This window comes from Halobaculum magnesiiphilum (genome assembly GCF_019823105.1).
Classification (GTDB): domain Archaea; phylum Halobacteriota; class Halobacteria; order Halobacteriales; family Haloferacaceae; genus Halobaculum; species Halobaculum magnesiiphilum.
Window position 1 is genome coordinate 57,672 of sequence record NZ_CP081960.1, and the last position, 57,671, is coordinate 115,342.

General features: G+C 68.2%; 50 protein-coding genes and 1 pseudogene (2 of these 51 cut by a window edge). 27 read left to right on the forward strand and 24 right to left on the reverse strand.

The features are described from left to right. Both K6T50_RS16840 and K6T50_RS16845 read right to left on the reverse strand, forming a co-directional pair. Window positions 1–414 carry the beginning of a TIGR04053 family radical SAM/SPASM domain-containing protein gene (locus tag K6T50_RS16840; protein WP_222609402.1) on the reverse strand. It extends 672 nt beyond the left edge of the window, so only the first 414 of its 1,086 coding nucleotides appear in the window; its start codon is at window positions 412–414; the stop codon falls past the left edge of the window. Window positions 415–450: 36 nt separating this feature from the next. Then, window positions 451–1,026 (reverse strand): halocyanin domain-containing protein, encoded by a 576-nt coding sequence (locus K6T50_RS16845; RefSeq protein ID WP_222609403.1) that lies wholly within the window; start codon window positions 1,024–1,026, stop codon window positions 451–453. 101 nt (window positions 1,027–1,127) lie between these two features. Here K6T50_RS16845 and K6T50_RS16850 point away from each other — a divergent pair, with 101 nt between their 5' ends. From K6T50_RS16850 to K6T50_RS16905, 12 genes are all read left to right on the forward strand, one after another. After that, on the forward strand, window positions 1,128–1,415 hold the full coding sequence (locus tag K6T50_RS16850; protein WP_222609404.1) for an Htur_1727 family rSAM-partnered candidate RiPP: 288 nt from the start codon (window positions 1,128–1,130) through the stop codon (window positions 1,413–1,415). Continuing rightward, complete coding sequence (locus K6T50_RS16855) at window positions 1,412–2,626, forward strand: TIGR04347 family pseudo-SAM/SPASM protein (RefSeq protein ID WP_222609405.1); 1,215 nt, start codon at window positions 1,412–1,414, stop codon at window positions 2,624–2,626. The genes K6T50_RS16850 and K6T50_RS16855 overlap by 4 nt, the downstream gene beginning before the upstream one ends. 81 nt (window positions 2,627–2,707) lie before the next feature. Then, window positions 2,708–3,115, forward strand: a complete 408-nt coding sequence (locus K6T50_RS16860; protein WP_222609406.1) for a ubiquitin family protein — start codon at window positions 2,708–2,710, stop codon at window positions 3,113–3,115. A gap of 190 nt (window positions 3,116–3,305) precedes the next feature. Then, window positions 3,306–6,500 (forward strand): molybdopterin-containing oxidoreductase family protein, encoded by a 3,195-nt coding sequence (locus K6T50_RS16865; protein WP_222609407.1) that lies wholly within the window; start codon window positions 3,306–3,308, stop codon window positions 6,498–6,500. Continuing rightward, a complete protein-coding gene (locus tag K6T50_RS16870; RefSeq protein ID WP_222609408.1) occupies window positions 6,500–7,681 on the forward strand; it encodes a 4Fe-4S dicluster domain-containing protein in 1,182 nt (393 codons plus the stop codon). The genes K6T50_RS16865 and K6T50_RS16870 overlap by 1 nt, the downstream gene beginning before the upstream one ends. Window positions 7,682–7,691: 10 nt before the next feature. Next, complete coding sequence (locus K6T50_RS16875; protein WP_222609409.1) at window positions 7,692–8,450, forward strand: TorD/DmsD family molecular chaperone; 759 nt, start codon at window positions 7,692–7,694, stop codon at window positions 8,448–8,450. Beyond that, window positions 8,447–9,520: an ethylbenzene dehydrogenase-related protein gene (locus tag K6T50_RS16880; protein WP_222609410.1), complete on the forward strand. Its 1,074-nt coding sequence runs from the start codon at window positions 8,447–8,449 to the stop codon at window positions 9,518–9,520. Before K6T50_RS16875 ends, K6T50_RS16880 begins: the two co-directional genes overlap by 4 nt. Window positions 9,521–9,535: 15 nt before the next feature. Further along, window positions 9,536–10,468 carry a HEAT repeat domain-containing protein gene (locus tag K6T50_RS16885; RefSeq protein ID WP_222609411.1) on the forward strand — a complete coding sequence of 311 codons (933 nt, stop codon included), beginning with the start codon at window positions 9,536–9,538 and terminating at the stop codon, window positions 10,466–10,468. A gap of 6 nt (window positions 10,469–10,474) precedes the next feature. Continuing rightward, the gene (locus K6T50_RS16890) at window positions 10,475–11,089 is read left to right on the forward strand and encodes a hypothetical protein (RefSeq protein ID WP_222609412.1); all 615 of its coding nucleotides are present in this window, start codon (window positions 10,475–10,477) and stop codon (window positions 11,087–11,089) included. Next, the gene (locus tag K6T50_RS16895) at window positions 11,089–12,666 is read left to right on the forward strand and encodes a P-loop NTPase (RefSeq protein WP_225935478.1); all 1,578 of its coding nucleotides are present in this window, start codon (window positions 11,089–11,091) and stop codon (window positions 12,664–12,666) included. Before K6T50_RS16890 ends, K6T50_RS16895 begins: the two co-directional genes overlap by 1 nt. Next, window positions 12,663–13,151: a molybdopterin-dependent oxidoreductase gene (locus K6T50_RS16900; protein WP_225935479.1), complete on the forward strand. Its 489-nt coding sequence runs from the start codon at window positions 12,663–12,665 to the stop codon at window positions 13,149–13,151. The genes K6T50_RS16895 and K6T50_RS16900 overlap by 4 nt, the downstream gene beginning before the upstream one ends. 129 nt (window positions 13,152–13,280) lie before the next feature. Then, the gene (locus K6T50_RS16905) at window positions 13,281–15,572 is read left to right on the forward strand and encodes a nitric-oxide reductase large subunit (RefSeq protein WP_222609413.1); all 2,292 of its coding nucleotides are present in this window, start codon (window positions 13,281–13,283) and stop codon (window positions 15,570–15,572) included. 7 nt (window positions 15,573–15,579) lie between these two features. On the opposite strand, the gene K6T50_RS16910 is transcribed toward K6T50_RS16905, so the two are convergent. Together K6T50_RS16910 and K6T50_RS16915 are read right to left on the reverse strand one after the other, a co-directional pair. Then, window positions 15,580–16,035 carry a toxin-antitoxin system TumE family protein gene (locus tag K6T50_RS16910; RefSeq protein ID WP_222609414.1) on the reverse strand — a complete coding sequence of 152 codons (456 nt, stop codon included), beginning with the start codon at window positions 16,033–16,035 and terminating at the stop codon, window positions 15,580–15,582. Further along, entirely contained in the window at window positions 16,032–16,613 is a 582-nt protein-coding gene (locus tag K6T50_RS16915; protein WP_222609415.1) for a DUF7342 family protein, read from the reverse strand. Before K6T50_RS16915 ends, K6T50_RS16910 begins: the two co-directional genes overlap by 4 nt. Before the next feature lie 188 nt (window positions 16,614–16,801). On the opposite strand from K6T50_RS16915, the gene K6T50_RS16920 reads away from it, so the two are divergent. Beyond that, window positions 16,802–18,019 carry a tellurite resistance/C4-dicarboxylate transporter family protein gene (locus K6T50_RS16920; RefSeq protein WP_222609416.1) on the forward strand — a complete coding sequence of 406 codons (1,218 nt, stop codon included), beginning with the start codon at window positions 16,802–16,804 and terminating at the stop codon, window positions 18,017–18,019. 57 nt (window positions 18,020–18,076) lie between these two features. Here the strand turns inward: K6T50_RS16920 and K6T50_RS16925 are convergent, their stop codons facing one another. Then, entirely contained in the window at window positions 18,077–19,603 is a 1,527-nt protein-coding gene (locus K6T50_RS16925) for a molybdopterin-dependent oxidoreductase (protein ID WP_222609417.1), read from the reverse strand. Window positions 19,604–19,778: 175 nt separating this feature from the next. On the opposite strand from K6T50_RS16925, the gene nirK reads away from it, so the two are divergent. Next, window positions 19,779–20,876: a copper-containing nitrite reductase gene (gene nirK, locus K6T50_RS16930; protein WP_222609554.1), complete on the forward strand. Its 1,098-nt coding sequence runs from the start codon at window positions 19,779–19,781 to the stop codon at window positions 20,874–20,876. A gap of 106 nt (window positions 20,877–20,982) precedes the next feature. Here the strand turns inward: nirK and K6T50_RS16935 are convergent, their stop codons facing one another. The 3 genes from K6T50_RS16935 to K6T50_RS19335 form a co-directional block, all read right to left on the reverse strand. Next, a complete protein-coding gene (locus K6T50_RS16935) occupies window positions 20,983–22,074 on the reverse strand; it encodes a sensor histidine kinase (protein WP_222609418.1) in 1,092 nt (363 codons plus the stop codon). 193 nt (window positions 22,075–22,267) lie between these two features. Then, on the reverse strand, window positions 22,268–22,936 hold the full coding sequence (locus tag K6T50_RS16940; RefSeq protein WP_222609419.1) for a helix-turn-helix domain-containing protein: 669 nt from the start codon (window positions 22,934–22,936) through the stop codon (window positions 22,268–22,270). Between the two features lie 6 nt (window positions 22,937–22,942). Continuing rightward, the gene (locus K6T50_RS19335; protein WP_425601419.1) at window positions 22,943–23,746 is read right to left on the reverse strand and encodes a halocyanin domain-containing protein; all 804 of its coding nucleotides are present in this window, start codon (window positions 23,744–23,746) and stop codon (window positions 22,943–22,945) included. A gap of 283 nt (window positions 23,747–24,029) precedes the next feature. On the opposite strand from K6T50_RS19335, the gene K6T50_RS16950 reads away from it, so the two are divergent. The 4 genes from K6T50_RS16950 (at window position 24,030) to K6T50_RS16965 (ending at window position 28,184) form a co-directional block, all read left to right on the forward strand. Further along, window positions 24,030–24,905 (forward strand): hypothetical protein, encoded by an 876-nt coding sequence (locus K6T50_RS16950; RefSeq protein WP_222609420.1) that lies wholly within the window; start codon window positions 24,030–24,032, stop codon window positions 24,903–24,905. A 45-nt stretch (window positions 24,906–24,950) separates the two neighbouring features. Then, window positions 24,951–26,132, forward strand: a complete 1,182-nt coding sequence (locus K6T50_RS16955; RefSeq protein WP_222609421.1) for an inorganic phosphate transporter — start codon at window positions 24,951–24,953, stop codon at window positions 26,130–26,132. A 53-nt stretch (window positions 26,133–26,185) separates the two neighbouring features. Continuing rightward, complete coding sequence (locus K6T50_RS16960) at window positions 26,186–26,884, forward strand: dolichyl-phosphate hexose transferase (RefSeq protein ID WP_222609422.1); 699 nt, start codon at window positions 26,186–26,188, stop codon at window positions 26,882–26,884. 151 nt (window positions 26,885–27,035) lie between these two features. After that, window positions 27,036–28,184 (forward strand): DUF7544 domain-containing protein, encoded by a 1,149-nt coding sequence (locus tag K6T50_RS16965; RefSeq protein ID WP_222609423.1) that lies wholly within the window; start codon window positions 27,036–27,038, stop codon window positions 28,182–28,184. Window positions 28,185–28,228: 44 nt separating this feature from the next. On the opposite strand, the gene K6T50_RS16970 is transcribed toward K6T50_RS16965, so the two are convergent. The 11 genes from K6T50_RS16970 to K6T50_RS17020 all read right to left on the reverse strand — a co-directional run bounded on the left by K6T50_RS16970 (window position 28,229) and on the right by K6T50_RS17020 (window position 44,789). Continuing rightward, on the reverse strand, window positions 28,229–29,035 hold the full coding sequence (locus K6T50_RS16970) for a CPBP family intramembrane glutamic endopeptidase (RefSeq protein ID WP_222609424.1): 807 nt from the start codon (window positions 29,033–29,035) through the stop codon (window positions 28,229–28,231). 101 nt (window positions 29,036–29,136) lie between these two features. Next, window positions 29,137–31,020 (reverse strand): HAMP domain-containing protein, encoded by a 1,884-nt coding sequence (locus K6T50_RS16975; protein WP_222609425.1) that lies wholly within the window; start codon window positions 31,018–31,020, stop codon window positions 29,137–29,139. Between the two features lie 120 nt (window positions 31,021–31,140). Then, window positions 31,141–32,016, reverse strand: coding sequence for a glycine betaine ABC transporter substrate-binding protein (locus K6T50_RS16980; RefSeq protein ID WP_222609426.1), 876 nt, complete (start codon window positions 32,014–32,016; stop codon window positions 31,141–31,143). Window positions 32,017–32,214: 198 nt separating this feature from the next. Beyond that, on the reverse strand, window positions 32,215–34,464 hold the full coding sequence (locus tag K6T50_RS16985) for an ArnT family glycosyltransferase (protein WP_222609427.1): 2,250 nt from the start codon (window positions 34,462–34,464) through the stop codon (window positions 32,215–32,217). Then, entirely contained in the window at window positions 34,465–35,718 is a 1,254-nt protein-coding gene (locus K6T50_RS19340; protein ID WP_425601420.1) for an ABC transporter ATP-binding protein, read from the reverse strand. Continuing rightward, a complete protein-coding gene (locus tag K6T50_RS16995) occupies window positions 35,711–37,369 on the reverse strand; it encodes an ABC transporter permease (RefSeq protein WP_222609428.1) in 1,659 nt (552 codons plus the stop codon). Before K6T50_RS16995 ends, K6T50_RS19340 begins: the two co-directional genes overlap by 8 nt. An 18-nt stretch (window positions 37,370–37,387) precedes the next feature. Next, window positions 37,388–38,641, reverse strand: a complete 1,254-nt coding sequence (locus tag K6T50_RS17000) for an extracellular solute-binding protein (protein WP_425601421.1) — start codon at window positions 38,639–38,641, stop codon at window positions 37,388–37,390. Continuing rightward, on the reverse strand, window positions 38,634–39,815 hold the full coding sequence (locus K6T50_RS17005; RefSeq protein WP_222609429.1) for an alpha-1 4-glucan-protein synthase: 1,182 nt from the start codon (window positions 39,813–39,815) through the stop codon (window positions 38,634–38,636). The genes K6T50_RS17000 and K6T50_RS17005 overlap by 8 nt, the downstream gene beginning before the upstream one ends. A gap of 160 nt (window positions 39,816–39,975) precedes the next feature. Beyond that, window positions 39,976–42,414: a hypothetical protein gene (locus K6T50_RS17010; RefSeq protein ID WP_222609430.1), complete on the reverse strand. Its 2,439-nt coding sequence runs from the start codon at window positions 42,412–42,414 to the stop codon at window positions 39,976–39,978. A 147-nt stretch (window positions 42,415–42,561) separates the two neighbouring features. Further along, on the reverse strand, window positions 42,562–44,205 hold the full coding sequence (locus K6T50_RS17015) for a GMC family oxidoreductase (RefSeq protein WP_222609431.1): 1,644 nt from the start codon (window positions 44,203–44,205) through the stop codon (window positions 42,562–42,564). After that, window positions 44,202–44,789, reverse strand: coding sequence for a gluconate 2-dehydrogenase subunit 3 family protein (locus K6T50_RS17020; RefSeq protein ID WP_222609432.1), 588 nt, complete (start codon window positions 44,787–44,789; stop codon window positions 44,202–44,204). Before K6T50_RS17020 ends, K6T50_RS17015 begins: the two co-directional genes overlap by 4 nt. A gap of 273 nt (window positions 44,790–45,062) precedes the next feature. On the opposite strand from K6T50_RS17020, the gene K6T50_RS17025 reads away from it, so the two are divergent. Continuing rightward, on the forward strand, window positions 45,063–46,169 hold the full coding sequence (locus K6T50_RS17025; protein ID WP_222609433.1) for a GNAT family N-acetyltransferase: 1,107 nt from the start codon (window positions 45,063–45,065) through the stop codon (window positions 46,167–46,169). Between the two features lie 34 nt (window positions 46,170–46,203). Here the strand turns inward: K6T50_RS17025 and K6T50_RS17030 are convergent, their stop codons facing one another. Beyond that, window positions 46,204–46,689 (reverse strand): Lrp/AsnC family transcriptional regulator, encoded by a 486-nt coding sequence (locus K6T50_RS17030; protein ID WP_222609434.1) that lies wholly within the window; start codon window positions 46,687–46,689, stop codon window positions 46,204–46,206. Between the two features lie 167 nt (window positions 46,690–46,856). Here K6T50_RS17030 and K6T50_RS17035 point away from each other — a divergent pair, with 167 nt between their 5' ends. From K6T50_RS17035 to K6T50_RS17045, 3 genes are all read left to right on the forward strand, one after another. Further along, window positions 46,857–47,798, forward strand: coding sequence for a DMT family transporter (locus tag K6T50_RS17035; RefSeq protein WP_222609435.1), 942 nt, complete (start codon window positions 46,857–46,859; stop codon window positions 47,796–47,798). A 99-nt stretch (window positions 47,799–47,897) separates the two neighbouring features. Beyond that, window positions 47,898–48,104, forward strand: coding sequence for a hypothetical protein (locus tag K6T50_RS17040; protein ID WP_222609436.1), 207 nt, complete (start codon window positions 47,898–47,900; stop codon window positions 48,102–48,104). Between the two features lie 104 nt (window positions 48,105–48,208). Beyond that, window positions 48,209–48,448: a HalOD1 output domain-containing protein gene (locus K6T50_RS17045; protein WP_222609437.1), complete on the forward strand. Its 240-nt coding sequence runs from the start codon at window positions 48,209–48,211 to the stop codon at window positions 48,446–48,448. Window positions 48,449–48,714: 266 nt separating this feature from the next. Here the strand turns inward: K6T50_RS17045 and K6T50_RS17050 are convergent, their stop codons facing one another. Then, window positions 48,715–48,921, reverse strand: a complete 207-nt coding sequence (locus K6T50_RS17050) for a hypothetical protein (RefSeq protein WP_225935480.1) — start codon at window positions 48,919–48,921, stop codon at window positions 48,715–48,717. An 11-nt stretch (window positions 48,922–48,932) separates the two neighbouring features. Beyond that, complete coding sequence (locus tag K6T50_RS17055) at window positions 48,933–50,918, reverse strand: hypothetical protein (RefSeq protein WP_222609439.1); 1,986 nt, start codon at window positions 50,916–50,918, stop codon at window positions 48,933–48,935. Window positions 50,919–51,380: 462 nt separating this feature from the next. On the opposite strand from K6T50_RS17055, the gene K6T50_RS17060 reads away from it, so the two are divergent. Together K6T50_RS17060 and K6T50_RS17065 are read left to right on the forward strand one after the other, a co-directional pair. After that, window positions 51,381–52,991, forward strand: a complete 1,611-nt coding sequence (locus K6T50_RS17060; RefSeq protein WP_222609440.1) for an alkaline phosphatase family protein — start codon at window positions 51,381–51,383, stop codon at window positions 52,989–52,991. Continuing rightward, complete coding sequence (locus K6T50_RS17065; RefSeq protein ID WP_222609441.1) at window positions 52,988–53,989, forward strand: GNAT family N-acetyltransferase; 1,002 nt, start codon at window positions 52,988–52,990, stop codon at window positions 53,987–53,989. Before K6T50_RS17060 ends, K6T50_RS17065 begins: the two co-directional genes overlap by 4 nt. 51 nt (window positions 53,990–54,040) lie before the next feature. On the opposite strand, the gene K6T50_RS17070 is transcribed toward K6T50_RS17065, so the two are convergent. Then, window positions 54,041–54,292 (reverse strand): HalOD1 output domain-containing protein, encoded by a 252-nt coding sequence (locus K6T50_RS17070; protein ID WP_222609442.1) that lies wholly within the window; start codon window positions 54,290–54,292, stop codon window positions 54,041–54,043. 472 nt (window positions 54,293–54,764) lie between these two features. Next, a pseudogene (locus tag K6T50_RS19345) lies at window positions 54,765–54,944 on the reverse strand (DUF7563 family protein); the annotation flags it as partial. Window positions 54,945–55,168: 224 nt separating this feature from the next. On the opposite strand from K6T50_RS19345, the gene K6T50_RS17075 reads away from it, so the two are divergent. The 3 genes from K6T50_RS17075 to K6T50_RS17085 all read left to right on the forward strand — a co-directional run. After that, window positions 55,169–56,569, forward strand: a complete 1,401-nt coding sequence (locus K6T50_RS17075) for a hypothetical protein (RefSeq protein ID WP_222609443.1) — start codon at window positions 55,169–55,171, stop codon at window positions 56,567–56,569. A 332-nt stretch (window positions 56,570–56,901) separates the two neighbouring features. Beyond that, on the forward strand, window positions 56,902–57,495 hold the full coding sequence (locus K6T50_RS17080; RefSeq protein WP_222609444.1) for an acyltransferase: 594 nt from the start codon (window positions 56,902–56,904) through the stop codon (window positions 57,493–57,495). Further along, window positions 57,492–57,671: the 5' end (the start) of a DegT/DnrJ/EryC1/StrS family aminotransferase gene (locus tag K6T50_RS17085; RefSeq protein ID WP_222609445.1), read on the forward strand. Its footprint extends 945 nt past the window's final position; the window shows 180 of its 1,125 coding nt (coding positions 1–180); its start codon is at window positions 57,492–57,494; the stop codon falls past the right edge of the window. Before K6T50_RS17080 ends, K6T50_RS17085 begins: the two co-directional genes overlap by 4 nt.

Genomic DNA, 57,671 nt, shown 5'->3' on the forward strand with positions numbered 1-57,671 from the left:
TGTCTCCTCGAAGACACCCTGCTCGCCGCGGTAGCCGTCGTGAACCGCGGGATCGCCCGAGTCGATGCTGAGGGCGACCCGTCGGAGGCCGGCGTCGGCGAGCCGGGCGATGCGCTCGCGCGTCAGCGACGCGGTCCCGCTGGGTGTGAGCGCCATCCGGAGGCCGATGTCGTCGCCGTGAGCGATCAGCTCCGCGAGGTCGTCGCGCTTGAGCGGGTCGCCGCCCGAGAGGACGACCACCTGCCCGTCGCCGAACTCCCGCGCGGAGTCGAGCAGGCGCTTGCCCTCCGCTGTCGTCAGTTCGTCGGGATGTCGCCCGGGTGTCGCCTCCGCCCGGCAGTGGTCACAGGCCAGATCGCACGCGCGTGAGGCCTCCCAGACGAGGACGATCGGGCGCTGGCTCGTGTCGAACATGGATGCGAGTGGGTCTCCGCGGGTAGGCCTCCTCGATCACTCGACGACCACGACGCCCTTCATCCCCATCGCCTTGTGCGGGGTACAGGCGTACTTGATCGTCCCGGAGGAGTCGAACGTGTTACTGAACGTGTGTCCCTCCTCGGAGACCAACTCGGACTCGAAGGAGCCATCCTCGGCTGCGACGTTGTGGCTCGACCCCTGTCCGGTCCACTCCCAGACCACGGTCGTTCCCGTGGACACCCTGACCGCGGCGGGACCGAATCCGTAGTAGCCGCCGTTGGCCTCCGTACCGACCTCGACGGTCACCTCGTCGGCTCCCGTCTCGTCGACGACGCCGTCGTAGTTGTCGACGCCGTCGAACCAGCCGTCGAACGACTCGGCCGAACCGGAATCGCCGCCGGTGTCTGCGCCGTCGCCGCCGGAGGATCCACCGTCGCCGCTCGGTTCCGGCGTCGCGGTCGGCTCCTCGGTGTTGGCACCGTCGCCCTCACCGGTTCCACCTTCACTTCCGCTTCCGGCCGTACAGCCGGCCAACCCGGTGAGTCCGCCAGCGGCCACGAGTCCGGTCGCGCGCAGTACCGTTCGCCGGTCGGGAGATCGGTCGGACATCACCTCGTCGTTGACGGGGGACTGATAAGCGGTTCTCCCTGGTTCCCACTCGCTGGGAGTCGTCGTGAACGCCGTATAGTACGGCCGTCGTTCTCCCGACGATGGCAGACACCGACCGGCGAACGCGGGTCGACGCGGCGCGGGCGGACGACGCGCCCGAGTGGGAGGTGTTTCACCGCGAGTCGCCCGCAGACCCGCTCCGGCACGTCGGCAGCGTCACCGCGGCTTCCTCCGACGTGGCGCACGAACAGGCGAGCACGTTGTTCCCGGACGCGTCGACGCTGTGGCTGACACGTAGCGACCGCGTCGCTCGGTTCAGCGACCGCGACCTCGGGGCCGAATACGATGCGACCGACATGACAGCCGACGACGGGGGTGTGGAGTCGTGATCTCCGTCAGCAAGCTCCTGTACGATCTCGACGCCGAGGGGGACGGGCTCCGGTACGGCGACGGCGACTCCACGGCCGAACAGATCCGCGAGCGAAAACAGGAGCGCCCCGTCGTCGTCTGGAACGGGACGAAACGGTGCAACCTCTCGTGTGCTCACTGCTACGCGGGCGCCGACGTCGGCGCCGCCCCCGGAGAGTTCTCGACCGCCGAGGCGAAGGGGATGCTCGACGAACTCGCCGACTACGGCGTCCCGGTCGTCCTCTTCTCGGGCGGGGAGCCCCTCGTTCGAGAGGACCTCCCCGAACTCGTTGCCCACGCGAGCGACGCCGGGATCCGGCCGGTGTTGTCGACCAACGGAACGTTGCTCACTCGCGAGCGCGCCCGCGAACTCCGCGACGCCGGCCTCGCGTACGCCGGCATCTCGGTGGACGGCCGCCGCGAGGTGAACGACGAGTTCCGCGGGCAAGAGGGCGCCTTCGACTCCGCGATCCGCGGCATCGAGGCATGTCTCGACGTGGGGCTGAAGACCGGGCTGCGCTACACCGTCACCGAGGACACCGTCCCCGACATGGAGGACGTGGTCGACCTGCTCACCGACGTGGGCGTCGACCGCTTCTGTTTCTACCACCTCGCGTACGGTGGTCGCGGGGTCCCGGACGCCGACATCACGCCCGAGGCGCGCCGCGACGCCGTCGAGCGCCTCGTCGACCTGACGCGCGAGTATCACGAGGACGGCGAGGAGATCGAGACGCTGCTCGTGGGCAACTACTGCGACGCGGCATACATCGTCGAGTACGCCCGTCGCGAGTTCGGTCCCGAGCGCGCCGAGCGCGTCCGCCGATACCTCCGAACCAACGGCGGCGATCCGGCGGGCGAGCGCGTCGCCGACATCGACTACCAGGGTAACGTCCACGCGACACAGTTCTGGCAGTCGTACTCGCTGGGGAACGTCCGAGACCGCCCGTTCGGCGACATCTGGGAGGACGAATCGAACCCCCTTCTCCGTCGGCTTCGCGACCGTCCGGACAGCCTCGGCGAGGAATGTCGAACCTGCGCGTACAGCGACATCTGCCGGGGCGCCTCACGCCTGCGCGCGCTGACGGTCGAGGGAGAGTTCGGCGCCCGCGACCCGCAGTGTTACCTCACTCCCGCCGAGCGCGCGGGCGACGGCACGCTCGGAGCCGGGTCGCCCGCGTTCTCCAGCGACTGACACACGACGGGACCGCGCCGTCCCTTCGCGTCGAACGTGTTCGGGGCGGCGTTGAGGGTCTCCGAACGCCCAGGTTCTCCCATGAGTGTCGCCGATACCGACGCCGCAGAGCGCGAGGACGAGCGGACGGTTACCACCGTCCAGGTGAAGGGAACCGGACGGCTGTACGATGCCCTCCCGGAACACCGGTTCGAGTACTCCTTCGAGGGGACGACGCTCCGGGAGTTCCTCGAGGCGTTCCTCGATGAGCACGACGTAGCGGAGTTCCTTATCGGCGAGACGCCCGAGGAGGAGGTCGCCCACGGCTGGGCCCCCGCGCCCGACGAGCTCCCCGACGACTTCACGGCGAACCCCGAGGGCGACCGAACGCGGGCGTACGCCCGGATCGCGATCAACGGACGGTTCAACGAACACCTCGGCGGATTCGACACCGAGTTGGAGGACGGGGACCGGGTCGCACTGATGTACCCGTTCATGTACTGCTGCTGATCCCCCGAACTGTCGACGGAGGCTACAGGCGCGCCTCCCCGGGCTAGGAACCGACGCCCGACGGGGTTTTTCACGGGCACGTGAAGGTGTTCGCGGCCGCCCTCAGTCGCCCGGAACGAGAGTATCGGTTGTTGAAGGTCACGTCCGAACGAACGTGTATGTGTACGCGTTCGCACGGAGGGGGATCGACGTGGAACTGAACCGTCGGGATTTCGTGAAGGCGGCAGCTGCGGGCACCGTCTCTACGCTCGTCTCCAGCGGATGGGCCGCCACACAGTCCGTCGACCCCGTCACGTCGGTCGACAACCCCCTCAAGTCGTACCCGAACCGCGACTGGGAGGAGGTGTACCACGACATCTACGCGTACGACCGCGTGGACTGGACGGTGTGTCACCCCAACTGCACGCAGTCGTGCGCGCTCAACTTCTACATGAAGAACGGCGTGCCGATCCGCGCCGAGCAGATCTACCACGAGGAGGAGGGTAGCCCCGGCCCCGGTTCCCCGGGTGGATACGAGGAGGCCGGCGTCAGCCGCCACTGGAACCCCCGTGGGTGTATGAAGGGGCTGACGCTGCACCGGCGCACGTTCGAGCCGAGCCGGATCAAGTACCCGCTCGTCCGGAAGGGGTGGGACCCCGACGACCCGAACCCCGAGGGTCGCGGCTCGGACGAGTTCGAGCGCGTCTCCTGGGACGAGGCGCTCGACCTGATCGCCGAGAAGATGGCGAGCCTGGAGGACGAGAAACGCTTCCATGTGTTCAACGCCATCAAGGCCGACGGCCTGTTCACGCGCCACGGGTCGGCCCGCCGGCTCGCGTCGATATTCGGCGGCTGCGAGTGGACCGAGTACGACTGGTACGCGGACCTCCCGCCGGGACACGTGATGACGACGGGGTACCAGACCAGCGACTCCGACGCGTCGGCCTGGCGGGCGGCCGACTACACGATCATGCAGGGGAAGAACCTCATCCACAACAAGCTCGCGGATAACCACTGGCTCCAGGAGACCCGCGAGCGCGGCGGGAAGATGGTTGGGATCTACCCCGACTACTCGCCGACGGTCCAGAAGTGTGACCGCTGGCTCCCGGTTCGTCCCGGCAGCGACCCGGCCGTTCCGCTCGCGTTCGCACACGTCGTCATCGACGAGGAACTGTACGACGAGGAGTTCATGCGGGGGTACACGTCGCTCCCGTTGCTGGTGCGTGAGGACTCCGACAAGTACCTCCGCGCCCACGAGGTCTTCGAGGACGTCGATCCGCCCGAGGGCGGCGTCGAGAAGGAGCCGAGCCACCATATCGAGGGCGACTGGGGTCGGTTCGTCGTTCTCGGGGAGGACGGGGACCTTCACGCCGTTGACCGGGAGTCGGTCGGCGAGGAGACGCCCGAGACGGCCCGATTGGAGGTCGAATCCGAGGTTTCGTTGGCTGATGGCTCCACCGTCGAGGTCCGTTCGGACTTCGCCCGCCAGAAGGCGAACGTGATGGAGAACTACGCGCCGGAGACCGTCGAGGAGATCACGACGGTCCCCGCCGAGAAGCTCCGACAGACCGCCCGAGAGTTCGCCGCGGCCGAGCGGGCCCAGTGGTTCACCGGCGAGGGGATCAACCACTGGTTCTACGGCGCCAGCGAGGTGCAGCGGGGAATCTTCCTCGTGCAGGCGATGCTCGGGAACATCGGCGAGCGCGGCGCCGGCTACTACAACTACTCGGGCCAGTACAAGATCGAACTCCTCGACGGGTACCCGACGTACGTCAACCCCGACGGCAACAGCGCCCACGGGATCTACCCGGGCCACATGTTCGCCTTCTTCGGCGGGGAGACGCTCGACCCGAGCTCGATCCGCGGCGACTACGACGGCGACCTCGTCGCGCAGGACGACCTCGAGGAGCCGCTGATGCCGGAGGGGGCGTCCTCGTTCAATCTCCACCGTCCCGAGGTCCTGTGGACGATGAACTGCAACCTCCTGAACCAGACCAAACACCAGGAGCACGTGATGCAGAACTTCGTCACCCACCCCGACACGGCGAACGAGCTGTTCGTCGTCTCGGACATGCACATGACCTACTCCGCGCGCTACGCGGACATCGTGCTCCCGGTTCCCTCCTGGCTGGAGTGTGAGTACCCCGACATCACCGTCGGCCCGGAGAACCCCTTCGTCCACATGGACAGCGGGGTGATGGAGCCCATTTACGACACCAAACAGGACGGGGAGATCGTCGCCCGCGTCGCCGAGAAGCTCGACGAGAAGATCCCGCCCGAGGAGCGCAACGTCGACTCCTTCCGCGACTACTTCGCGGAGTTCCTCGATGACGACGGCGACGTGACGAACTACATTCAGGAGGCGTTCGACGCCGGGACGACCACGCAGGGGATCGACGTGGCGGACCTCCGCGACGGCCCCGAGCGCCTGAAGCTGAAGACGTATCCGCGGGTTCCCTTCTACTCGCAAGTTCACGACGACCGGCCGTTCTACACGAAGACCGGCCGCATGGAGTTCCACAAGGAGGAGGACAGGCTGATCGAGCTCGGCCGCGACGACATCCACCACTACGAGAGCGTGGAGGGGACACCGTACGACCCCGGCAAGCGCTGGGACGAGGCCAAAGACGGCACCAACGACCTGTTCGACGACGGCAACAGGTTCCACTACAACACGCCCCACCCGAAGTACCGAACCCACTCGTCGTGGGGGATGACCGACTGGAACCTCATCTGGTCCTCGCGTGACTTCGGGTCGACCAACGCCGACCCCGAGGGGACCGAGCGCCTCGTCGAGGACTTCTCGTTCCCGACCGGCGACGGCGAGACGAACGACGCCCCGCCGCTGGGCGAGCCGTTCGTGGAGATGCACCCCAGCGACGCAGCGGACGTTGGCGTCGAGACAGGCGACTACGTCCGTATCTCCGGCGAGCGCGGGTCGATGGTCGTGCGCGTCATGGTGAGCGAGCGCCAGCGACCCACGGACGCCGGCGACGTAGGGCAGCTCACCATCTGGCACGGCTGGTGGGACCAGCAGTTCCCCGAGGACGAGGAGGCGCCCGACAAGGACGCCCACGGCTACAACGTGGCGACGAACATCTGGCTGGACCCGCTGCTGGAATCGGACGGCATGGTCCACAAGCCGACCTTCGGCGATCCCAACGTCTCCGACCTCGTCGACGAGGACATCGCCTGGCAGGGCGCCGGGTTCGCACAGGGGTACGAGGAGGCCGTCTGGGCGCCGACGGGCGTCGAGCGCGACACGCTCGTCGAGGTCGAGAAGTACGAGGAGGCCGACTGGCGCCCGGCCGACGCCCGGAAGGACGACCTGGTGAGCGACTACATCGACGGCAGCCTGCAGACGGACGCCGGAAGCGACGCCGGCGGCAGCGGAGGTGACTCCTGATGCCCGAGGTACACAACCCGCAGCTCGGCCGCGAGCACAGCTACCCCTACGAGCACCGCGAAGAGGAGCGCGACTGGCACTGGGGGATGGTGATCAACACGAACCGGTGTATCAACTGCAACACCTGCTCGTTCGCCTGCAAGTCCACCTGGACCAGCGGGGAGGGCGAGGAGTACATGTGGTGGATGAACGTCGAGACCGAGCCGTACGGCGGCTACCCGATGGGCTGGGACATGCGCCTGCTCGACGACCTGGGTCCCGACGAGACGATCTTCGAGGCGGCCGAGGACGGCGAGCAGGTCCGCGGCTACGTCGCCGCCAAGGAGGAGTGGGAGTACCCCGCCCTCGGGGACGACCAGTCTCACGGTGAGTACCCCGCCGGCGACGTGGTGGAGTCCGACCCCGAGAACGAGCAGTACCACGACATGTGGCAGTTCTACCTCCCGCGACTCTGCAATCACTGCAAGAACCCCGCCTGCCTGGCGGCGTGTCCGCGACAGGCGATCTACAAGCGCGAGGAAGACGGCATCGTTTTGCTCGATCAGGAGCGGTGCCGGGGGTACCGCCGCTGCGTGAAGTCGTGCCCGTACCACAAGCCGATGTACAACCCCGAGACGGGCATCTCCGAGAAGCCCGTCGGCTGTTTCCCCCGCATCGAGGACGGCAACGTCCCGCGGTGTGTCTCCTCATGTATCGGGAAGACGCGGCTGCACGGGAACATCAACCGCGGACCGGACGCGGGTCACCCGAACGACGTCTCCTCGGCGGCCGACGGCCGTTCGCCGATCAACTACCTCGTCAAGTCCGACGAGAAGGTGGCGCTGCCGCTGTACCCGCAGTTCGGGACCCGGCCGCAGGTGTTCTACATGCCGCCGTACCACGTGCCGCCGGAGTTCCTCACGCAGATGTTCACGCCGAACGTCGACGAGAAGCGCAACGACTGGCCCGGCTCCACCTACGAGGAGTCGGTGAAGATCGTCCAGCAGCGCGCCCGCGACCCGAGCCACCACGTGCTCGGCATCCTCCAGCTGTTCGGCGCGACCACCCGGCTCATCGAGACGTACCGGGTGAAGGAAAACCGCGTGAAGGGCTGGGACCGCAAGGGGAAGAAGGTCGTCGACATGCCCATCGAGGAGCCCATGGAGGTCCGCGAGGGCGAACAGTGGACCAACCAGCCGTGAGGTGATCACGATGACCGAGCCATCACCCACTACGCCGACGGAACCGAACGAGTTCGAGGAGCTGAAACGATACCACGGCTCCCGGGCGGCGCTGTACGCCGTCCTCGCGGGGGTGTTCTGCTACCCCGAGGAGGAGACGGTGGCGGAGTTGACCGACCCGGAGGCCAACGAGAGCATGTGCGAGGCGGCCGACCGGCTCGGCTGCGGCGACGCTGGCGACGACCTCGCGGCCGCTCTGACGGCCGCGGATCTGGACGCCGAGACGTTCGCGGACGGCTACGACGCCCTGTTCGGGCTCCCGGGCGACGACGGCGAGTACCCGGTCGTTCCATACGAGGCCGACTACACCGTCCGCGACGACCTGAGCGCCAAACAGCGGCGGATCGCGACCGTCTCCGGGTTACTGGACGCGTTCGATCTGGAGCGCGCCGACGACTATCACGAACGTCGCGACCACGTCGCCATCGAGCTGGAACTCATGCAGGTGCTCGCCGCCCGCCGGGCCGTCGCGGAGGCGGACCCCGACGGCGACGACGCGCGGACGCTCGAGCTCGCGGAGGCGACGGTGCTGTCCGAACACCTCGCGGACTTCCTCCCCGGCCTCGCACACGACCTCGGCGCGGCCGTCGAGGGCGAGGCGGTGCCGGAGCCGGCCGCGGAGGTGTACGTCGCCGCCGCGGACCTGGCGACCGAATTGATCGAGCGCGACCGCGCGAGCCATCCGGACCCGCCGGAGACGGAGGCCGCCAACGGGGGTGGGACAGCGTGAGCGACGCGGCCGGTCGCCCGTGGACGCGCCTCCCGGATCGCTCGGCCGTGACCGCCCGCGTCGATACCTCAGCGGCACTGGGTGCGACAGCCATCACGGCCGTCGTGTTGGCGCTGCTGCTGTCGGCGCAGGCGGCGATGGGCGCGGCCGTGACGAGCGGCAGCCAGCCGGTCGCGGCCGTCGACACCGCCCCGACCGAGCCAGGGGCGCTCGCGTGGGAGAACGCCACCGAGCGGACGGTCCAACTCAACCCCCAACAGATGGCGCTCCCGTACGGCGGCGGCAGCGTCGGCCAGCTCGCCGTCGAGACGGCGGCGAACGACACGCACGTCGCCTTCAGGCTGACCTGGGAGGATCCGACTGCCGACACGAACATCTCCGAGCCGGGCGCCTACAGCGACGCCGCGGCGATCATGGTCCGTCGGGGCGAGCAGCCGCCGATCATGATGGGCGGCGGCGACACGCCCGTCAACATCTGGTACTGGCGCGCGAGCTGGCAACACGGCGATCAGGACGTCGGCGGCGACATGTACACGTACCCGCACCCGGACGCCGAGACGAAGCCCGGACTCGCGGCCGACAACCCGCTCTCGAAGCAGCGTTACGCCGACTACGGTCAGAACTACTACGCGAAGGGATACGGCTCGCTGAGCTACGCCGAGAACCAGCCCGTACAGGCCTCGGGCCGCCGGACCGACGACGGCTGGCAGGTCGTGTTCGTCCGCGAGCGAACGGCCAACGGCACCTACGACGCCGGGCTCACGGGCGGCGAGCCTGTCCACATCGCGTTCGCGGTCTGGAACGGCAGCGCCGACGAGGTGAACGGCAAGAAGTCGATAACCCTGCGGTTCAGCCAGCTACAGGGCGACGAGCTGTCGGTACCATCGGACTCCTCGGGCGACTCCGGCGGCTCGGGCGGTGACGGCGCCGCCGGCGACGGCGAGGGGACGGTGTCCGGCGACGACGGCCTCTGGGTCACCCGGAGCTTCGGCAACGGGCTCGCCGGCGTCGTCGGCGTCGTCGTTGTCACGTACCTCGTCGCGTACCGGTCGATCAGACGGCGGTCCTGACACCACACACCACTCATGAACTCGGACGACTACGCGAACTGGAGCGCCCGGGGACGGGCGCCGGCTGAGGACGAACAGACGCTTCAAACTTCCTTGCGAGCGCCGGAGGCCGCGACACGCCGCGACGCCGCGCTCGGGTTGGTCGACGCGGCCGAGGAGGGCCTGGCCGGGGAGACGCTCTCTCGGCTCGCCGAGCGCGTCGAGCGGGACGGCAACCCGGACGTGCGGCAGTTCGCCGTCGAGGCGCTCGGCGTCGCCGGCGCGGACGCGCCCGCGATCGCGCCCGCGGTCGACGACTCGAACGAGTGGGTTCGCGCGGAGGCCGTCGTCGCGCTGGCGCGGGCGGCGCCGGAGAGTGCAGGCGAGCGCCTACGGGAGGCCCTCACGGACGACTCGGGGTACGTCCGCCGAAACGCCGTCATCGCACTGGCGAAGACGGGAACCGCGGACGCGGCGACGCTGCGCGAGCGGCTCAAGGAGGATCCCCACGCCGGCGTGCGCGAGTACGCCGCGAAGTATCTCGCGACCTTCCCCGGGAAGGAGACAGAGACCGTGACCGTCCTCGCGGCTGTGCTCGCACGCGATTCCGAAGCCTTCGTTCGCGCTGGCGCAGCGACCGCGTTGGGCGAACTGGGGACTGACCGCGCGGAGGAGGCGCTTGAGTCGCAGGGCGTCACCGACCGCTCGGAGGACGTGGTCCGGGCCGCGAAGCTCGCGCTGGCGACTGCCCGCGGGGAGGACCCCGATGACATCGAGGTTCCGTCCTCGGCACCCGGCGGCGGCCCCGATCGCCCGGAGGAGACGCCCGGCGGACGACCCGGGGGCGTCGGCGCGCCCGGCGGTCCGCCGACCGACTTCTCTCGGGGGGCACCCGGCGGCCTCGGCGGCGGACCGAACGGCCCGCCGAGCGGTCCGGGCGGGCGAACCGACCGCGACGGACGGAGGTGACACGACATGAGCGACTACGAACTCGACGCGACCGGCGAAGAATCTGGCGAGGAGCCAGCGACCGACGCGGGCGGTTCGGCGGCCGGGGCGGGCGAACGGCTGGGAATCGAGGTCCCCGAGGACCACGTCGCGGCGTTCGTCGCCGAGGCGTTCGAGGACCCCGAGAGCGACGCGACTTGGGAGTCGGTCGTCGACGAGTTCGTACCCGGCGACGCCCGTGACAACTGGCGTGACCTATCGATGCGCGACCGCGTCGCCGAGGTACTCTCGGCGGCAGACGACTACGATGCCCGCGCGGTCGACCTGCTCGACGAGGTTCCGTTGGACCGCGAGGAGCCGACCGACGCGATCGAGGCGACGTTCGAGGAGGCGATGCGCCTGCGGCGCAACGCCGACACGTTCCGCTCGGCCATCGCCGACGCCCACGCCGCCGGCCGGATCGACGACGACGGGCTCGTCGCGGCCGTCGAGGGCTACGGCTTCGAGACGGACGTCATCGCCGAGCGCGAGGACCTCGTCGAGGCGGTCGCCGAGCGCTACGGCTTCGGCTTCCGTCCCTACGGCGGCACGCTGATGGACACCGACGACCCCGAGAACCGGGAGACCGGGGAGGTGTGGTGATGGTCGACGACCCGGCGCACAACTGCGACGCTCACGGCGGCGGCCGCGTCGGCGACTCCGCCGACCAGGACGCCGAGCTGGTCGAACGTGCGGCCGGCGCTCTCGCCGACGCATCGCTCCCCGACGGGCTCGCCGACGACCCGTTCACGGCGGGCGTCGTCACGGACGTTCGCGCGGCCGACGGGACGGTCACGCTCGCCGTCTCCCTGGATTCGGCCCCGACCGTCGGGGAGATCGATCCCGAAACCGCCGATCTCGCGGTCGAGCGACTCCGGGGGGCCGTCTTCGAGGTCGCGGGCGTCGAGGAAGTCCGCGTCGAGGAGGTGGGTACCGAGGACATGGACGCGCGCGACGAAGCACCCGGCGACGCGGGTGAGCACGACGACGTCGGCCACGGCGGCCACGGCGACGTGCACGAGCACCCCGCCCCGGCAGCCGACCGGGCGCTCGACGGGGTCGACCACGTCGTCGCCGTCGCCAGCGCGAAGGGCGGCGTCGGCAAGACGACCGTCTCGGTCGCGCTCGCCCGTGCGCTGGCGGCCGACGGACTCGACGTGGGGCTGTTCGACGCAGACGTGTACGGCCCGAACGTGCCGGAGCTTCTCGATGTCGAGGGGCCGGTTCGCGCGACCGACGACGGCGCCGCCGCCCCCGTCGAGCGCGCCGGGATCGAGACGATGAGCGTCGGCCTCCTCGCGGACGGCGGTCCGGTCGCCTGGCGCGGGTCGATGGCCCACGAGGCGCTCTCGGAGCTGCTGTTCGACACCGCGTGGGGCCACACCGTCGACACTGCGGACGAGGCCGCTGCGCGAGACGTGGAAGTCGACGACGATGAGGTCGGCCGCCTCGACGTGCTCGTGCTCGACGTCCCCCCTGGAACGGGCGACATCCCGCTCACCATCACCCAGTCGGTCCCCGTCGACGGAACCGTGCTGGTGTCGACGCCGGCGGCGACGGCGCTGTCAGATACTGCTCGGTTCCGCGAGTTACTCGACGAGAACGGCGTCCCGACGCTGGGCGTCGTCAGCAACATGGACGGCTTCACCTGTCCGACCTGCGGCGACAGCCACGACCTGTTCGACGGAGATGTCGATGCCGGCGACACGCTGGAGTGTCCCGTGCTCGCGAGCCTCCCGTTCGACGCGGACCTGCGCGACCGACTCGCCGTCGATCCCGCCGCGGACGGCGATGACGCCGTCCCGGACGCGGCCCGTGAGGTCGCGGCGGCCGTTCGGGAGCGGATCGGATTAGACGGCGACGACCCGGTGCCCTCGGCGGCCGTCGACGTGCGCGGGATGCCAGAGCGTCCGCGCCGCGAGCACGTCCGCGCGGAGGCCGCCGACACCGACCCCGGCGGGCGGCTGTCGGTTCTCGACTCGACGCCGCCGGACCCGCTGCTCGATGTGGTCGCCGCCGGGTTCGGCTGTCCACCGGACGCGCTCGATCCCCGCGTCCGCCGCCACGATGATGGCCGCTGGTCGCTGACGGTCGAGCGGCCGGTGGACGGGGCACCCACGGACGCCGAGCGTGCGGCTGCCGACGCGGAATCGGGAGGGCCGGAGGTGACCGGCCGGTGAGCACACGGAACCACGCGCGGGCCGTCGGGGACGACGCAAGCGACGACACGGCGGCGTCGGGCGTCGCCGTGACCGTCAGCGCCGGCGACGACTATGCGGCCGTGGAGCTTGACCGCCTACGCACGATGGATCGAGAGCGCATCGAACGGGAGTACATGTGCGCCAGCGGCGAGCGCTGGGGCGGGGTGTGGCGAGGCGTTCCGATCGCAGCGGTGCTGGAGGTCGCGGACGTTGACCTCGACGGCGACGCCACCCACCTCCGAGTCGCCGCCGCGGGCGACTACGCCGTCTGCGTCCCGGTGGCGACCGCGCTCTCGGCCCACCTCGCGATCGAGCGGGACGGCGACCCGTTGCCGCCCGAACGCGGCCCCCGGTTCCTCGCGCGGGTCGACGCCGGAAAGACGGTGAAGGCTGTTCGCGAACTCGAACTCCTCCGGCTGGACCCGTCGGACGACCCCGAGGAGTACGAGAACCTCGGATACTGATCGGCGACGAGCCTGGCGGCTCTGTCGTCGCTTCCGCCGCCAGCGCCGCCGGGAACATGTTCGTGTCGGTCCCCGCCCCGGCGGAACGCCGGACGGACTGAAATCCCTCACGAGAGTATCCCCGACCGCATGAGAGTAACGAGACGGACGCTGGCGAAGGCGCTCGTCGTGGCCTTCGTCGTGAACCTCGTCGTGATGGGCGCCGGCGCCGCGCTGGCGTACGAGGAGGCGCCGCCCATCCCCGACCGGATCGTCGGGCCCGACGGCGAGACGCTCGCGACGGGCGACGACGTACAGGCCGGCAAGGCCGCATTCCAGCGGGACGGGCTGATGAACCACGGTTCGATCCTCGGCAACGGGGCGTACTTCGGCCCCGACTACACCGCCGACGCGCTCGACCTGAAGACCGAGGCGATGCGCGAGTACTACGCCGAGGAGCGCTACGGCGACGCGTACGACGACCTCCCCGCGGAGGAGCGCGCGGCCGTCGACTCGCTCGTGAAGTCGGACCTCGACGACGGGTCGCCCGGGGACGGGGTCATCGAGTACTCCGCCGCCGAGGCGTACGCCCACGAACAGGTGCGCCAGGAGTACGTCGAGCGCTACCACGAGGGCTCGAACGCCCGGGGCGTCCCCGTCGACATGATCGACTCCGAGGAGGACGCGCGGCGCTTCGCCGACTTCGCGATGTGGACCGCGTGGTTCTCTCACACCGACCGCCCGGGCGCCGACCACAGCTTCACGAACGACTGGCCGCCCGCACCCGCCGCCGGTAACACTCCCGGCGCCTCGGCGATGACGTGGAGCGTCATCGCGATGGTGCTGCTCGTCGCCGGCGCGGGGGTCGGGATCTGGCTGTACTCGTCGATCGACCTGCCCGAGCCGTCGACCGAGGGCGTCGACGTGCCCCACCCCGACGACATCGACCTGCTGCCGAGCCAGTCGGCCGCGCTGTGGTTCGTCCCCGTCGCGGCGCTGTTGTTCCTCGCACAGACGTTGCTCGGCGGGTTGCTCGCCCACTACTACATCGAACGGCACGCGTTCTTCGGGATCGAGGAGGTCCCGGGCCTCGGCATCGACGTCCTCCAGTTGCTCCCGTTCGCGATGGCGAAGACGTGGCACATCGATCTGGGGATCCTCTGGATCGCGACGCTGTGGCTGGGGGCGGGGCTGTTCCTCCCGCCGCTCTTGACGGGCTACGAGCCCGACAACCAGGCCCGGTACGTGAAGGGTCTGCTCGTCGCGCTCGTCGTCGTCGCCGTCGGCGGGCTCTCGGGCATCTGGCTCGGCGCCCACGGCTACTTCGACGGCGACCTCTGGTGGATCCTCGGCAACGAGGGCTTGGAGTACCTGGAGGTCGGCAAGCTCTGGCAGGCCGGCCTGCTCGTCGGGTTCATCGCGTGGGCCGCCCTCGCGGCACGGGGTCTCAAGCCCCTGCTCGACCGGGAGGAGCCGTACGGGCTCGCGCACATGATCCTCTACGCCGGCGGCTCCATCGCGCTGCTGTTCACCGCGGGGTTCATGTTCACCCCGGAGACGAACATCGCGGTGACGGAGTTCTGGCGCTGGTGGGTCGTCCACATGTGGGTCGAGGGCGCCTTCGAGTTCTTCATCGTCGCCGTCGTCGCGATGACGCTGGTGTCGATGAACCTCCTGCGGCGGCGTTCGGCCGAGAAGGCCGTCCTGCTGGAGGCGCTGCTGGTGATGGGAACGGGCGTCATCGGCGTCAGCCACCACTACTGGTGGATCGGCATGCCCGACCTCTGGGTGCCCATCGGGAGCGTGTTCTCCACGCTCGAGCTGATCCCGCTGGTGTTCATCCTCTTCGAGGCGATCAACGAGTACCGGGCGCTCGTCGGCAGCGGCGAGTCGTTCCCGTACACGCTGCCGTTCATGTTCATCATCGCCTCCGGCGTGTGGAACTTCGTCGGGGCGGGCGTGCTCGGGTTCTTCATTAACCTCCCGCTGATCAACTACTACGAGCACGGCACCTACCTCACGGTCGGCCACGCCCACGCCGCCATGTTCGGCGCGTTCGGCTTCCTCGCCATCGGGATGGCGACGTACGTGCTCCGGTTCACCGTCTCGAACTGGTCGGGACGGCGCCTCCGGTGGGCGTTCTGGCTGTGGAACGTCGGCCTCGCGCTGATGGTGTTCGTCAGCGTCCTCCCGGTCGGGTTCATCCAGCTGGAGGTGTCGTTCACGCAGGGGTACGACGCCGCGCGCTCGCTGGCGTTCTACAACCGGCCGCTCATCCAGTCGCTGTTCTGGGCGCGGCTCCCCGGGGACACGCTCATCATCCTCGGCACGGCGCTGTTCGCCTACGACGTGGCCGCGAAGCTGACCGCCCGCCGCGTCGTCGACGACCCGGACGCCGTGATCACGACCGACGGGATCCGGGCGTTCCTGGACGACGACTGACGAGGGGTCATTCCGTCCAGAACGCCCGCTGTCGCCGTTGTATTTCATGGAGAACGGACGCGAGCACGTCACGCCAGTCCGTGGGGTGAACGGTATCCTCGCCCGGCGTCGGCGCGTCGGGACCGGGGTGCACGTGATCCCGTGCGTTGTGATCCGACGGGTGGCGGTCCCATCGGTGATCGAACGTGGAGGCGTCGTGGTCCTCGTGGTAGTGGAGTGAGAAGTCCCCGTTCTGGAACCACGCGACCTCGAGGCGGGCGGACCGAACCGATTCCGGATAGAACCCGAGGTCGTACAAACACGTCACACGGTCCGGTGCGAACTCGGGGCGGGAGTCCACTGATTCGAACCGGTCCTCGCCGTCGAGTCGTTCGGCGATCGTGTCCAGCCTGTCGAAATCGGCCGGTGCACCCACCCCCGCTGTGGGGTCGGTCGGATCGTCCGGGTCCGCTCCGCCGGTCATACGGCGCGGCGTCGGCCGGCCGATCCCTCTCCCTCAGCCTTCAGTGCCCGTTCGAGCAGGTCGATCCGTCGCCTCGACGTTCGCCACGCGCTCACGTCCGCCCACACGTCCTCGACCGACCGGCCGTCGTCGGACGCGCGGTCGGTGATCGCCACCTCGTCGGGCGAGTCGGCGTCGAACTCCGCCGCGTACGTCTCCGCACGCTCGCGTTCGGTCCCCAAGAGGTCGACCAATTCCTCGTCGGTGTATCGTTCCCGAAGCGTCTGCACCCGGCGCCATCGCAGGTACGACGGGTTCCGGCGGTACGTCGCCGGCGAATCAGTGACACGGGTGACGATCCCCATTCGCTCGAACCACTCCAGGTACTCCCGCGCCGCGTCGGTGCCGTGTCCGGCCGCGTCGGCGACCTCGCCGACCGTCATCGGGTCGTCGGCGTCGAGGACGGCGTCAAGGAAGTCGTCGCGCGTTCGTTCGCCGCGGACGACCTCGTCGACGGGCGTCAACTCGTCGAACGCCGGCGGTGTCGCTCGCTCGTCCGCGTCCGCGTCCGCGGTCAGTTCCGCTCGCGGCTCGTCCATACGGACGGAACGAGGTCTGACGGAATAAAACTTTTCTAGACGGACTAACCCGTCTACGACGGTGTCGACACCAGCACGTCCGGCAGTGCCCTCGTTGTCGTCGGCCGAGCCGGACTCGCCCGACCGAATGCCGTCCCTTTTATCCCGGCCGGTCCGTTGCGGCCGGTGTCTCTCGAGGAGGCCGTCGCATGGACCCGACCGAACACGGATCACGACCGGACGACCGCGCATCGCAACCGGGCGACGGGAACGGCGACCCCGCCCGAGGAGCGTCCTCACCGGGGGGCGTCGTGGACGCGATCGAGACGTTCGACCCCGCGTATTTCGGGCTCGTCATGTCCACGGGGATCGTCTCGATCGCGTTCCGCGAACTCGGCGTCGGCGCGGTCGCGTCGCCGCTGGCGATCTTCAACGTCGCTTGCTATGCACTGCTCGTGTGCGTCCTCGGGGTCCGTGTCGGCCTCTTTCCGAAACGGGTGCTCGCGGACCTCCGCGACAGGGACCGGCACTGGGGTTCGCTGACGTTCGTCGTGGGGACGAACACGGTCGGCGTCCAACTGCTGACGTTCTTCGATGCGGTGGGTGCGGCGGCGGTATTGTGGGTGTCGATGACCGCCGTGACACCGGCGCTGTTGTACTACCTGTTCGTCACCGAGTTCGTCGGCGCCGGCAAGCCCGCGGTCAGCGAGCGCATCGACGGGGCGTTCCTGCTCGTTATCGTCTGTATGCAGTCGCTCGCGATCCTGGGTGGGTCGCTCTCGGGCGCCGTCGACGGGTACACGACCGAGATCGTCCTGGTGAGCATGAGCTACTTCGGCGCCGGGTACGTTCTCTATTTCGTCGTCGTGACAGTCGTCACCTACCGACTCCTTGAGGGTGCGGTGCGCCCCGAGGACTGGACCGGCCCCTACTGGATCACGATGGGCGCTGCGGCGATCACGACGCTCGCGGGGGCGACGCTGGGCCCGCGGCTGGAATCCGTCGTCGCCTGGGAACCGTACGCGCCGGTGATCCTCGGGATCACCTTCCTCGCGTGGGCGATCGCCTCGTGGTGGATCCCGCTATTGCTCGCGCTCGACGTGTGGGCGTTCCTGACCGAGGGGATCGAGGACCGTCCGCCAGCGTGGGTGCTGTTCGTTCCGTGGGCCAGGCTGGGGTTCGGGCGTCGATTACACACGTACGCGCCGACGGCGTGGGGCCGGGTGTTCCCGATGGGGATGTACACGGCAGCCACGCTGAACCTGGCCGGTATCGGGACGTTCAGCTTGCTTTCGGTCGTCCCCGCCTACTGGGGCTGGTTCGCCCTGGTCGTGTGGGCGCTCACACTCGTCGGCGCGGCGCGGGCGCTCGTACGGGTACTCCTCGGGAGTCGGTTCGTGCCGGCGGGGCCGTCCGAATCGGGATAGCGAGACGAGGCAGGGCGGGTCGCGGCTTGCTCGGTCAGTTCGGGGCGGATAGTCGGGTCAGATATCCGCGCTGTTGGGGTAGTAGTGGAGCACGTCGTCGCGCCAGCCGCCCTTCCCCTTGCCGACGTCCTCGAAGTCCTCGACGAACTCGATGCCTGTCACCCACTTCGCCATCTTGTAGCCGAGTTGGCTCTCGATGCGCAGCCGGTAGGGCGCGCCGTGGGCGACGGGAAGGTCGTCGCCGTTCATCTCGTACGCGAGAATCGACCTGGGCTCCCTCGCTTTCGAGAGCCGGATCGCCTCGTAGTAGTACTCCGGTACCTCGGGGTCGACCGTCTCGAACGGTCCCTCCTCGGAGTACTCCCACTTCTCGTCAAGCGTGTGGAACACGAGCCACTCCGCGTCCTCGTGGGGCTCACAGCGATCGATGATCTCCGTCAGCGGGACGCCGCCCCACGACGCGTAGTACGTCCAGCCCTGAATGCAGTCGTGGCGGGTGAGCTGTTCGCGTTTGCCCATCTCCCGGATGTCCTCGTGTGACAGCTCCAGTTCGTTCTCGACCAGCCCGTCGACCGTGACTGTCCAGTCCTCGAACCCGTCCTCGTGGTGGCGCCGGTACTCCTCGTTGCGGGGTGGGCGGCCGTTGACCCGCGCGAACTCCGACTCCACCTCGCGGTCGTCGTCCTCGACGGTGGACACCTGATGGAACAGTCCCTTCAGAAGGGGATCGACGCCGATCTCCAGCGTGTTCTGCGTGAGGTACGGCCGCTTCAGCGAGATCCACGTCGCGGCGGCGGCGAACCCGAAGACGATCGCCACGCCGAGGACCGTCAGCGCCATCGTCAACTCGACCGGCGCCGTCTCGCTCCCGAGCACGATCTTCCCCATTTCGGACCAGAAGCCGTGGGCGGCCACGAGCGCGACGTGCCCGAACAGGAAGACGTTGAACGCGACGAACCCGATGAAGTGGACGCTCCTGTTGAGCTGTCGGTTGCCGTCGAAGTACTTCGGGAAGTGTGCGCGGAAGGCAGGCGCCTGGAAGATCCCCGTGAGGATCATCACCGGCGAGAGCACGAAGATCACGCCGAAGTACGTCAACTGCTGGAGCGCGTTGTACCCCTCGGCGGGAGGGATCTGCAACTGAGCGTACACCAGCAGATCGCTCCACGCTTGCGCGAAGATCGCCGGCGAGGTAGGGACTAATCGTGTCCACTCCCCGGAGAGGAACAGGCCGCCGACGTACAGCAGGCCGCAGACGGTCCACCCGAGCGCCCCCCAGAAGTGCCAGTGGCGACCCATCCCGACGGCGTCGCGACCGGGGAGCGAGACGAGGGCCGACGGCGGGTCGATCTCGTCCTCGGCGACCCAGAGGTCCTCCCCCTCGATCGCCTCCTTGTCGAAATCGGTGTCGCGCTCCTCGTCGCCAACCCTGAGCCACTCGTCCCCGGGCGTCGCGTCGTCGCTCCAGTATAGCTTCGGGTGCGACATCAGGATCTCGTAGCCGCTCCGGAACAGGAGGATGATGAAGAAGAAGTTGAACCAGTGGGTGATGCGAAGCCACCACGGGAACGAGAGTCCGGCCATGGGATCGGATCCCTCGACAGCCGGTTATATATGGCCCCGAACACGACGCTGTCGTTCCATCTCGTGTGAACACGTTCGGGGTCACCCTCCGCGCGTAAGAACCGGTCTCCGCGAGTGAGAACCACGAAGCCGGTTGATTGGGAGACGGCCCGTACGTCCGACTGCGAGGTACCCACTGATGCCCACGACGCGACGCACGACGCTGAAGGCACTCGGAACCGGCGCCGGCGGTGCCGCACTCGCCGGTTGCGCGGCCGAGGCGCCGACCGACGCACAGACCGAGACCGCGCGGCAAACGACCGAGAAGACGAGCGGGAAGCCGACGAGCAGCCGCGTCGCGGCCGACCCGACCGACGTGCCCGAGCCGATCGACCGCGACACGTCGGAGACGGTCGAGGTCGAGTTGACCGCCCGCGAGGTGCGCGCGGAGATCGAGGACGGCGTCGTCTACGACTACATGACGTTCGACGGGCAGATCCCCGGCCCGATGGTCCGGGTCCGACGCGGCGACACCGTCCGGGTGACGCTGATGAACGCCGAGGAGAACGCGATGCCGCACAACGTCGACTTCCACGCGTGCTACGGGCCGGGCGGCGGCGCAGAGGACACGACCGTCGCGCCGGGCGAGTCAGCGACGATCAAGTTCAGGGCGGAGTACCCCGGCGCGTTCATCTACCACTGCGCCGTCGCGAACATGGACTACCACATCGCCTCGGGGATGTTCGGGATGATCCTCGTCGAGCCCGAGGACGGGCTCCCGGCGGTCGACCGTGAGTTCTACGTCGGCCAACATGAGATCTACACCGACAAGCCCGCCGGCGAGAAGGGCCGCCACAGCTTCGACCTGGAGTCGATGAAGGCGGAGAATCCGACGTACGTCGTGCTCAACGGGCAGAAGTACGCCCTCACACCCGACGGCTTCGGCGCGATGGCCGCCGAAACCGACGAGACCGTGCGGGTGTTCATGGTCGATGGCGGGCCGAACCTGAACAGCAACTTCCACCCCATCGGCAACGTCTGGACCGACGCTTACCGTGACGGCGCCCTCGCAGGTGACCCCGAGCGGTACGTCCAGACGATGAACGTCCCGCCGGGCAGCTGCATGGTCGGCACGATGGAACTCCCGGTGCCGGAGGACATCAAGCTCGTCGACCACGCGCTCTCGCGGGTCGCACGCAAGGGGATGCTCGGCGTCGTCTCGGTCGACGGCGAGGAGAACCCGGAGGTGTTCGATCCGTCGCCGGGTGACGGCGCTGGCGAGGAGCAGGCCTAATCAACCCAGGCTCCCGCCCCACCCGGAACGGGGGCTAGTCGTCGCACCCATCTCACTTCACCTCACCTCACCGCTTCGCACCGCACCTTCCCCGCGACCGCCGCGGCTACGTCGCGTCCGCAGCGGGTAGTCGAACCGTCGCCTCGCCGCCGCCGTCGGGACTCGTCCCGACCGAGAGCGTCCCGCCGTAGAACTCGATCACCCATTTCGCGAGCCAGAGCCCCATACCGCTGCTGTGGCGGAGTTGCGTCTCGACCTCGTCGTCGTTGATCAACGCCCGCTCGTTCTCCGGGAAGCCGTCGCCGTCGTCGAGGACCGTGATCTCGACCTCCCGGCCCGCACGCGTCTCCCGAACCCGAACGTCCGCCGGGTCGCCACCGTGCTGTAGTGCGTTCTCGACCAACTCGCTGACTGCGGTCACGACGTGGTCGCCGCCGAGGACCGCCGGCTCCCCCTCGGAGTCGATTCGAACCGTGCCGTTCGGATGACCGTCGGTCAACTCGTCGTGTCGCCGGTCCAACGCCGTGCTTACGACGACGGGCGTTCGGTCGTCGACACCCTCGCCGTCGAGCAACTCGTCGATGATCTTGACGCGCGACTGCGTCTCGCTCAGGTCCCGGCCGATGGAGGCGACACGGTCGGCGAGGTCCTCGTGTCCGCCGTCGCTGTCGTCCTCGTCGACGGAATCGGAACCGTAGCTGCGAATCTCGTCACTGTACCCGATCAGCAACTGTGCTGCGTGGCGGAGGTCGTGGCGGACGAATCTGTTGACTACGGCCGCCTTCTGCCGCTGGTCGGCGACCGTCCGCGCGCGGATCCGGCGCACGTCGTTGACGCCGATCAGTACGTGCGCGAATGCGCTCACGCCGAGGATCACCGTTCCGGACAGCAGCGGTGCGGTCACACGCCCGCCCGTCGCGACCTGGAAGGCGGCGACCAGCGCGAGGACGGCCATGGTCACGATCACCCCGAGCGCGTTCCACCCGGCGACCCGGAGGAGGTGTTCGGAGTCCACAGAGCTCCGATACAGTACCGGCCCGGCGATCGAGAACGAGACGCCGAGGACGAGCACCGCCCCGACGAGGACCCAGCCCGCTATCCCCTGAACTCCCCGGCCCAACGAACGGACCGCGACGCCGAGCAAGCCCAATCCGGTGATACCGATCGTTGCCGCAGCCGCAGTCCGTCGCGGATCCATTGGACGATCCACGGAAGCGATCCGCAAAACGGCGGTGGTACAGGCAGTCTGAACCGACGGCTGTTCCCGTAGCCAACCCGGAACGAAGCCCCGACGCGAAATCGGCAGTCATGCCCCACGGCCGACGCCTCGCTCGGGCCACGACTCGCGGTGGCTCTCCCTCGTCCTCCATCGGAGTCGGGATTTCCGTTCGCTACTGTGTCAGCGGTGAGCGCTCCGGGTCGATGTCGAGCGCGTCCTCGGCGAACCGCTTGATGACCGTCCCCTCGGCACGGTGGAGCCGCTCGCTCGCCGTCGATTTCGCGATCCCCCGCCTGTCGGCTAACTCGGTCAGCGTCGTCTCGCGGGGGGTGTCGTAGTACCCCGACCGGATCGCCGCCGCGAGCAGCTCCCGTTGACCCTCGGTGAGGAGGTTCTCGGCGTCGATCGCGTCGTGGACGTACTCGACGGCGTAGTCCATCCCCATCGTCTCCAGCGCGGTCGCGAACGCTGAGAGCCTGTCGCGCGCTCCGGCGACCGTGAGCCGTGCGGTCCCCTCCGTGATCTCGACCGGGTACTCCACCGGAAGCCGCGAGTCGCTCAGCGGTACCAGCAGGCGGGGATCCGTTGTCTCGACCCGGACGATCGCCTCGCGGACGTCCTCGGCGGCCCGCTGGAGTTCGACCTCGTCGACCCCATCCGCCGCCTCGATGTCCCGGACCACCTCCGGCGCGTCGTCGTCACGCAGCGCGACGAGCGCGACCCCGCCACGGTCGGTGGGTAGTACCGACAGCACAGACAGCGTCGCGTCCGGGTGTGACCGGGTCACCTGTCCGACCCAGACGTCCTCCGGGAGCGACACCTCGAGTCGCGCGCGAGCCATGTCGGGTCACCTCGCCCCGTCGTCTCGACGTTCCGCCGACTGGCTCCCGCCGTCGGCTCTGTACGCGCCCCCCGTGGCCTCTGCACTGTCCTCCCCGGACAGGAGGAGGAACAGCCCGAACACGAGCGGCGACAGCGCCGCGGCGATCCCGCCGCCGAGCACCAGCAATGCCGGCGCGTCGCCAACGCCGCCGGCTCCGCCTCCGCCGCCGCCGCCCGAACCCCCGGCGGCCGACTCGTTCGTCTCGTCGGCGGACTCGGTCGCGCTCGCCGTGCCGCTGCCGCCGTCGTCTCCGCCCGCTCCGTCGCCACTCCCGCCGTCGCCCGATCCGCCGACCTCGGCGTCGCCGACGACGACGGCGCCCTTCATCCCGAGCGCCTTGTGCGGGGTGCAGGCGTACCGGTAGATGCCGGCCTCCTCGAAGGTGTGCTCGAACGTATGTCCGGCATCGCCGACGAGTTCCGATTCGAAGGATCCGCCCCCTTCGGCGACGACGTTGTGCGAGCTGCCGTTTCCGGTCCACTCCCACGTGACGGTGGTTCCGGGATCGACGCGGACGGCCGCGGGTCCGAACCCGTACGCGCCGCCGTTGGCCTGCGTACCGACTTCGACGGTCACCGAACTCGAGCCGGTCTCGTCGACGACGCCGTCGTAGTTGTCCACGTTCGAGAACCACTCCTCGAGCCCGCCGGACGATTGTGCGGCCGCCGGGGCAGTCGCTGCCCCGCCAGCGGCGGCAGCGACGCCACCCGCAAGCGCTGTTCGAAGCACGTTTCGCCGCGACATCGATGATGTTCCGGACTCCGTCATACATGTTCGAGTTGTGTTTGGGTGATAATGTGAGACTGCGCTGGATCCCAACGACTGGGAACGAGCGATAGCGGACGTTTCCGGGCCGGTCACTCGGGTCGACGTTCGGACTCGGGTCGGATCTCGCGTCGTCGAAGGAACGCCGGAGTCGGTTCCAGGACACGCGACTTTAACCCCGCCGAGCCACCAGAACCGGTATGCGCGGATACGACCCCGAGCGGCGGGATCGAACGGCGGGGTATGGGGCCGGGAGCGACGGGGCGGCGGACACGGGGTGGACCCGGTGAACCCGAACCGCGTCGACTCGGTCGTCGACCTCACGTACGGGCTCCTGATCGCGTTGGCCGTCGGACTGATCCTCGTGCTCGGCACGGAGGTGGGCGTCGCGTTCGGGCTGGGCGTGATCGTCTCCTACGTTCTCCACATCGCCTGGAAGATGGCCCGATTCGACCCCCAGTGGATGACGACCGAGGTCCAGCAGACGGTCGAGCAGACGGTCGCGGACACCGTCGACGAGACCGTTCAGGACGTCGAACGGTCGGTCGCGGAGACGGTCGACGAATCCGTCGGTGAAACGGTCGAGGAGAAGGTGGGCGAGACGGTGGAGGAGAAGGTCGGTGAAACGGTCGAGAAGACGGTCGGGGAGACGGTCGAGGAAACGGTCGCGGATACCGTGGACAAGACGGTGGAGGAGACGGTCGACAAGACGGTGGAGGAGACGGTCGACAAGACGGTGGAAGCGAAGGTGGGCGAGACGGTAGACGAGACAGTGGGCGAGACGGTCGAGAAGACCGTCGACGAGACTGTCGAGAAGACGGTAGACGAAACGATGGAGGAGAAGGTGGGTGAAACGGTCGAGAAGACGGTGGAGGAGACGGTCGACAAAACGGTGGAGGAGAAGGTGGGCGAGACGGTGGAGAAGACGGTGGAGGAAACGGTCGAGAAGACGATGGAGGAGAAGATGGGCGAAACGGTGGAGGAGGCGGTCGAGCGGTCGGTCGGAGAGCAACTGGGCGAGGGCGGTGACGCGGACGACGATGCCGAAAGCGACGCGGACGAAGACGTTGACGACACCGAGGGTGAAGCCGCCGACAGCGACGGGAAGGAGGACGTCGAGGGAACGGAGGACGAGGAGGACGGGTCGACTGACACGAGATAACGAGAGAGCAAGGCCTTAGGGCGCACGACCATTAGTACAGGTAATATGGTGGAGCTACTCCTTCTCGTCGGCGTGCTCGTCGCGATGTTCGTCGGCTACAACATCGGCGGATCGACGACGGGCCCCGCGTTCGGGCCCGCCGTGGGTGCAGGTGCGGTGTCGAAGTCGACGGCGGCCGCGTTGATGACGACGTTCTTCTTCGTCGGGGCGTGGACGATCGGCAGACGCGTCGTCGACACGCTCGGCTCGGATCTGGTCACGGCACCCGGCGTGTTCACGCTGGAGACGAGCATCGGCGTCCTGTTCTTCATCGGGCTGGCGCTGTTCGTCGGCAACGTCTTCGGCGTGCCCGCCTCGACGTCGATGACGGCCGTCGGCGCCATCGCCGGGCTGGGCGTCGCGAACAACGCCCTCGACTGGGAGGTCATGGGCGGGATCGTGATCTGGTGGGTCGTCGCCCCGGTCATCGGCTTTTGGGTGTCGCTCATCATCGGCCGCTACTTCTACGCCCGGCTCGACGGCCTGCTCGCGATGGACGAGTCCGACGGTGCGGTGCTCGACGTCGATCGGTCCGGAGGGTTCGTGCCGAGCGTGTCGATCAGCGACGACGCGAGCCGACGCGAGGTCGTCGGCGTCGCGGCCGTCATCGCGATCGGCTGTCTGATGGCGTTCAGCTCCGGCACCTCGAACATCGCGAACGCCATCGCACCGCTGGTCGGCGCGGGAGCGTTGGAGATGAATCCCGGCATCCTCATCGGCGGGCTCGCCGTCGGGATCGGCTCGTTCACGATCGCACGCCGGACGCTGGAGACCATGGGCAGCGACATCACCGAGCTCCCGTTGACGGCCGCGATCGTCGTCGCGACGATATCCGCGGCGCTCGTGGTGTTCCTCTCGTTCATCGGCATCCCCGCGAGCTTCGTCGTCATCGCCACGATGTCGATCGTCGGCCTGGGGTGGGGGCGTGCCACCCGCCCGATCACCGTCTCGGACGCCGTCCGCGGCGAAACGGAGGAGACGCCGCCGGTGTCGGTGCACGCGCTCGCCGCCGACGGCGACGGCGAGACGGCACCCGCCATCGGCGAGGAGGACCCGGCGGACATCCCCACGCCCGGCGAACTGTTCGACCCTGCGACGACCGCTCGCGTCGTCGTCATGCAGAACGTCGTCCCGCTCATCTCGACGGTCGGCGCGTTCCTCACCTTCCGGTACGCACCGTTCTTCTGACTCGAATCGACAGCTTTCGGCAAGCCTAAAAACCTCCGTCGATAGCGTCCGGTATGGACCAACGGTCGTACACCCTCGACGACGTGAGCGTCGTCATGGGGGCGTACAACGAGGCGGAGGCGATCGGCCCGGTACTCGACGACATCGACGCGGCGACGGACGGACGCGCCGAGGTCGTCGTGGTCGACAGCTCCGACGACGGCACCGCCGACATCGCCCGCGAACGCGGCGCACGCGTCGTCGACCAGCCCCCAAGCGGCTACGGCGCGGCGGTTCGTCGCGCGCTGTATGAGGCGAGCAACCCGGTCCGGATCACGACCGACTGCGACGGCACCTACCCGATGGAGCGGATCCCGGACTTCCTCGCGCTGATCAACGACGGGTACGACGTGGTCAGCGGCGACCGACTCTACCACGGCGCCGACACGATGCCGGCGATGAACCGCCTCGGCAACCGGCTGTTCGCTGGCGTCGCGAGCGCGCTCGGCGGCCACACGCTCTACGACGTGACGACGGGCATGCGCGCGTACCACGAGGACGTGATCGACTCGATCCAGTGGACGGAGAACACCGGTCTGTCCGCGGAACTGTTGATCCGTCCGGCGATGCGTGGCTACCGGATCCGCCAGGAGCCGATCGCCTACGACGAACGGCTCGGCGAGACGAAGCTCGACCCGTTCTCCGGCGGCGCCGAGATCGGCAAGTCGATCCTGAAGTGCTGTCTCGAAGAGCGGGCCAGGCAACTCCTGTAGGTTGGCAGGGACCCAGCGTCCGGCTTCGTCGCTCGGTGTCGGAGCCGGACCGAACGTGTCGACATCCGATCTCGATGGTGTACCCGACGTGAACGTTCACTGTACGCACCGATAGGTATCTTCGTGTTGTCGAGCCGATAGGTGGTTCCGAGTGTCCCTGCACGCGGTCGAAGACGTCGACGACGCGTACCGTGCGACGAAAGCGCTGTTGTGGCCCGTCGATCGCAGTGCCTGGGTCAAACTCGCCGTGATCGTCCTGTTCGCGGCCGGTCCCGGAGGCGGGTTCGGCGGGGTCCAGACGTCCGCGCCGATCGAGGGCGGCGGGCCAGGGGGCGGTCCGGGGGTGGAACTCCCCGGCGGTGTTCAGCTCCCGGCGACGATCGGCGGGGCGGAGTGGCTCGTCATCGCCACGATCGTCGTCGTCGGCTCGGTTATCGTGCTCGGAACGCTGTTCATCGGTTCGGTCATGGAGTTCGTTCTCGTGGAGTCGTTACGGAAGGAGACGGTCTCCCTGCGCGAGTACTGGGGGCGTCGGTGGCCACAGGGGGTGCGGCTGTTCGGGTTCCGGCTGCTGCTCGGCCTCGTAGGACTCGGGAGCCTCGCGGTCGCCGCTGCGCTGGTCGTCGCCCCGTTCGTGTTCGACGGCGGGGATGGGCTCGCGGTCCCGATCCTCACGGTTCTGGCGGTGGTACCCTTCATCGGTGCGCTGGGACTCCTCACCGGCCTGATCGACGGCTTCACGACCGTGTTCGTGGTCCCGATCATGATCCGCGAGGAGCGGACGCTGCTGGGTGCTTGGGGGCGGCTCTGGTCGACGATAACCGCCAACCCGTGGCAGTATCTCGCGTACGTCGGAGTGAGCGTCGTGTTGTCCGTCGTCGGCGGGGTCCTCGCGTCGGTGGCCGTCGGCGTCGGCGCGGTGGCGCTGTTGATCCCGTTCGGGCTGCTCGCGGCCGTCGGGGTCCTCGTGGCGACGGCGAGCGAGCTGCTGGGCATCGGGATCGTCGTGTTCGCTGCGCTGCTGTTCGGACTCGCCCTGATCGCGGTCGCCGCCCTCGTGCAGGTGCCCCTCGTCGTCTACCTCCGCTATTACGCGCTGCTCGTCCTCGGGGACATCGAGGAGTCGCTCGACCTGATCGCCGACCGGCGCGCGGCCGTCCGGGCCGCCGGCGGTGGCGGTACCGTTGCCGAGGGTGGTGGCGGTACCGTTGCCGAAGGCGGTGGCAGTACCGTTGCCGAGGGCGGCGACGACGCCTCCGACGACACGGAAAACGGAACGGCCGACACCGACGAGAACTGAGCGGGAAGCCGATCGTCCATCAGGGCGATCCGGGCCACGAACGTCTACGCGACGACGAGCGCCAGCGAGACGGCGACGAACACGACGTGCGTCGCAGCGTGTCCGACCATCGCGGCTTCGAGGCTGTGGCGCCAGTACAGCCAGCCGTAGGCGATCCCGCCGAGCGAGTTGCCGAGCACGACGAACGCGATCACGGACGGCGTCAGCGACCCGTACAGCGTCGCGGCCGTCGGGAGGTGGCCGACACCGAAGAGGACGGCCGACGCGAGGATCGCCGCCCACGCGACGCCGGGGGTCAGTTCACCTCGCGCGCCACCGGTCATCCACCGTCCGATCGCCGCCAGCGCCGACATGAGTCCCCACCGGAGCAGCAGCTCCTCGGCGATCCCGCCGTATAGGAACCGCAACGGCACGGCCGCGAGCACGCTTCGAACCGTCGCGCCCTCGCCGGAGACGGAGCCTGCGGGGCCGAGCAGCCACCCGGCGAGAAGCAGCGCAACGCCCGCGATTCCGCCCAGCCCGAGTGCGGGGCGAAGCTCGGATCGGAAGCCGGCCCACGCGCCGTCTCCGCCGTCGGCCCACTCGCGGACGCGCGACTTGAGGCCGACGCGCGGGGCGGCGACGAGCCCGACCGCAACCGCGACGCCCAGGAGGACGGCCGGCTGGATGGACACGAGCGCCAGTGCGACGACGGGGGACAGCTCCGACAGCGGCGCCGGTAGCCCGCCGCCGGCGACCGCGGTGGCCGAGGCCGCGATCACGCCGACGAGACCGAGGCAGAACAGCGCGCCGAACCGCCGGTGAGCGCCGGCGTCGGGACGGAGTGACGAGCGGGTGGGCAACGGGAGCATGGCCGAACGACCGCCGGTCGGGAACGTAAAACCACCACCGAGATGTCACGGCTTCCGACGCCCCGGCTCGGCGTCCCGAGCGCGCGGCGAACGTTCGACGATCACTCGGAGTTGACGGGTTTGGCGGCTGCCTCAGTCGGTTGCGGCAACTGTATCTCGAAGGTCGAATCGTCGGTGTCCACGACGAGGTCGCCGTCCGATTTGTTGACCGTCCACTCAAGACACCAGAGCGCGAGCCCTTCCGCGTGCTTCTTCGGCGTCACCTCCCCCCGCATGACGGCCTCAGCATCCATGTCGGGAAGCCCGTCCCGGTTGTCGGTGACCTCGAGAACGACGGGGTTTCGACCGGACCCGTTCGGGTTTCGATCGGGTCCGTCCGTCGACTCGCGTGTGATCTCGACTTCGATCTCGACACGTCCGTCGTTGTGTTCGATCACCTCCTCGACGACGTCGGCGACGGCCGTCGGGAGCGTTGGCACCCCCGCAACCGTCGGCGACGAGTCGTCGACCTCGAGCACGACGGCGGAGTCGGGCCAAGCCGCACGGAGTCCATCAAACTCGACGGATAGCTTCGCCGCGATGTCGATCGACCGTCGTTCGGCGTCTCCCGCCGCGACCAGGTTCTTGATACGCTTTGTTCTGTCCGAGAGCGTCGCGAGAGCCCACGCCGTCTCGTGGACCTTCTCGAGTTCGGCCCGCGTCTGCTCGTCGTCGACGTCCTCCGCGACGGACCTCACGCGACCCGCGATCACGTTGACGTCGTTGCGAACGTTGTGTCGGAGCACTCGATTCAGTACGTCGATCATCGTCGACCGCTCCGCGAGTTCCTCGTTCGACGCCTCGAGCGCCCGCTTCGTCGCCTGTATCTCCTCGAACTGCCGGTTGAGGGTGTCTCGCGTCGACGCGAGCCGCCTGTTGAGGTCGCCGAACTCGTCGCGACGCTCGGTGTCGAAGCGTACGTCGTAGTTCCCCCGTTCGAGTTCCTTCGTCCGCGTGCCGAGGCTCGACAGCGCACTGGTCACGTCGGCCCCGAGCACGAGGATCACGGTCGATACCCCGCCGACCGCGATCAGCCCGACGACGCCGATCCACGTTCTCGCCCGTCTGGTTATCGCGTACGCCTCGGCGGCGGGCGCGTGTTCGATCACGACCCAGTCGGTGTTCGCCACCGGCGCGTACGCGGCGACGTACTCCCCCCGGCCGTCCGGTCCTCGGTACGTCGAGCTACGGACGAACCCGTTCTCGCCGTCGAGACCGCTGTTCACTACCGGGGCCCGAAGTACCTGATCCCGATACTGTCGTAGCGTCGCGGACCGATCGTCGGCGAACACAACCGTCCCGTTGGAGTCGACGACCCGCGTGAACCCGCCGTCAACCGGGTGATCGAACCGTTCGAACACGCCCGAGGTGTCGATCGTCACCACGAGGACGTGCCCCGGGTTGTGTCTGATCGGCGTGAGGTAGCCGATCACGGTCGTCCCGTTCGACGAGCGGTACGGCTCCGTAGTCCGCACGTCTTCGAAGCCGTCGAACGCGAACTCCTCCTCCCACGGCAACGACCGAACGGCCGTCCCCTCCAACTCCCGATCCGCGTCCACCTCGACGGTGAGGCTGCGCCTATCGATCACGTACACGTCGACGATTCGGGTTTCCTTCGTGTCCGCGCGTTGCTTGAGGAGGTATCCTCGAACGGCGTGATCGCTCCCGTTCGCGAACACCGAGTCGGCGGAAACCACCCGTGTCACCAGTCGGTTCTGTCCGTTCCACTCGGCGAGCTCGCCCGCCTCGGCATCCGCCGCAGCGGTCATCGACCGTTCGACGTTCTCGTCCAGCACCGCCCCGAGTTGGACGTACAGTCCCAGGATGACGACGCCGACGATGACGAGCACGGTGATGAGGGCGGTAGCCAGCTTTCGCCGATACGAGGCGCGAACCAGCCCGACGACGTGACGGATCCCGGGCACCGAGCGGATCGACTCACGCATTCGCGATCACCCCGCACGTGTGGCCGGCTCGTGCGACTGTCCGCCGAGCCCGTATGACCCCGTCGTCGCCCGGCGAGTCACGCACGGCGCTCGGTCCGCGACCGTCCGAACGTCGTCCGCTCATCCGACGACCCCGATCTCGTTCAGGTACGAGCGAGCGACGGTGCTCGGCGATTCGTCCTCCATGATGACCCGCCGGGTCAACCGTCTGATCGTCGGTTTGTCCAACGCGGACACGATCGGCCGGAGGTGATCGAATATACCCGGGTGCTCCTCGATGGTCGGTGCGTGGGCCGTTGGCGACGGCTGATACGGAAGGAAGTACTCGCGGTCGTCCCGGAGCGTGACGAACGACCGACTCTCCAGTTGGGGGTCGGTGTCGAACCCGCTCGCGACCTGGACTCGGTCGTCACTCAGCAGCTCGTAGGTGATACCTACCGACGTGATGATGAACGTTCCGGACTCCAAGGTCTCCTTGGATTCGGACCCGATCCCGTAGTATTCGACCAGCCCGGACCACCCGTCCGACCGGTGATAGAAGTCCTCGTTGAGGGCCACTCCGAAGTCGGTGTCCCCCGATCCGACGTGCGTCGCGAACTCACTGATCGTCGTCACGCCGGTCCGTTCGCTCCAGTCGCGGTCGGCGATCAGGACGTACCCGTTGGAGAACGGGGCGGGAGGGGCCATCCGCACACCCTGTGACCGAGCGTCCTCGCTCACGAGCCGGTACAGCCGGTCCGGATCCGTTATCCGTTCGTCACGGCGCGGCGGGAGCCGACTCCACGCCGTTCCCGTGTACTCCCAGTAGAGGTCCTTGATCCCGGTCCTTGTCGCCTCCCAGTTCTCACGAGAGTTCCCGTAGCCGATCTCGTTGACGACCTGTATTCCCTCGACCGACTGAAGCCCGTGGTACGCCAGATATCCCAGTACTCGTTGTTCCGGGAACGACTTCGATCCGACGCGAACGTTAGACGGCTCCTCGGTTCCTCGACCCACTCCACGTCCCAAGCAGCCACCGGACACGCCGACGCCGACTGCACCGACCAACCGTATCGACTCCCGGCGTGTCTGTCGCACGATACCGGCCATCAGTCGCTGAGATAACAAATAACCCTGTGTCGGTGACGCGTGTCGGTTCGAGACCGTCGATCGGAGGGGGGCGCCGGTCGGAGACGTCAGTCGCTTTGGCCCCGGTCACGTCGCCCTCGTCAGCGTCACCTCGATCCCGCGGTCCGGTGGGGATTCGCCCACGCCCTGCGGGACACACCGCGTCGGCACCGGACACCGCTCGGCGGTCGCCGTCAGCGCCCGGGCCGTCCCGTCGATCCGCTCGTACGGGAACGACAGCCGGTAGCTGTACCCGGTCGCCGGTCCGGTGGAGACGAACACCTCCACGTCGATCTCGTCGCCGTCGTCGAGCGGCAGCACGGCCCCCTCGGCCTCGCCGCCCTCGCCGCCGCTGACGACCAGATCCTCACCGCTCACGGTGAGCTCGCCGTCCTCGACGACCATCGATAGCGACAGGGGGCCGCCGGAGTCGGTCGCCACGAGGTACGTCGACCCGCGGTCGCCGGTCACGCGCACGGTCGTTCCCTCGACCGACTCGGGACGCTGGAGCGTCGCGTTCAGGTAGAGCCGGTCGCCGGCGACGCGTTCGACCTCCCGGAGCCCGCCGCGGACCGTGGAGTCGTCGGTCGGCACCCACGATCCGGCGTACACGTAGCGGTAGAGGTCGCGGTTGGGGTATTCGCGGGCGACCTCCAGTTCCCGCGTGTCGCCCAGGGCGTACACCCGCGGACCGTCGTGGCCGGGGTCGTTGCGTAGCGCCTGGAACGGGTGGTTGAGCCACGGCCCGTACGGCGTCGGGAGGAACAGGACCGAGTCCTCCGGGACCGCCGCGCCGGGGTCGCCGTCGGCGACGAGCGGCCCGTAGCCGGCGCGCAGCTCCTCGGTCACCGCCTCGTTCCGCTCGACGGTGTCCTCGACGGCTCCGGCGGCGACGCCACCCGCGGCCGCGCCGCCGACGAGGAGTGCGACCGTCGCGACCGCGCGGGCGTGGCGCGCGTCGATCCGGCCCGCCCGTTCGGCGAGTTGGGTCGCGGCCCCGCGCAGGCCGTCCGCGAGGGCGACGCACGCCACCGCTGCGAACACGGCCGTCGGGACGATGAGGTCGTAGTGGTAGTACGGACCGAGGTAGTAGATCAGGCCGTCTGTGCGCACCTCAAGCGCGCCGAGGACGTTGAAGTTGCCCCAGAAGGCGACGTTGCCGGCGGCGACGCTCGCGAACGTCGCCGCGAGCAGTCCCCGACGGACCCGTTCGCCGAGCGCGCCGTCGCCGGCCTCGTCGTCGCCCGGGAGCCCCCGCCCGACGAGCGCGAGTGCGACGCCGGTTGCGGCCGCGGCGGCTCCCAGTGACCCCGCGACGACCCAGTCGGTGAACAGCGTGTCCAACACCAGCCGGTTTGCCTCGATCCCGAGTTCGGGCGTGTAGTCCACCACGTGCCCGAGGATGGCGCGCTCGCCGAAGCCGACGCCGTCCTCGGGGGCGAACGCGAGATACGGGAACAGGAACGGGTCGCCGGTGACGACGGCGTTGTATCCGAGTGTGGCGAGCACCCCAGCGGTTCCCAGCGCGGCGGTGATCAGGCGGCGGGCGAACAGCCCCCGCGCCTGTTCGTCGGTAGGTTCATCGACGAGCTCGGCGGCTGCCGGCGGTACGCGCCACGCGCCAGAGGCGGTGAGAGTCACGACCGCGTGGAGCACGAACGGGGTCGCGAACAACACCGCGGTGTACGGCCGTGCGAAGAAGGCGAGGCCGACGGCGACGCCGGCGAGCGTCGCGTCGCGCCGGCTCTCGCGTCGTTCCCCGCGGAGGTACCAGACGGCGAACGCGACGTTCAGCGCCGCCGTCAGGGCGTAGGGAAGGAACACGCCGCTGTGGACCACGAACAGCGGCGTCGCGAGCAGCAGGACGCCCGCGAGTGCACCGACGCGCGCGTCGAACAGTTCACGCCCGAGCGCAACGGTGCCGGCGACGAGGCCGGCGGCGATCCCCGCGAGCGCGACCGTGTACCCGCCCAGCAGCTTCCCGAGCGCGAACACCGTCGACGGGACGGGCGCGTACTTCGAGTAGAGGCCGCGCTCGCTGTCGACGAAGAACCACGGCCGAAACGCGTCCTCGACCGGCGGACGCAGGAACACCTGCCCGGACAGCAGCATGTCGGCCTGCTGGAGATACACGCCTTCGTCGTGGTTGAGCGACCGGAACGGAAACACGCCGGTGGCGACCACGACCGCGACGGCTGCGCCGATCGCGGCGAGCACGATCGCGGCGACGCGGCCGGCGTCGAGTCGCGAGCGGACTGCCGCGACCGCTCGGTCGGCGGTCCCGTCCTCGCTGCCGGCACTCTCGTCGCGCTCGTGTTCGGTGGACGCGCCCGTCATCTATTCGGAGGGGTACCACGCGAGGGCGTGGTCGGCGACGAGCGTGACCGCGACGGGCTCGCCCACCTCGAACTCCTCGGTGTGGTTGTGGAGACAGCGCAGGACGGTGCCGTCGTCGAGCTTCACGTGGTAGACGAACGAGGGCCCGGTGTACTGCCGGCGGATCACCTCGCCGTCGGCGTCGCCCTCGGCGACCGGGGTGGCCCTGAGGTCGTCCGGGCGCACCAGCACGTCGACGTGGCTGCCGACGTAGCCGTCGCCGAGCCCCTTCAACAGGTCCCGGTCGTACGAGCCGACGCTCGTCTCGATCCCGCTCTCGCTGACGCGCGCCGGGAGGAAGCTCGCCTGCCCCAGGAAGGAGGCGACGAACCGTGAGGTGGGATGCTCGAACACCTCCCCGGGGTCGCCGATCTGTTCGACCGTGCCGTCGTTGACGACGGCGACGCGGTCGGAAATCGACAGCGCCTCCTCCTGGTCGTGGGTAACCGAGACGGCCGTCACGCCCGCCTCGTCGAGAATGCGCTTCACCTCCTCGCGCATCCGCACGCGGAGGCTCACGTCGAGGTTCGAGAACGGCTCGTCGAGCAGCAATACCTCCGGTTCCGGAGCCAGCGAGCGCGCGAGCGCCACCCGCTGGCGCTGCCCGCCCGACAGCTCGGTTACCGAGCGGTCGCCGTAGTCGCCGAGACCGACCAGATCCAGCAGTTCAGCCACCCGCTCGTCGGCGGTCTCGGAGTTCGGGTCGTCGAGCCCGAACGCGATGTTCTCCGCGACCGTGAGGTGCGGGAACAGCGCGAACTCCTGGAACACGAGCCCCACGTCGCGTTCCTCGGGCGGGGTGGCCGCGCCCTCACCGGCAACAACGTCGCCGCCGACAGCGATTTTACCCTCGGAGGGGGTCTCCAGCCCGGCTATCATGCGAAGCGTCGTGGTCTTCCCGCACCCGGACGGGCCCAGAAGGGTGACGAGTTCGCCCTCGCGGACGGTCAGATCTAGGCCGGAGACGGCCGTCTCCGAGCCGTACCGCTTGACCACGTCCTCGAGTTCCAACACCGCCTCGCCCGTCGGCTCGCCCGCGTCGCCGCCGAGGCTGTCGCCGACTGTCGCCGCCGACTCGACCCGGTCGCGATCCGTTGCGCTGCCAGCGGTCTCGTCGACGGCCGTCCCGCCGTCGGTGGCCGGACCGGCCGCGTCGGCGTCGGCTCGAACGGGCCGATTTGCGTCGCGGTCTGGGTGGGGTGTGTCGTCACACATCGTCGGAACGGGTGAGCAGCGGAACCATCGAGAGGCCGGACACGGCCACTAACACGAGCGCCGGCAGGGCGGCGCGGCCGTAGTACCCGGCCTCCTGAACACGCCAGATGTAGGTCACTATCGTTGTAAACCCTGTCGGATGGAGGATGAGCGTCGTGTCCAGCTCCTTCATCGTCGTGAGGAACACGAGCGCGGCCCCCGCGACCAGGCCCGGCGAGATGAGCGGCAGCGTCACCCGCCGGAACGCGCCGCGCGGGTTCTCGCCGAGCAGGCGGGCGGCGCCGACCAGATCGCGGTCCACGCCGAGCACGGACGACTTCGTCGAACCGACCGCCTGCGGGAGGAACCGGACCACGTACGCGAACACCAGAAGCGGCAGCGACTGGTACACCACCCGGGCCGCGTCGGCGCCGAACGTCTCCAGCAGCCACCGGCTGGAGAAGAACACGAGCGCCAGCCCGAGGACGACGCCGGGCATCGCGTACCCGAGGTACGTCGCGCGGTCGACGGCCTTCGCCAACAGCGAGTTCGACCGTCCGGCGTAGTAGGCGACCGGGAGCGCGAGCACCACAGTCGCGGCCGCCGTCAACACGGCGACGTACGCCGAGTTCACTGCGAACTCGGGTCGGAACGCGAGCCCGCCTCCGCTGTACCCCGGCCCGGAGCGCACGAGCCACATCGTGAGGATCCCCACGGGCAGCGCCAGCGTGAACAGGCTCACGAACGCGGGGACGGCCGCCGCGAGCCAACGGAACGGGCCAAGCGAGACGACCGTCCGCACCGACGAGGGCGTCCCGTACCCCGCGGCGGTGTCGCCGCTGACGCGCGATTCGAGCGAGAGGATCACCGCAGTGACGGCGAGCAGCTGGATCGACAGCAGCGTCGCGTTCGACCGCCCCACGCCAAAGCTGTTCAGCTCGACGTAAATGACGCGCGTGAACACGTCGAGGCGCATGATCGCGGGCGTCCCGAAGTCCGACAGCGTGTACAGCGCGACCAACAGCGCGCCCGCGGTCACACCCGGCGCGATCTGTGGAAGGATCACCCGCCGGAACGCCTGCGGATAGCTGTGGTTGAGCGTTCGCGCCGCCTCCAGCTGTGTCGTGTCGAACGAGAGCAGCGACGCGCGCGTGGTCAGGAACACGTACGGATACGTGAACAGCGTCAACACGAGCGTCGTCCCGCCGAGCCCGTATACCGTCGGGATGTAGGGGTTCACGAACCCGAACCCGTACTGGGCGAAGAGATCCGGCAGCGCGCCGCTGGGACCGAACGCGGAGACGTATGCGAACGCGCCGATGTAGCTGGGGACGACCAGGGGAAGCGCCGCGAGCACGGTCCAGAACCGCCTGAATGGGAGGTCCGTCTGGACGGTCAGCACCGCAAGCGGCACACCCAGCGCGATCGACGCGCCGGTCACTAGGCTGACGAGCGTGAGACTGTTGACGAGTACCTCCGTCGTCGTCTCCGAGGTCAACAGCGAGACGGCGTCGGCGACGGCCAGCTCCGATGCGCTGACGAACAACCACAACAGCGGCGAGAGCACGGCGGCCGCGACGCCCGCAGCCAGGAGGACGACCGCCACGCTCGGCTGGCCGTCGTCGCTGGCGAGCAGTCCGCGGACCCGACCGACGCCCTCGCCGGGGGCCATCTCAGACCGCCTCCGCCATCACAGCACCCCGACGTCGCGCATCAACTCGAGGGTCGGCTGGATGTTCGACAGCTCGCGCAGGTCGATGCTCGGCGGGTCCAGCTCCGACACCGGCGGCAGCCCGCCCACGGGCGGGATGTCCCCGACCATCGGGTAGCCGTACGTCCGGGTGGCGAAGAACTCCTGGGCCTCCGCCGACAGCAGGTGGCGCACGAAGTTGAACGCGAGCTCCTTGTTCTGGCTCGCCGACAGCACCGACGCGCCCGCGACGTTGATCAGTCCGCCGGCGTCGCCGCTGGTGAACGCCAGGTCGATGGGGGCGTTCGGCCGGGCGGCCTGCACGCGCAGCGCGTAGTAGTGGTTCGCGAACCCGCCGTTGAGTGCGCCGTCGGCGACGGCGTTCGACACGAGGAACTCGTTGTTGAACTCGGTGACGCCCGCGTCGAGCATCCCCTGGAGCCACTCGCGGGTGGCCTCCTCGCCCTCGATCAGCCGCATCGCGGTGATGAACGACTGGAAGGCGCCGTAGGTGGGGGCCCACCCGATCGCGTCCTGGAACCCCTCGAACTCCGGGAACTCCATCACGTCGTCCGGGATGTCGTCCTCCGACAGCTCCTCGGTGTTGTACGGGACCGCGCGGGCCCGCCCGGCGGTGCCGACCCACGTGTCGTCGGGGTGGAACTCCTCGGGGACGGGGTCGACGACCTCCGAGGGGAGCTCCGCCGAGAGTCCCTCGGCGGAGACGGCCGCCAGCGACCCGGCGTCGACCGACCAGAACACGTCCGCCGGCGTCGCCGGGCCCTCGCTGATGATCGTGTTCGCCGCGTCGGCGGTTCCCGACTCCCGAGGCGTCGCGGTGAAGTCGGGGTAGATGTCCTCGAACTTCGCGAGCAGGTCGCGGTAGAGGCCGCCCTCGCCGCCGCCGAGGTAGATCGTCAGCTCGCCGCTGAGATCCTCGAGGTCGCCGATGCGCGTGCCGCCGATGTCGGAGCGTCCCTGCGCCAGCGGGCCGGAGCCGCGGAAGTCGTCGAACGCGGCGTCGATCCGGTCGTCGCTGCCGGTTCCGCCGCCGCCTCCGCCGCCACCGCCGTCGTCGCCGCCACCGCCGCCGCCGCTGTCGCCCTCGCCGTCGCCGCCGAGGCCGCCACAGCCCGCGAGCCCGGCCGCGCCGGCCGCGCCCAGTCCCGCGAGTACCTTCCGCCGCCGATACGTCCGCCGTCCGTCCGTCGTGTCGTCTTCGGTCATCTCGGTGTGTGTCTCTCGATCAGTCATCAGCAAGCACCTCCGGTGCGTCCGCCGCCGTCGTACGCGTTCCCGCGCCCTCGACGCGGTCGAGGCAGTCGATCCAGTCGCGCATGTACTCGCCGCAGTGGTTGAGGAACGCCCCGTTGTTCCACTCCTCGAAGTCGCCCTCCGCGAGCGCGTCGGCCATCTCCGCGAACGCCGCCTCGAAGGAGTCGGCGTCCTCGGCGACGCCGTCGAGCACCTCCCAGACGTGCTCGTTCAGCTCAAGGCCCGCGACCTCGTTCGCGAGGTCGTCGAACGTCGACCGGGGCGCCTTGTTGTGCTCACACAGCGGGCCGCCATTGTACACCTGCTTGCCGAGCACGTCCGCGGCGCGCTTGAGGAACAGCCCCGACCAGATGTCGTCGAACCGGCCGACCTCCCACTCGTTGTCGTCCATCGGGAGCTGATAGAACGCGGGGACGACCTCGCGACGGAACCCGAGGTTCATCGAGCAGACCGTGAGGTACTGCCCCTCGGCGGCGACGAAGTCGCGCCGGAAGTCGCTCGACTCGGTGAGCGTCTGGGCCTGCCCCTGCAGGTCGCCGTCCATCAGGATCCGGACGGCGTCGAGGTCGGGCACGTTCGTCCACAGTCCTTGGGAGGCGACGACTTCGTCGACGTGCTCGGTGTCGGTTTCGACGGTCTCGTCCATCGCGGCGTACGGGTAGCCGCGGGGGTAGAGGTCGGTGTCGGACTGGTAGAGGACGTTCACCCACGACTCGTCCGAACGGACTGACTCGATCTCTCCCTCATGCGCGAGGTTGCGCATGTGGGTGCCGAAGAAGTCCTCCTCGGCGTGCGGGAGCGTGTCGTCGTCGATGAAGACGCCGTACTCGAAGCGCTCGTGGGCCCACATGTACAGCAGCCCAAACGACGTCTGGGCGTGGCTCGCGGCGGGGATCAGGTGTGAGAACTCGGCGGCGTCGTGGTCCTCGAACCACTCCTCGCGCGCGGTGCCGTCGAAGACGACGCCGTCGACGCCCTCCTCGTCGAGCATCGACTCCATCGCGTCGGTGTCACAGAAGTCCTCGGTGACGAGGACGAAGAACAGCCTGTCCGTGTCGAAGCCGTGTTCGCGAGCGTTCGCGACGTACTCGCGGACGCACTCGTACTCCCGGATCGTCGGGATGATGACACAGATGTCCTGCGGTGAACTCATTCGTTCCTCCGATCTGATTAGGGCGACCTAAAGAGTGTCGATGTTTCGGGCGGCCAAAAACCCCGGTCCGATCGGGCGGTGTGTCCGATCCCGGTGTGTTCGATCTCGGGTCGATTCTGCCCGCAGGCCTCCGTTATGACGAGCTTTCGGCGGGTCCCGGCTACGAGTCGACCCGTTTCTCGATTCGATCCTCGTGTTCTCGGATCAGTTCCTCACCGGCTCGCGTCGTGAAGTATCCCCTGTCGGTCTGTTGGAGGTACCCCCTCCGCGTCAACTGTCGGAGGGCGGGATCGACTCCGGCCTCGGCCGTCGGGTCGTCGTGCAGATCCACCATCCGTTCTTTGATCTCGACTCCCGTGTTCCCTTCTCCCCGATCGATGCCGTACAGCAGCGTGAGTTGGAAGTCGTTCAGTCGGTCCGTCGAACCGTTCGACCCGGTCGCCCCCGTCGGTCCGCGCGACTCGACGGGTTCGCGCGACTGGGCGGGTTCGCGTGACTGGGCCAAACCCTCCGGATCGACGGACCCGCGTGAGTCCGTCGACCGGCGGCTCCGGGGTTCGGTATCGGGGTCCAGGTCCGCTTCAGGATCGCCCTGGATGAACCTCCCGAGGGCGAGCACCGACAGTGAAGCCGTCGCGACGAGCGCGGTCGCCGCGGGTACCACGAGTACTGTCCCGAACCCGACGTACTCGAGGAGAAGGTTCCCCCCGCCGACGGCCCCGAGCGCCAGAAGGCCCGCGACCCAGACGTTCGCGCCAAACCCGACGGTGACCACCAGACTGCTAACACGGTCGAGCAGATCGCCACTCGGCACGGGCTCGGGGCTCGGAAGCAGGTCGGCGAGCCCGAGCGCGGCCACCTCGGAGGGCCGGCCGTCGAGTGTGTTCTCGAGGAACGTCCGCCGCTGTCGGACCCGGTGCTCGACGCGGGCTCGCTCGAACGCCAGTCGATCGGCCACCCGCCTGCTCCAGAGCGCGGCCGCAAGCGCGATCGCGAGGAGCCCGGACGCGGGGCCGACAACGCCTTGGATCGTTGCTCCGACGGCTGCGACACCGAGAATCGCCGGCGCGAGGAGACCGCCGCCGTTGGACGCCGTCGCGATGGCGTCGTCGCTGGCACCGGTTCGGCGGGCGTACCACAACGCGGCCATCCCGGCCGCTCCGACGCCGATCGCGTCCTGGAGTCCGTCGCCGATCGGAACCAGTGTCGTCGCCAGCCCGACGCCGAGAAGTACGACCGAGGCGAGCAGCACGCCCGCAGTGATGCGGGCGGCGTCCCCCACGAGCGCCCCCGGGGCCGCGCGAACGGTCTCGCCGAACGACCGGCCGGAGTCGTACTCGAAGACCCCCGTATCGACCGCGTGTTCGATCTGTGCGTGAATGTTCTCCGCCGGCTTGGGGGCGTCGTCGTACCGGAGGGTTCCGTCGACGATGGCGGCCTCGTACTCGCCACCGGCGTGCCGGTAGGTGATCGTCACCGCCGGGATCTCCTCCCGCTCGATGACGCGGCGGTACACTCCCCCTTCGTTCTCGGGGTCCTCTCGCTCCCGGTCGACGACCGTGCCGTCCTGACTGGAGATCCAGTCGCGGGGAACGCGTTCGGTGTCGAGTTCGACGGTCGTGTCCACGTCGAACACGAGTTCGCCGCTCACCGCGTGAACCACCTCGCCCACGCCGTCGCACTGCCCACACGTTACCGTTCCGTGCTCGTCGCAGTCGGTACAGCGGACGACGCCGGACTCGTCACAGTTGTCGCAGGGTTCGGTTCCCGACCCGTTACACGCGTCACACGAGAGCGTAGTCGTCCCGCCGCACGTGTCGCAGGGCTCGGTTCCGGTCCCGTCGCAACTGCTACAGCCGAGCGACTTCCGGCCGCCACACGTCGAACAGTCGATCCACGTGTCGTCGACGCCGTCGCCGTCACAGCGCGGGCAGTCGACGGTCGACTCGCCCCCACAGGTGTCGCACTCGCCGCCTTCGCCGTCGCAGTCCTCGCAGTTGATCCAGCCGTCGCCCGCACAGCGTGGACACTGCCCGGTTTCGGTGTGCCCGCCCGTTCCTCCGCACTCCGGGCAGTCCTCGGACGCGCTTCCGCCACACGACGAACAGGGCTGGGTGCCGTCCTCGCATGCGTCGCACTCGGTGACCGGGTCCCCGTCACAGGCCGAGCACGTCGTCTTCCCGTCACCGTGGCAGGTACGACAGTCCGCCTCCTTGTCGCCCCCGCATCTGGAACAGGTCGTGCGTTCGGTGCCGTCACAGCCGGGACAGGTCTGGACCGGTTGGCCCGTCTCGACGTACGGGACGCGCTTCGTCTCCAGGCCATCCGGCGCGGCGTCGTATCGGTCAGCGTACGCGACTCGGTCGTCGCACTGTCGCTCGTACGTCCCGGGGAGGATCCAGCTCCGCTTCGCGCTCCCGTCGGTGGCCGTGAGAATTCGCTCCGATCGACGCTGCGCACGTTCCCGGTGTGTCTCGACCACCGTCGCGTCCGCGACACTGTCGTCGACGCTGGCTTTGGCGGCCAACTGCTCAAGCACGTCGTCGGCGTCCGGCTGAGAGTCGGCTCCCCAGTCGTCGCTGTCGGGGTCGCTACTCATCCGAGATCACCCGACTCGGTCCGTGTCTGTACCAATACATGTTGGCTGCCCGCGAATTCTTCGGGAGGGTAATAAAGCTACCACACGGCGTCCAAACCGTACGGAACCGATCGACAACGGGAAGCCGATATGGACACCGTCGACGGCCTACAACCGCTCGTCGATGTGGTCGGCCGCCTTCAGCGACAGCGCCGCGATCGTGAGCGTCGGGTTCATCGCGCCGCCGGTGACGAACACCGAACTCCCGGCGAGCGTGAGGTTCGCGAGGTCGTGCGTCCGCAACTGGGGGTCCACGACGCTCTCGGCGGGGTCGGTGCCCATCCGGGTCGTCCCCATGTGGTGATACGCGGGGCCGGTGTTGTCGGGGCCGACCGTCCAGCCGATGTCGACGCCCAACTCTTTCAGCACCTCTCGTTGGATCTCGTTGGCGCGCTCGATGGTCCGGCGCGTCGTCGCGTCGAGGCTCCACACCACGTCGGGGACGGGGTTCCCGTGGTCGTCCGTCCGCGAGGGGTCCAGCCGGATCCGGTTCTCCCTCCGGGGCAATTGCTCGACGAGTGCGCCCATCGCGACGTGCTGGCCGTATCCCTCGCGGATCTCCTCCAGCAGATCGTCGCCGAAGCTGTCCGCGCCGAGGGCGATGTCCGCCGGCGACGGACCGGCGTAGTTGAGGAACTCCAGCTTGATCGCTGTGCGGGAGCCGTCCGGTCGGTCGTAGAACTGGTGGCTCTCGGTGGTGTTGAAGCCGACGTGCTTCTGGCGGGTCGGCTCGTCGAGCGTGCCGCCCATCCCCGCGAACAGGTGGTCCATGAAGTACCGCCCCACGAGTCCCGAGGAGTTCGCGAGCCCGTCCGGGAACGACTCGCTCCGGGAGAGCAGGAGGAGCCGCGGCGTCTCCACCCCGCCGGCGGCGACGACGAACTCGCGAGCCTCCTGACGGTACTCCTCGCCGTCAGGCGTCGCGTACACCGCTGCGGTCACGCGTTCTCCGCGGTCGTCGTGTTCGAGCCGCTGGACGGGAACCCGGTCGAGCACGCGCGCGTCGTTCGCCTCGGCGACATCGATGTGGCGCGTCGCGTCGTACTTCGCGCCAGACGGGCAGACGGGTCTGCAGGTGCCATAGCCGACGCACGCGCTCGCCTCGTCGGTCGGCTCGGAGTTCCTGGCGTTCGGCACCGAGTGGGTCGCGAGGCCGACCTGCTCACACGCCTCCGCGAACAGCGAGTCCGAGTATGACGGCGGGAACGCCGGCAGCGGGTGCGGCTCCTCCCGCGGCGGCGCGAAGGGGTTGTCCGAGGCGCCCGACACGGACAGTTCCTCCTCGGCGTCGGCGTAGTACGGGCGGAGGTCGTCGTACTCGATCGGCCAGTCGGCGCCCATCCCGGTCGCCGACGCGAGCTCGAAGTCCTGCTCGTGCATCCGCATCACCATCCCCTGCCAGTGGAGCGTGCTCCCGCCGATCCCCTTCACGCGGGCGGCGTTGAGCGGGTAGTACCGATCGCCGGTGCTGCTGTAGGCGTCGCGCTCGGGGTCGGTGTCCCAGACCGGGGCGTCAACGCCCGGCCGGAGGTGCCGTTCCATCCGCTCGGTGCGGTCCTCGGGATCGAACCGAGGACCGGCGTCCAGCACGACCACGTCGTGGCCGGCCGCCGACAGCTCCGCGGCGACGAGTCCGCCCGCCGGTCCCGCGCCGACGACGCACACGTCGACCCGCGGCGACGGCGTCCGGTCGATGTCGGCGACGCCGGAGCCGTCCACGCGCTCGGTGCCGTCGGTTTCGGTCGAGGTCATCGATCCGGCCCCTCCTGATACGACCGGGTGCCGCCGGGATGCCCCGGGGGGTTCTCCAGTCCCGCCAGCGACGCGCCGGTCGGCGAGGCGTACAGCGCGTACAGCAGTTCGTTCACGAGGTAGTGGCGGACCCGCTGGGGGTCGGTGCCGTCGGGGTCCGGGTCGACCACGTCGACGCTCATCACGTCCAGCGCCTCGGCTCGTTCCTCGTCCCCGAGGTCGGCGTACCGGACCCCATACAGGTTCTCCGTGTAGTCGTCGAGCGTCTCCACCGCCTCGGCGACCCCGCGGGCGTACGCGCCGTCGCCGTCGACGCGGCCCCCGGTGTAGGTGCGGACGAACTCGTCCACCCCGTCGACGGCGGAGGGATACACCGCGTGCGCGACCGCGATCAGCGTCGACAGTTCGTGGTCGCCGACTGCGTCGCCGCCCGCTCCCCCGTTCTCGTCGTCGGTGGCGTCGTCGTTGTCGGTGGTGGTGCCGTCGCCGGGGCCGTCGCTCGCAACCGGCGCGCCACAGCCGGCCAGCGATCCGACGCCCGCTGCCGACAGCGCGAGCATCGCGTCGCGACGGGAGAGCTGCATTCGCGAACCGATTAGGCCAACCTAAACAAGAGGGTTGCGCTCTCGATCCGGGCGACGCTCGGCGCCCGCTCGTCTTCGAATCGGGGACGGCCGCGGGTGATCTGACACGAATGGCGGACTTACTGCGGCAGGGACCACGTCGGGCGGCGACCCGAACATGCCCGGTAAGGCGACTGTACGTGTCGGCAGCGATCGCGGGCTCGACAGTCGAATCCGGTTACTTTCAGTAACAGACCTATAGCAAAACCCGCAGACGCGTTTCGGAATCACCACATGTTCGAGAGCGCAACGGGCGGATCCGCCGGTGATTCCTCCCGTCTTGAGTCCACGACCTGTCGCAGTATCGAGGAAATCCGCGAGAACCAGTTGAACAACCTCGTGACGCAGTCGGAGGGCGGAACGCTGTTCCACCGATACGGCTGGCTGGCGGCCGTCGAGGAGGGTCTCGACGTCGAGCCGCGGCACGTCACCGTGCGCAAGGGCGACAACCCCGTCGGATTTCTCCCGAACTTCGCGGCCGACCTCCCGCTACCGGGCGAGGTCGGCGATCGGGTCGCGGACGCGCTTCCGCTCGAGATCGTGCAACCGCCGCCTCCCGGCTACGGGGGCCCGATCGTGACGAGCGACAAGCTCGAGATCCTCGCCCGGCTCTTCGATCCTGCCGCGTTGACGAACGGTCCCAGAACGGTCTCCCACTACGTTCAGACGTTCGATCCCGACGCCGTCCGGTACGGGCGATTCCTCGAATCGTTGGGATACACTCCGAAGATCACCGAATGTACGTTCGTTCTCGACCTCGACGACGACTGGGAAACCGTCCTCGAGAACATGGACAAGGGACGGCGCCGCGGGATACGCCGCGCGCTCGAACAGGACTACGAGGTCGAGATCCGTCCGTTCGGCGACGAACTGAACCGGACGCACGACGAGTACGTCTCGAACATCGAACGGGTTGGTGGAAACCGACTCCCGCTGCGGTTCTTCGAGGCGATCGCGGCGCGGATCCCCGAGCGCGTCAGGCTGTTCAAGGCGGTCGTCGACGGCGACGAGGTCGGACGGTACGTCTATCTCCTCGACGACGAGAGCTCGGTACTCCACCACTGGCTGTCCGCCATCGGCGACAGCGATGACTTCGATCGCTACCCCTCGGAGCTTCTCCACCAGCGGGCGATCAAGTGGGGGATGCAGGAGGGGTACGACCGCTACTCGTTCGGGCCTGTCTCGCCGCACTTCTCCAACTCCGTGTTTCGGTTCAAGGAGAAGTACGGCGGGACGCCGGTCCAGTTGTGCCGCTGGGAACGCGGCACGCTTCCGGGGGCGTCGACCGTCTACGACCTCGCACGTACGCGGTATCGTCGGTCACAGATCGACACGGAGTAGCGCCCCGCCGCGGCGCTTACCCAAGTCAGCCCGCTCACTCGTCGACGAGCGCCTCGACGAGCGAATCCGTCGAGTACGACGAGAGCGCGCGTGCGTCGTCGTACAGCGTCTCGATGACGTACGTGGAGTTGGTCCGCTCGACGGCGGGGATCCGCTCGAACTCCCGGAGCAACCGCCCGACCGCCTTGTCGTCGGGTAAGTGCGCGACCGCGACGAAGTCGGTCTCGCCCATCGTCGACAACAGCGTCGTCACCCCCTCGATCTCGGTGATCGTCGACGCGACGTCCGCGTGCTCGCCGGCGTAGTCGGCGAGCACCTCGACGAGCACCGTCACGCCCAATCCGAGCGCCTCGAGGTCCAGGTCGTACAGGTCGTTGGTGATCACGCCGGCCTCCCGGAGGTTGTTCAGCCGGTAGTGCACGGTCGAGACGGGGATCCCGGTCTCCTCGTTGATCCGCTCGGGGCTCCCGGTCCCCAGGTCGGCGATCGCCTTGAGGATGCGAACGTCGCGCTCGTCCATACCGACTCCCCCGACGGCGAGCCTGATAGTTCCATCCGCTCCGAGGATCACGGCTCGATCCGAACCTCATTCGAAGAGAATGAACATTCGTGAGAGACACGTCTGATCACACTCGGCAAAAGTAGAAGTGCTTATCAACTCTACTCTCTTTTGTTGGAATAGAATCAATGAATCTCCGTTCTGTTTGGAGAACCGCGCCGACGACCGGCGTGTTGTTCGTTATCCTTGCGACGCTGTGGGGCGGGTCGTTCGTCGCCATCGAGGCCGGCGTGAAGGAGTGGCCGCCGTTGCTGTTCGCGGCGATCAGGTACGACCTCGCGGGCGTGCTCGTGCTCGCGGTCGCGGCCGTTGGGGGTGGACGCGTGCTGCCGCGGACACGAGGGGACCTCGCCGCCGTCGCGAGCCTCGCGGTATTCGTCGTCTTCGCACACCACGCGCTGTTGTACGTCGGACAGGGGACGGTCCCCGGGGCGGTCGCCTCCGCGGTCGTCGCGCTTTCGCCAGTCCTGACTGCGCTGATCGCGCCGTACGTGCTCGGCGCGGGGGAACTCGGTCGAGTCCAGTATCTGGGGGTCGCTCTCGGGTTCCTCGGCGTCGTCGCGGTGACGGATCCCGGATCAGCAGGCGGTATCCCGGCGACCGGCACGCTACTCGTGTTCGGGGCGACCGTCGCGTTCGCCGTCGGGACGGTCCTGTTGCGGCGGGTTCGGCCGACGATCTCGGCGGCGGCACTGCAGGGGTGGGGGATGCTGGTCGGGGCCGTCCTGCTTCACGGCGGGAGCCGTGCACTCGGCGAGGCCCAGACGGTCGTCGTCTCGACGACGGGGGTGGCGACGCTCGCGTTTCTCGTCGTCGGGCCAGGCGTGATCGCGTTCCTCCTGTACTTCCGGCTGCTCGACTCGGTGGGGGCGACGCGGACGATGCTCGTCGGCTATCTCGAACCCATCGCCGCCGCCGGGCTCTCGTTCGCGCTGTTCGGCTACGTGCCGACCGACGGCGCCGTGATCGGCTTTCTCCTCGTGCTCGGCGGCTTCGCGCTCGTCGAGGGGAACGCCCTCAGAGACGCCGCGGGCGGTGCGGTCGGACGGCTCCGCGCGGCGCTTCCGTGAGGGATCGATCGGCCGGACCGCGCAGTAGGCCGACCGATGTTTCGAGAGGCCGACGCGAAGCGTGGTTATAACTTTGGGACCGACCTCCGACTGGGAAGTATGGACACTGCCGACCGCCCGATCGAGTTCCCCGACGGCGGAACGGGACTTCCGAAGCTGGAGCGGTCGCTACGGCGTGCGCTCGCGACGACCGAGTCCGACGAAGCCCGCTACCACATCCGAACCGCGCTCCAGTACCTCGATGTCCTTCGTGTGCAACCGGGGGACGATTCCCAGTCGTCACGGCGTCGTCTCGAACGACGGTAACAGATTCGCCGTCGATCGAACAGATCCTGTACCCGACCGTGTTGACCCCGAGCATCCAGGAGCGGTCACCCATCGCCGTCGACCCGCGGAGCCGGTGGCTTACCGTGTCCGAACAACTGGTGTTACTGTTCGCACGGCTCGGGATCGATCCCGATACCCAGCCATCCGTGTTGCATGATTCCGTCGAGACCGACGCATTGAACGCCCTCGCGGAGGCGCCGACCGCGACGGTGTCGTTCGCGCTGTGGGGCCATTGGGTCCGGATCACCCCTGACGTGATCGAGGTGTACGCGCCGGTCACCGAGTTCACCTCGGATACGGGGGTCGAAGAACCGCGGACGTGATGGTGTCGGAGAACCGCGGACGTGGTGGTGTGGCAGACGCCCGGGTCGACCCGTCGCGGCCGAACATGCGGCCGGAAGCGGCCGACGTTCGGCATTCGGCGGTCGGCGAACACTGACGAAGGGAGACGGCGGCGAGCGGGGTCGATCCGGAGGGCGTGGAGGGGGGTCGCGTCAGCGTATCGGTGGGGGGTCAACTCGCCCCACCGGTGAGGGGACTGCGGCTCGAGATCGAGTCTGTTCGGCGGAACCGAGGCCGTCCGACGGGATCAGGCCCGGTCGGACAACTCCGTCACGCTCCTGCGGTCGGCGACGATGAACGCGTCCTCACGGAGCAGGTCCTCGTCCGTCGGGAGCACGAGCACCTCCTCCCCGCCGCTCGTCGAGGTGGGGATGAAGTCCAACTCGATCAGGTCGTAGCCCAGGTCATCGAGCGGGTCCGGGTTCGGGGGAAGCTCTCGCCAGGCGTCGGTCATCGATCGAGGCATCAGGCCCCTCGTTCGATCGTGAGGTCCGCCTCGCCGTCGACGGTGACTCCCGTGAGGGTGCCGCTGAACCGGTACGCGTCCACGCCGGACCCGACGACTCCGATGACCTTGCCGTCGCGCGCGAAGTCCTCGACGCGGTCCCAGTCGGTGCCGTCCTCCGTCTTACTGCTCGCCTCGGTGTCTCGGACGACCTCGCCGGAGACGGTGAACGTGTAGTTCGTCGGACTGCCGTTGTCGGCGCCGTTGACCACGACCTGGTTCGACAGGTCGTCGTCGTACGTGCGGTCGCCGTCGTCCGTGGACCCGTCGTCGGTGGATCCGTCGTCCGTACTCCCGTCGTCCGTGGACCCGTCGTCGGTGGATCCGTCGTCCGTACTCCCGTCGTTCGATCCACCATCGTCGGTGGATCCGTCGTCCGTGGACCCGTCGTCGGTGGATCCGTCGTCCGTACTCCCGTCGTTCGATCCACCATCGTCGGTGGATCCGTCGTCCGTGGACCCGTCACCGGACGAGTCGTCGCCCGACCCGTCGTCGGTCGGCACTTCCCCGTTGACGAGTTCCTCGAAGGTGGTCGTGGTCCCGTTCAGCGAGACGGAGTACTCGTAGCCGTCGTCGACGACGTAGTCGACGACCTCGCCGTTGAAGCGGAACGAGTCCAGTTCGTCCGGCTGGAGGTCTTGGACTTCGATCAGCGTGTTCCCATCGCTGGTAGTGGTGATGGTGTCGGAGCCGGGCTCGGCCTCGTCTCCGTACGTCGCTTCCCCAGTCACCACGATGTCCATGTCGAAGTCTCCGGGCGTGGCGCTGTCCGTTTGCGGGTTGTCAGCGTCGGCGTGGAGGACCAGCGTGTGGTCGTACTCGGCGGGGTCTGGTTCGACGGGAACCGAACCGTCGCCCCACGGACCAACGCCCGGCTCGATCCCTTCGATCTCGTCGGAGACCGCGTAGCCGGTGATGTCCGAGGGCAGCGGGAACTCCGGGGAACCGGCAACGATACCGTTCCCGTCGTAGTCCGGCTCGATCCCGTCGCTGCCGGAGCCCTGGAACGTACAGTTCTCGACGGTCACGTCGATGTCGCCGCCGGTCTTGTCGCGAATGATGTCCCCACTGGAGTCGTTGTAGAAGTGACAATTGCGGACCGTGAGCGTCGATCCCGCGGCACCGTCGTGCGCGACGATCGGGTTGCCGACGCCGTCGACGTCCATCGCGACGAAGTAACAGTTCTCGACAACGAAGTTACCCGGGTGGCGCATACGGAGCCCGCGACCGTTTCTCACGTTGGTGTCGTCGGTGCGCACCGGGTCGGTCACCGCGATCAGGCAGTTACGCACGTACGTCGTCTCGTTGACGTCGGTGCCGCGCCGGTGACCGATCCGGATGTTCGAGATGTTGCTGTTGGCCGCAACACAGTTCTCGAATGTCATCGGGAGCTTGTCGGTATAGGCACCGTTGTTGCCCATCCACGCCCACGAGGAGTTTCGAACGACCGCACGTTCCCCCCCCTCCGGATTGTACATCGCACGGTCTCGCGACTGGTTCCCGCCCTCGGGCCAATGGAATCCGTCTATCTCACAGCCGGACACGACGTACAGTCCAGCACGGGCCTCATTGTTGCGTCCGCGGACGACGATGTTCTCGAGCCGTCCCTCGATCCAGCCGTCCATCGTGCCTCCCTCGAGGTTCACGACGACGTCGCCGGGGTTGCCCTCGCCGATCAGGGCGTCGCCCGAGCCGATGTCGAGGTCGTCGTCGTTCCAAGTGTACTCGCCGGCCGGAATCCTGACCTCGCCGCTGGGCGAGCTGTACTCGCCGAAGTCGCCAGCTGCGGTGGCCGCCTCGCTCGCCAGCGCGCCGGCGCCGCCGACGGTCGCGAACGCGCCGATCCCCTTCAGCAGCGTTCGGCGGCTCGCGGAGGCGGTATCCTCCGACTTCTGTTCAGTAGTCGACTCCTTCTCGTCTGCGTCCCCAGTATGGCTGTCTGCCATGGACGGTAAGGGAGCGAATACACACAAGTAGGATCTGACGAATTCCCTCCCGATCGGCGGTAAGATACGGTTACTTACGGTCGAACGCGGGTACGTTCCCCGTACCGTTTGTTTCGAGTAACTACCGAATAACTACGAAATGGATTCACGATCGGCGGGTCCGCGCCGGCGTGCCGGTGGAGGCGGTACGTTCGTCCTTCTGATTTGACAGCAACGAGCGCGCGTCAGTAATCGACAACAAACGAGCGGTAGGGACGATAAAAACCCGAGAATCGCTATCTCACGTAGCGATCTCTAGGGTGTACGACCCGGCCGCCTCGAACGTCCCTTCGACGAAGTACGCCGAGCCGACCGTGAGTTCGCCGTGACTACCGGTTAGGAGGAGCCGTACCCGGTCGACGTTGGGTCACCCTACGGGTGGCGCTCATCATAACAAAGGTCGGACTCGACCCAGGTTCGGCCGTGAGCGACCGAGACCAAACCGAGCTACGGACCCTTCTGATCGGGATCGACGGAGCCTCGTGGTCCGTGCTCGATCCGTTACGTGCGGAGGGAATACTCCCGACGCTCGGATCGCTGTTCGATCGGGGTGCCGTCGGCGATCTGGCGTCGCAGCTTCCCCCGTGGACGCCCAGCGCGTGGCCGTCGCTGTACACCGGTGTTAACCCTGGTAAGCACGGCGTATTCGACTTCCTCAGCTTCGACGGGTACGACTGGGACCTCGTCGACCGCGGCGACGTACACGAGCACGCCCTGTGGGAGCTGCTGGATCAACGGGGGCTTCGAAGCGTCGTCGTGAACGTCCCGGTGACCGACCCCCCGCGACCGTTCGACGGCGCGCTCGTGCCCGGGTACGTCGCCCCCGAGGAGCCGACCTGTCACCCGGCGGGCCTCCTGGACGACCTCCGCGAGGAGATCGGCGAGTACCGCGTGTACGCGCCAGAGGACGCGACCGACGAGGAGGAGATCGACTGGTACGAGCGGCTCGTCCGGATGCGCGGGGACGCCTTCCGCCACCTGGCCGACGAGTACGACCCGCACTTCGGGTTCGTCCAGTTCCAACAGACGGACACCGTCTTCCACGAACGGCCGACTGACGACCGCGCCGTCGAGCGGGTGTTCTCCGCCGTCGACGACGAGATCGGACGGATCCTCGACGTGTGTGATCCCGACACGGTGATCGTCGCGAGCGATCACGGGATCGGTCCCTACGAGGGACACGAGTTCCGCGTGAACTCCTTTCTCCGCGAGTCCTCGTACGTTCGAACGACCACCGGCGAGGGTGGAATGCCGTCGTGGGGGGAGGTAGCTCGCGACGGCGACGCGTCACCGTCCTTCGCCAGCCGGGCCGTCAAGGCCGCTGCGACCGTCGGCATCACCAGCCAACGGATCAACAGGCTGCTGTCCGCGCTCCGGATCGACGGGTTCGTTCTCGATCGCGTCTCGACGGAGACGGTCCGGGCGGCGACCGAGCGGGTCGACTTCCCCGCGTCCGCGGCGTACATGCGCTCGCGGACGGAACTGGGAGTCCGGATCAACAAGGCGGGGCGCGACCCGCAGGGTGTGGTCTCCCCGAGCGAGTACGCCTCGGTCCGCGAGGACCTGATCGAGGCGTTGGAGGCCGTCCGGACGCCGGACGGCGAACCGGCGTTCGAGGCGGTCGTCCCGGCGGAGGACGTGTTTCACGGCCCCCACGTCGACGACGCGGTCGACATCGTCACGGTCCCGCGGGAGTTCGACGTGTACCTCTCGGCGTCGGTCCGCGACGAGCAGTTCGGCCCGCCCTCGGAGCCGTGGAACCACAAGCCCACGGGAGTCGTCTCGGTGACGGGAATGGGCGTCGACGCCGACGAACCGCTGGAGGACGCCCACCTGTTCGACGTCGCGCCGACGGTGCTGTCCGCCCTCGGGGTCCCTCCGAGCGACCGGATGGACGGCGGGACGCTCCCGCCGGTGGCGTCAGTGCCCCCGGCCGAGTACGCGCCGTTCTCGCCGCGGGACACCGAACGAACGAGCACCGGAACCGTCGAGGATCGGCTCTCGAACCTCGGGTATCTGGAGGGAGAACGATGAGCATCGAGGTTCGGCCGGTCGACGACGACGAACGATGGAACGGCTACCTCGAACACGCCCCGACGCCGACGCCGTTTCACTACGCGGAGGTGCTGGACGTGCTCGCGTCCGCGGCGGGCGCGACGCTCCACCGCCTCGGCGGATTCAAAGGACAGGAGCCGGTGGGGCTGTTTCCGGTGTTCGAGGTGGACCGCGGCCCGGTCTCGGGTGTGTTCTCGCCGCCGCCGGACCTGAAGGTACCGTACCTCGGCCCCACGCTCGTCGTCCGCGGCGACGCGCCGAAGCGTCGTCGCCTCGACCGCCAACACCACGAGTTCGTCGAGCGGACCGTCGAGCATCTGTCGGCCTCGATGGACCCCGGGCTCGTCAACGTCCGCACACCCCCGGGGTACGACGACGTTCGCCCGTTCTCATGGAACGAGTACGAGGCGGATCCGCGCTACACGTACGTGGTCGACATCACGAGGTCCGAGGAGGAACTGCTCGACAGCTTCAGCTCGGACGCCAGACGCAACGTCACCGACGACTACGACGTGGACTACGAGATCCTTCCGGGCGACGCCGCGGACATCGAGCGGATCGTCGAACAGACCAGGCGGCGCCACGCCGAGCAGGGGGAGCCGTTCCCGATCGACTCCTCGTTCGTGGTCGACCTATACGAGGCGGCGCCGAAGGGGGTTGTCCGTCCCGTCGTCTGTCGGATCGACGGCGAGTTCACCGCCGGAACTGTCTGCCTCGAAGCCCACGGCGCCGCGATCCGGTGGGTGGGCTCGGCGAAGCCGCCCTGTGACCTCCCCGCGAACGACCTGATCGACTGGGAGTACTGCCGACGCGCGGCCGGTCGAGGGGTGCGCTCGTTCGACCTCGCGGGCGCGAACACCCCCCGGATCGCCGAGTACAAGGCGAAGTTCGCCCCCGACCTCGTGCCCTACTACCGGGTAAAGCACGCCTCCCGAACGATGGACGTAGCCGTGTCGTTATATAATAAACTGCGGTGAACCTCCCCACCGCGTTCGATCGCCGATCCGTCCCGTTCGACCCCGTCGACGCTACCGGAGCGACTCCACGTCGAGCCGCCCGTCGGACGACGCTCGAACGGTGACGGTGTCGTACTCGAACGACACCTCAACGCCGGCGTTCGACCGCCGGAGAAGCGTGTCGAGGGCGTCCCCGTCGACGTACTCGTTGAGCACCGGGAGCTGATCCGCCTCGACGCCGATCGCCTCCGCGACGGCGACCACAACGGCGGTACTCGGGCGCTCGAACTCCGTCCAATCGGTTCGGTAAGTCGGGGTCTCCATTTCCATCCCCCCCGTAGTGCTATTGTCAACCGTCATATATACACAACTGCTCGGGTCAGTCTATTTGGTTTTTATTCATAAAAGCTCCGATACGCCTCCACCGTGTATCAACGATCGGGAACATTCCGCCGGACGAGTAGACTACCGCTTCGAGCCCGCTCACACCCGTTCTCACAACTCTCCGACGTGAACGGGTGATAGTATACGGGAATATTACATACCTGATCACGACGGCCTGGAGTATATAAATAACGGTATCGGTCGTTCGTATCGGTCGGGCCACTGTCAGAATAGACTTTTTCATCACGAACAATACTGGCCGTCCAAGCCACTCACCCCGGGGGAACCGCGTCCCAGTGAAACTCGTCGGGCCCCCTCCGATCGGGGAGCCGGTCGAACCGAGAATGTGAAAACCGAACGTCGCGTGTTCGGCCGCGCAGTCCCTCGGTTCCACGTCGTCAGCCGACGTCCCTCAGCTCCAGGTCGTCAACGGTTGCTCCTCGATCGCGTGGTCACGCTCGTCGCGAGCGGGACTCTCGTCGAGGTCCGCCGCCCGCGAGCATCCGATACACCGCCGAACCACGTTTCTGTTGTCCCCGAACACCCGTGCGAACCGTTCCGTGACGTGGTTTCCGCAGGTCACACACTCTGGCATACACGCTCACGGGGGACGGAATTGGTATTGTTATACTCCGACATCCAGTGAATAACTCCCGACTGTGTCGTTTACGTCGAAATTACTCTCGCGTTGCTCACCCGACAACACTGTCACGTGGCTTTCGTGTCGCCCGACGGACCTCCGGTAGGATCGGTTTACTGGCACAAGTCCGTCTGTGTGGACTTAATAACTATCCTGCGTGCACCGACAGAATCGGTGTGAAGCACACTCGGCGATCAATCCTCAAAGGGTGCATCGCCGTCCAAGCAGCGGGGCTCGCCGGCTGTAACGGTCGCTCGCCACAGACCGAGACGGTGGAGACGACTGATCGCGACCGGACGCCGCCGGCGACGGAGGAAACAGAGTCGCAACTCGAACGGATCGCGTCCCGATGGGGGTTCGAAGACGTGTTGGATCTCTCGTCGGTCGGCGCAGACCCGACCGGTGGATCCAGCATTCACGGCTTGCTCGCGGAGCACCTGGGTCCCGACACGCTGGTGTACCTACCACCTGGTGAGTTTCGCCTCTCGGATACCGTCACCGTGAGCGATGTCGATCGGGTCGGTATCGTAGGTCCGGAAGCGTCGATTATGCCTGACGAAGGAAACACCGAACAGTTGTTGATGTTCGGGTGGCCGGACCCAGTTGGCACGGCATTGTGCATCGGGGTCGACTTTGACTACCTCGCCGACAACACCGGCGGGCGTCCGATATTGGCACGGGCGTCCGACTCGGTGCTGCTCGAATCGGTCTCCGTGACGGGCGAGGCTGACGTGGACGAGGACCTCATCCGCGTCGACGTGCTGAACCCATCGGGCCGTGGGATAGTCCGCGACCTTCAGATGCTCGACGGCGCCCCCGCCGACACGAGAGTGACTGGCTGTCAGGTTGGTGATAACCGTGGCGACCTCTGGTTCGTCGACTGTCGGATCGATGGCTTCCCCGACAACGGGTTGTACGCTGATCCTCCGGAGGGCAGCGTCCACGTGATCGGCGGCCGGTATCGGAACAACGGCGTGGCGAACGTCCGTATCGAAACATCGGACCGTGCCGTCGTGCGCGGGGTCCACGTTCGATGCGACGATGCGACCGGCGGCGGCGCCAACATGCGTGGAATCCGACTGCGTGCCGGCGAATCGATCCTAGTCGAGGACTGCTTCGTCGAACTATTGGAGGTCACCACCAGTGACGGGGCGATCGTGTTCTCATCGGAACTCAGTTCGGCGACGGTTCGCAACTGCCGCATCCGTGTCGATGCCGACGGAGTGAACGCTATCCGCCTGAAAAGCGCTGCGGATGAGCGGCACATCGACGGACCGTTCACCTGTGAGGGCGTCTCGATCGAGGGCCAAGCCAGCGGCGGTGCAGTAGTCCAGGCTGCTAATCGGAGCGGCGTTTCCTTCTCGGATCTGTGCATCAGACAGATGGGCACGGACCGCGACGGCTTTAAACTCCAGAATATCGTCGGTGAAGTCCGGGACACGTCCATCAGTGTCACTGGCATTCCGTTTGATTTGGAAGGATCGACGCTCGAACGACAGAACGTGACCGTCGGGTCTCCATCCGATAATGGTACGACCGCAGACTTTCACTGTGTCAGGGACGAGGACACCGACTGATGAACGCCGACTGAGCCGATCCCCGACGACGCGGGTACAGGTTACCCTCATCCGACGCATCGGGTCGAACGGATGGGATACGTGTCCCGTTGAACCCACGGCATTCGAGGTGTTCGGGGCGGAGCCGTCATCCGATCAGACCGTTTCTAACGCCCCATAAGCGCGTTTATAACAATGAGTTGACCGGGCCATCGACAGACAACCGCCACCGGCGGCAGATGCAACATGTCCACACTCAGAACAGTCGAGCGGAACGTCGCACAGCAAACGAAGACGGATCGGCGATGTCGTGACTCGGGCCGGTCCGCGATAGCTGTGGAGGGTAACGCGGAATGACCGACGTGTACGGTCACGCACAGACGGACGGTGGAACTTCCGCATCGGACATCCACTCTGACGCAATCCTCAAACGCGAGGGCGGACGCGGGCCGACGTTCGGCGCCGACCCGACGATCCGCGAGGGAACCGTGGTCTACGCCGACGTGGTCGTCGGCGACCGGTTCACGACGGGCCACCACGCGATCGTCCGAGAGGGGACGAGAGCCGGCGACGACGTGCTCGTCGGCACGCAGGCCGTCCTCGACGGCGACTGCACCGTCGGCGACGACGTGAGTATTCAGACCGGCGTGTACTGTCCGACCGGCACCACCCTCGGCGACCGGGTGTTCCTCGGTCCCCACGCGGTGCTCACGAACGACCCGTACCCGCTTCGGACGGACGCGGACCTGGACGCCCCGACGCTCGAGGACGACGTCTCCGTCGGCGCGAACGCGACGATCCTCCCAGGTGTCACCGTCGGCGAGGGCGCGTTCGTCGCCGCCGACGCGCTCGTCACCGAGGACGTTCCCCCGCGGACGCTCGCGGTGGGATCGCCCGCGGAGTTCCGTCCGCTTCCCCCGGAGCTCGAGGGGGGGAACGACCAGTGATCCCCCTCGCGAGTCCCGACGTCGGAGCCGACGAGCGCGAGCGCGTCCTCGACGTGCTCGATTCGGGCCAGCTCGCCGACGGCGAGGAGGTCCGAGCGTTCGAGCGGGAGTTCGCCCGGTACTGCGGGACCGAGCACGCGGTGGCGACGACCAACGGGACGACGGCCCTCCATGCC

Excerpts from the sequence above, each read along its gene's own strand:
- K6T50_RS16845 (WP_222609403.1), bottom strand. The coding sequence starts at position 1,026 with ATGTCCGACCGATCTCCCGACCGGCGAACGGTACTGCGCGCGACCGGA.
- K6T50_RS16850 (WP_222609404.1), top strand. The coding sequence starts at position 1,128 with ATGGCAGACACCGACCGGCGAACGCGGGTCGACGCGGCGCGGGCGGAC.
- K6T50_RS16860 (WP_222609406.1), top strand. The coding sequence starts at position 2,708 with ATGAGTGTCGCCGATACCGACGCCGCAGAGCGCGAGGACGAGCGGACG.
- K6T50_RS16870 (WP_222609408.1), top strand. The coding sequence starts at position 6,500 with ATGCCCGAGGTACACAACCCGCAGCTCGGCCGCGAGCACAGCTACCCC.
- K6T50_RS16875 (WP_222609409.1), top strand. The coding sequence starts at position 7,692 with ATGACCGAGCCATCACCCACTACGCCGACGGAACCGAACGAGTTCGAG.
- K6T50_RS16885 (WP_222609411.1), top strand. The coding sequence starts at position 9,536 with ATGAACTCGGACGACTACGCGAACTGGAGCGCCCGGGGACGGGCGCCG.
- K6T50_RS16890 (WP_222609412.1), top strand. The coding sequence starts at position 10,475 with ATGAGCGACTACGAACTCGACGCGACCGGCGAAGAATCTGGCGAGGAG.
- K6T50_RS16895 (WP_225935478.1), top strand. The coding sequence starts at position 11,089 with ATGGTCGACGACCCGGCGCACAACTGCGACGCTCACGGCGGCGGCCGC.
- K6T50_RS16905 (WP_222609413.1), top strand. The coding sequence starts at position 13,281 with ATGAGAGTAACGAGACGGACGCTGGCGAAGGCGCTCGTCGTGGCCTTC.
- K6T50_RS16910 (WP_222609414.1), bottom strand. The coding sequence starts at position 16,035 with ATGACCGGCGGAGCGGACCCGGACGATCCGACCGACCCCACAGCGGGG.
- K6T50_RS16915 (WP_222609415.1), bottom strand. The coding sequence starts at position 16,613 with ATGGACGAGCCGCGAGCGGAACTGACCGCGGACGCGGACGCGGACGAG.
- K6T50_RS16920 (WP_222609416.1), top strand. The coding sequence starts at position 16,802 with ATGGACCCGACCGAACACGGATCACGACCGGACGACCGCGCATCGCAA.
- K6T50_RS16925 (WP_222609417.1), bottom strand. The coding sequence starts at position 19,603 with ATGGCCGGACTCTCGTTCCCGTGGTGGCTTCGCATCACCCACTGGTTC.
- K6T50_RS16935 (WP_222609418.1), bottom strand. The coding sequence starts at position 22,074 with ATGGATCCGCGACGGACTGCGGCTGCGGCAACGATCGGTATCACCGGA.
- K6T50_RS16940 (WP_222609419.1), bottom strand. The coding sequence starts at position 22,936 with ATGGCTCGCGCGCGACTCGAGGTGTCGCTCCCGGAGGACGTCTGGGTC.
- K6T50_RS19335 (WP_425601419.1), bottom strand. The coding sequence starts at position 23,746 with ATGACGGAGTCCGGAACATCATCGATGTCGCGGCGAAACGTGCTTCGA.
- K6T50_RS16955 (WP_222609421.1), top strand. The coding sequence starts at position 24,951 with ATGGTGGAGCTACTCCTTCTCGTCGGCGTGCTCGTCGCGATGTTCGTC.
- K6T50_RS16960 (WP_222609422.1), top strand. The coding sequence starts at position 26,186 with ATGGACCAACGGTCGTACACCCTCGACGACGTGAGCGTCGTCATGGGG.
- K6T50_RS16970 (WP_222609424.1), bottom strand. The coding sequence starts at position 29,035 with ATGCTCCCGTTGCCCACCCGCTCGTCACTCCGTCCCGACGCCGGCGCT.
- K6T50_RS16975 (WP_222609425.1), bottom strand. The coding sequence starts at position 31,020 with ATGCGTGAGTCGATCCGCTCGGTGCCCGGGATCCGTCACGTCGTCGGG.
- K6T50_RS16985 (WP_222609427.1), bottom strand. The coding sequence starts at position 34,464 with ATGACGGGCGCGTCCACCGAACACGAGCGCGACGAGAGTGCCGGCAGC.
- K6T50_RS19340 (WP_425601420.1), bottom strand. The coding sequence starts at position 35,718 with ATGTGTGACGACACACCCCACCCAGACCGCGACGCAAATCGGCCCGTT.
- K6T50_RS16995 (WP_222609428.1), bottom strand. The coding sequence starts at position 37,369 with ATGGCCCCCGGCGAGGGCGTCGGTCGGGTCCGCGGACTGCTCGCCAGC.
- K6T50_RS17000 (WP_425601421.1), bottom strand. The coding sequence starts at position 38,641 with ATGACTGATCGAGAGACACACACCGAGATGACCGAAGACGACACGACG.
- K6T50_RS17005 (WP_222609429.1), bottom strand. The coding sequence starts at position 39,815 with ATGAGTTCACCGCAGGACATCTGTGTCATCATCCCGACGATCCGGGAG.
- K6T50_RS17010 (WP_222609430.1), bottom strand. The coding sequence starts at position 42,414 with ATGAGTAGCGACCCCGACAGCGACGACTGGGGAGCCGACTCTCAGCCG.
- K6T50_RS17015 (WP_222609431.1), bottom strand. The coding sequence starts at position 44,205 with ATGACCTCGACCGAAACCGACGGCACCGAGCGCGTGGACGGCTCCGGC.
- K6T50_RS17020 (WP_222609432.1), bottom strand. The coding sequence starts at position 44,789 with ATGCAGCTCTCCCGTCGCGACGCGATGCTCGCGCTGTCGGCAGCGGGC.
- K6T50_RS17025 (WP_222609433.1), top strand. The coding sequence starts at position 45,063 with ATGTTCGAGAGCGCAACGGGCGGATCCGCCGGTGATTCCTCCCGTCTT.
- K6T50_RS17030 (WP_222609434.1), bottom strand. The coding sequence starts at position 46,689 with ATGGACGAGCGCGACGTTCGCATCCTCAAGGCGATCGCCGACCTGGGG.
- K6T50_RS17035 (WP_222609435.1), top strand. The coding sequence starts at position 46,857 with ATGAATCTCCGTTCTGTTTGGAGAACCGCGCCGACGACCGGCGTGTTG.
- K6T50_RS17040 (WP_222609436.1), top strand. The coding sequence starts at position 47,898 with ATGGACACTGCCGACCGCCCGATCGAGTTCCCCGACGGCGGAACGGGA.
- K6T50_RS17050 (WP_225935480.1), bottom strand. The coding sequence starts at position 48,921 with ATGACCGACGCCTGGCGAGAGCTTCCCCCGAACCCGGACCCGCTCGAT.
- K6T50_RS17055 (WP_222609439.1), bottom strand. The coding sequence starts at position 50,918 with ATGGCAGACAGCCATACTGGGGACGCAGACGAGAAGGAGTCGACTACT.
- K6T50_RS17065 (WP_222609441.1), top strand. The coding sequence starts at position 52,988 with ATGAGCATCGAGGTTCGGCCGGTCGACGACGACGAACGATGGAACGGC.
- K6T50_RS17070 (WP_222609442.1), bottom strand. The coding sequence starts at position 54,292 with ATGGAGACCCCGACTTACCGAACCGATTGGACGGAGTTCGAGCGCCCG.
- K6T50_RS17080 (WP_222609444.1), top strand. The coding sequence starts at position 56,902 with ATGACCGACGTGTACGGTCACGCACAGACGGACGGTGGAACTTCCGCA.